This is a genomic window from Kitasatospora sp. NPDC008115 (assembly GCF_042957205.1).
Taxonomy (GTDB): Bacteria; Actinomycetota; Actinomycetes; order Streptomycetales; family Streptomycetaceae; genus Kitasatospora.
Map to the genome: position 1 here is coordinate 112,560 of NZ_JBIBHU010000003.1, position 56,259 is coordinate 168,818.

54 protein-coding genes and 1 tRNA gene (2 of these 55 running past the window's edge) are annotated in these 56,259 nt (G+C 73.1%); 35 read left to right on the forward strand and 20 right to left on the reverse strand.

All coding sequences use genetic code 11. The annotated features are described in order from the left end of the window. Positions 1–769, forward strand: the 3' end of a protein-coding gene (gene hrpA / locus ACFZBX_RS04895) for an ATP-dependent RNA helicase HrpA (RefSeq protein ID WP_391531548.1). It extends 3,224 nt beyond the left edge of the window; only the last 769 of its 3,993 coding nucleotides appear in the window; its start codon lies beyond the left edge, outside the window; the stop codon is at positions 767–769. Between the two features lie 118 nt (positions 770–887). Continuing rightward, positions 888–961: transfer RNA gene (locus ACFZBX_RS04900), tRNA-Asp, on the forward strand. Positions 962–1,349: 388 nt separating this feature from the next. Here the strand turns inward: ACFZBX_RS04900 and bldC are convergent. Further along, positions 1,350–1,556: a developmental transcriptional regulator BldC gene (gene bldC, locus ACFZBX_RS04905; protein WP_014137253.1), complete on the reverse strand. Its 207-nt coding sequence runs from the start codon at positions 1,554–1,556 to the stop codon at positions 1,350–1,352. 551 nt (positions 1,557–2,107) lie between these two features. Beyond that, positions 2,108–3,019, reverse strand: coding sequence for a hypothetical protein (locus tag ACFZBX_RS04910; RefSeq protein WP_391531549.1), 912 nt, complete (start codon positions 3,017–3,019; stop codon positions 2,108–2,110). 247 nt (positions 3,020–3,266) lie between these two features. Between ACFZBX_RS04910 and ACFZBX_RS04915 the strand changes: the two genes are divergently transcribed. Both ACFZBX_RS04915 and ACFZBX_RS04920 read left to right on the forward strand, forming a co-directional pair. Further along, positions 3,267–4,427, forward strand: a complete 1,161-nt coding sequence (locus ACFZBX_RS04915) for a Glu/Leu/Phe/Val dehydrogenase dimerization domain-containing protein (RefSeq protein WP_380757977.1) — start codon at positions 3,267–3,269, stop codon at positions 4,425–4,427. A gap of 394 nt (positions 4,428–4,821) precedes the next feature. Then, the gene (locus ACFZBX_RS04920; RefSeq protein WP_327679361.1) at positions 4,822–5,079 is read left to right on the forward strand and encodes a DUF3073 domain-containing protein; all 258 of its coding nucleotides are present in this window, start codon (positions 4,822–4,824) and stop codon (positions 5,077–5,079) included. Between the two features lie 166 nt (positions 5,080–5,245). On the opposite strand, the gene purM is transcribed toward ACFZBX_RS04920, so the two are convergent. The 3 genes from purM to ACFZBX_RS04935 form a co-directional block, all read right to left on the reverse strand. Next, positions 5,246–6,331, reverse strand: a complete 1,086-nt coding sequence (gene purM / locus ACFZBX_RS04925; RefSeq protein WP_391531550.1) for a phosphoribosylformylglycinamidine cyclo-ligase — start codon at positions 6,329–6,331, stop codon at positions 5,246–5,248. 83 nt (positions 6,332–6,414) lie between these two features. Beyond that, positions 6,415–7,998: an amidophosphoribosyltransferase gene (gene purF / locus ACFZBX_RS04930; protein ID WP_380757973.1), complete on the reverse strand. Its 1,584-nt coding sequence runs from the start codon at positions 7,996–7,998 to the stop codon at positions 6,415–6,417. Positions 7,999–8,229: 231 nt separating this feature from the next. After that, entirely contained in the window at positions 8,230–9,147 is a 918-nt protein-coding gene (locus tag ACFZBX_RS04935; protein ID WP_391531551.1) for a diacylglycerol kinase, read from the reverse strand. A 126-nt stretch (positions 9,148–9,273) separates the two neighbouring features. Between ACFZBX_RS04935 and ACFZBX_RS04940 the strand changes: the two genes are divergently transcribed. From ACFZBX_RS04940 to ACFZBX_RS04970, 7 genes are all read left to right on the forward strand, one after another. Next, positions 9,274–10,557, forward strand: coding sequence for an adenylosuccinate synthase (locus ACFZBX_RS04940; protein WP_391531552.1), 1,284 nt, complete (start codon positions 9,274–9,276; stop codon positions 10,555–10,557). Between the two features lie 126 nt (positions 10,558–10,683). Further along, a complete protein-coding gene (locus ACFZBX_RS04945; RefSeq protein ID WP_391531553.1) occupies positions 10,684–11,286 on the forward strand; it encodes a GNAT family N-acetyltransferase in 603 nt (200 codons plus the stop codon). 528 nt (positions 11,287–11,814) lie between these two features. Further along, the gene (locus ACFZBX_RS04950) at positions 11,815–12,678 is read left to right on the forward strand and encodes a helix-turn-helix domain-containing protein (RefSeq protein ID WP_391531554.1); all 864 of its coding nucleotides are present in this window, start codon (positions 11,815–11,817) and stop codon (positions 12,676–12,678) included. Continuing rightward, entirely contained in the window at positions 12,675–12,863 is a 189-nt protein-coding gene (locus tag ACFZBX_RS04955; RefSeq protein ID WP_391531555.1) for a DUF397 domain-containing protein, read from the forward strand. Before ACFZBX_RS04950 ends, ACFZBX_RS04955 begins: the two co-directional genes overlap by 4 nt. A gap of 11 nt (positions 12,864–12,874) precedes the next feature. Further along, positions 12,875–13,066, forward strand: a complete 192-nt coding sequence (locus ACFZBX_RS04960; RefSeq protein ID WP_391531556.1) for a DUF397 domain-containing protein — start codon at positions 12,875–12,877, stop codon at positions 13,064–13,066. Positions 13,067–13,310: 244 nt separating this feature from the next. Beyond that, positions 13,311–15,041, forward strand: coding sequence for a methionine--tRNA ligase (gene metG / locus ACFZBX_RS04965; RefSeq protein WP_391531557.1), 1,731 nt, complete (start codon positions 13,311–13,313; stop codon positions 15,039–15,041). Between the two features lie 143 nt (positions 15,042–15,184). After that, positions 15,185–15,523: a DUF6087 family protein gene (locus ACFZBX_RS04970; protein ID WP_391531558.1), complete on the forward strand. Its 339-nt coding sequence runs from the start codon at positions 15,185–15,187 to the stop codon at positions 15,521–15,523. A gap of 20 nt (positions 15,524–15,543) precedes the next feature. Here the strand turns inward: ACFZBX_RS04970 and ACFZBX_RS04975 are convergent, their stop codons facing one another. Both ACFZBX_RS04975 and ACFZBX_RS04980 read right to left on the reverse strand, forming a co-directional pair. Then, positions 15,544–16,455 (reverse strand): class I SAM-dependent methyltransferase, encoded by a 912-nt coding sequence (locus ACFZBX_RS04975; protein ID WP_391531559.1) that lies wholly within the window; start codon positions 16,453–16,455, stop codon positions 15,544–15,546. A 29-nt stretch (positions 16,456–16,484) separates the two neighbouring features. After that, positions 16,485–17,462 carry an NAD(P)/FAD-dependent oxidoreductase gene (locus ACFZBX_RS04980; RefSeq protein ID WP_391531778.1) on the reverse strand — a complete coding sequence of 326 codons (978 nt, stop codon included), beginning with the start codon at positions 17,460–17,462 and terminating at the stop codon, positions 16,485–16,487. 211 nt (positions 17,463–17,673) lie between these two features. Between ACFZBX_RS04980 and ACFZBX_RS04985 the strand changes: the two genes are divergently transcribed. Continuing rightward, positions 17,674–18,747 carry an aldo/keto reductase gene (locus ACFZBX_RS04985; RefSeq protein ID WP_391531560.1) on the forward strand — a complete coding sequence of 358 codons (1,074 nt, stop codon included), beginning with the start codon at positions 17,674–17,676 and terminating at the stop codon, positions 18,745–18,747. A 49-nt stretch (positions 18,748–18,796) separates the two neighbouring features. On the opposite strand, the gene ACFZBX_RS04990 is transcribed toward ACFZBX_RS04985, so the two are convergent. Continuing rightward, a complete protein-coding gene (locus ACFZBX_RS04990; RefSeq protein WP_391531561.1) occupies positions 18,797–19,708 on the reverse strand; it encodes an NAD(P)-dependent oxidoreductase in 912 nt (303 codons plus the stop codon). Positions 19,709–19,816: 108 nt separating this feature from the next. On the opposite strand from ACFZBX_RS04990, the gene ACFZBX_RS04995 reads away from it, so the two are divergent. Beyond that, complete coding sequence (locus ACFZBX_RS04995) at positions 19,817–20,170, forward strand: winged helix-turn-helix transcriptional regulator (protein ID WP_391531562.1); 354 nt, start codon at positions 19,817–19,819, stop codon at positions 20,168–20,170. Between the two features lie 23 nt (positions 20,171–20,193). Here the strand turns inward: ACFZBX_RS04995 and ACFZBX_RS05000 are convergent, their stop codons facing one another. Further along, entirely contained in the window at positions 20,194–20,616 is a 423-nt protein-coding gene (locus ACFZBX_RS05000; RefSeq protein WP_391531563.1) for a DUF350 domain-containing protein, read from the reverse strand. 173 nt (positions 20,617–20,789) lie between these two features. On the opposite strand from ACFZBX_RS05000, the gene ACFZBX_RS05005 reads away from it, so the two are divergent. From ACFZBX_RS05005 to ACFZBX_RS05025, 5 genes are all read left to right on the forward strand, one after another. After that, positions 20,790–21,245: a hypothetical protein gene (locus ACFZBX_RS05005; RefSeq protein WP_391531564.1), complete on the forward strand. Its 456-nt coding sequence runs from the start codon at positions 20,790–20,792 to the stop codon at positions 21,243–21,245. A 6-nt stretch (positions 21,246–21,251) separates the two neighbouring features. Further along, on the forward strand, positions 21,252–22,481 hold the full coding sequence (locus tag ACFZBX_RS05010; protein WP_391531565.1) for a glutathionylspermidine synthase family protein: 1,230 nt from the start codon (positions 21,252–21,254) through the stop codon (positions 22,479–22,481). Positions 22,482–22,580: 99 nt separating this feature from the next. Continuing rightward, positions 22,581–22,721, forward strand: coding sequence for a hypothetical protein (locus tag ACFZBX_RS05015; protein ID WP_224281159.1), 141 nt, complete (start codon positions 22,581–22,583; stop codon positions 22,719–22,721). A 21-nt stretch (positions 22,722–22,742) separates the two neighbouring features. Further along, positions 22,743–24,278, forward strand: a complete 1,536-nt coding sequence (locus ACFZBX_RS05020) for a recombinase family protein (RefSeq protein WP_391531566.1) — start codon at positions 22,743–22,745, stop codon at positions 24,276–24,278. A gap of 570 nt (positions 24,279–24,848) precedes the next feature. After that, positions 24,849–25,424, forward strand: coding sequence for a recombinase family protein (locus ACFZBX_RS05025; protein ID WP_391531567.1), 576 nt, complete (start codon positions 24,849–24,851; stop codon positions 25,422–25,424). Between the two features lie 58 nt (positions 25,425–25,482). Here the strand turns inward: ACFZBX_RS05025 and ACFZBX_RS05030 are convergent, their stop codons facing one another. Further along, positions 25,483–25,689, reverse strand: coding sequence for a hypothetical protein (locus tag ACFZBX_RS05030; protein WP_391531568.1), 207 nt, complete (start codon positions 25,687–25,689; stop codon positions 25,483–25,485). A gap of 484 nt (positions 25,690–26,173) precedes the next feature. On the opposite strand from ACFZBX_RS05030, the gene ACFZBX_RS05035 reads away from it, so the two are divergent. Together ACFZBX_RS05035 and ACFZBX_RS05040 are read left to right on the forward strand one after the other, a co-directional pair. After that, entirely contained in the window at positions 26,174–26,770 is a 597-nt protein-coding gene (locus ACFZBX_RS05035; protein ID WP_391531569.1) for a DUF5919 domain-containing protein, read from the forward strand. A gap of 234 nt (positions 26,771–27,004) precedes the next feature. Further along, entirely contained in the window at positions 27,005–28,822 is a 1,818-nt protein-coding gene (locus tag ACFZBX_RS05040; protein ID WP_391531570.1) for an NHL domain-containing thioredoxin family protein, read from the forward strand. A 96-nt stretch (positions 28,823–28,918) separates the two neighbouring features. Here the strand turns inward: ACFZBX_RS05040 and ACFZBX_RS05045 are convergent, their stop codons facing one another. Beyond that, positions 28,919–30,232: a M18 family aminopeptidase gene (locus ACFZBX_RS05045; protein WP_391531571.1), complete on the reverse strand. Its 1,314-nt coding sequence runs from the start codon at positions 30,230–30,232 to the stop codon at positions 28,919–28,921. A 249-nt stretch (positions 30,233–30,481) separates the two neighbouring features. Continuing rightward, entirely contained in the window at positions 30,482–32,311 is a 1,830-nt protein-coding gene (locus ACFZBX_RS05050; protein ID WP_391531572.1) for an acyl-CoA dehydrogenase, read from the reverse strand. Between the two features lie 226 nt (positions 32,312–32,537). Between ACFZBX_RS05050 and ACFZBX_RS05055 the strand changes: the two genes are divergently transcribed. Together ACFZBX_RS05055 and ACFZBX_RS05060 are read left to right on the forward strand one after the other, a co-directional pair. Further along, the gene (locus tag ACFZBX_RS05055; protein WP_391531573.1) at positions 32,538–33,038 is read left to right on the forward strand and encodes an SseB family protein; all 501 of its coding nucleotides are present in this window, start codon (positions 32,538–32,540) and stop codon (positions 33,036–33,038) included. Between the two features lie 143 nt (positions 33,039–33,181). Continuing rightward, a complete protein-coding gene (locus ACFZBX_RS05060; protein ID WP_391531574.1) occupies positions 33,182–34,141 on the forward strand; it encodes a pirin family protein in 960 nt (319 codons plus the stop codon). Between the two features lie 71 nt (positions 34,142–34,212). Here the strand turns inward: ACFZBX_RS05060 and ACFZBX_RS05065 are convergent, their stop codons facing one another. From ACFZBX_RS05065 to ACFZBX_RS05075, 3 genes are all read right to left on the reverse strand, one after another. Then, positions 34,213–35,034 (reverse strand): integrase, encoded by an 822-nt coding sequence (locus ACFZBX_RS05065; RefSeq protein WP_391531575.1) that lies wholly within the window; start codon positions 35,032–35,034, stop codon positions 34,213–34,215. 256 nt (positions 35,035–35,290) lie between these two features. Then, positions 35,291–35,914 carry a TIGR03086 family metal-binding protein gene (locus ACFZBX_RS05070; protein ID WP_391531576.1) on the reverse strand — a complete coding sequence of 208 codons (624 nt, stop codon included), beginning with the start codon at positions 35,912–35,914 and terminating at the stop codon, positions 35,291–35,293. Then, complete coding sequence (locus ACFZBX_RS05075) at positions 35,911–36,816, reverse strand: alpha/beta fold hydrolase (protein ID WP_391531577.1); 906 nt, start codon at positions 36,814–36,816, stop codon at positions 35,911–35,913. Before ACFZBX_RS05075 ends, ACFZBX_RS05070 begins: the two co-directional genes overlap by 4 nt. A gap of 144 nt (positions 36,817–36,960) precedes the next feature. Here ACFZBX_RS05075 and ACFZBX_RS05080 point away from each other — a divergent pair, with 144 nt between their 5' ends. Beyond that, positions 36,961–37,620: a TetR/AcrR family transcriptional regulator gene (locus ACFZBX_RS05080; RefSeq protein WP_391531578.1), complete on the forward strand. Its 660-nt coding sequence runs from the start codon at positions 36,961–36,963 to the stop codon at positions 37,618–37,620. Between the two features lie 10 nt (positions 37,621–37,630). Here the strand turns inward: ACFZBX_RS05080 and ACFZBX_RS05085 are convergent, their stop codons facing one another. The 3 genes from ACFZBX_RS05085 to alc all read right to left on the reverse strand — a co-directional run bounded on the left by ACFZBX_RS05085 (position 37,631) and on the right by alc (position 40,468). Then, positions 37,631–38,965, reverse strand: coding sequence for an amidase (locus tag ACFZBX_RS05085; protein ID WP_391531579.1), 1,335 nt, complete (start codon positions 38,963–38,965; stop codon positions 37,631–37,633). Positions 38,966–39,023: 58 nt separating this feature from the next. After that, positions 39,024–39,287, reverse strand: coding sequence for a hypothetical protein (locus ACFZBX_RS05090; protein WP_391531580.1), 264 nt, complete (start codon positions 39,285–39,287; stop codon positions 39,024–39,026). Positions 39,288–39,358: 71 nt separating this feature from the next. After that, on the reverse strand, positions 39,359–40,468 hold the full coding sequence (gene alc / locus ACFZBX_RS05095) for an allantoicase (protein ID WP_391531581.1): 1,110 nt from the start codon (positions 40,466–40,468) through the stop codon (positions 39,359–39,361). 242 nt (positions 40,469–40,710) lie between these two features. Here alc and ACFZBX_RS05100 point away from each other — a divergent pair, with 242 nt between their 5' ends. Together ACFZBX_RS05100 and ACFZBX_RS05105 are read left to right on the forward strand one after the other, a co-directional pair. Further along, the gene (locus ACFZBX_RS05100; protein WP_391531582.1) at positions 40,711–41,730 is read left to right on the forward strand and encodes an LAETG motif-containing sortase-dependent surface protein; all 1,020 of its coding nucleotides are present in this window, start codon (positions 40,711–40,713) and stop codon (positions 41,728–41,730) included. A gap of 113 nt (positions 41,731–41,843) precedes the next feature. Continuing rightward, the gene (locus tag ACFZBX_RS05105; RefSeq protein ID WP_391531583.1) at positions 41,844–42,899 is read left to right on the forward strand and encodes an LPXTG cell wall anchor domain-containing protein; all 1,056 of its coding nucleotides are present in this window, start codon (positions 41,844–41,846) and stop codon (positions 42,897–42,899) included. A gap of 135 nt (positions 42,900–43,034) precedes the next feature. Here the strand turns inward: ACFZBX_RS05105 and ACFZBX_RS05110 are convergent, their stop codons facing one another. Continuing rightward, complete coding sequence (locus ACFZBX_RS05110; RefSeq protein ID WP_391531584.1) at positions 43,035–43,679, reverse strand: ATP-binding protein; 645 nt, start codon at positions 43,677–43,679, stop codon at positions 43,035–43,037. A 228-nt stretch (positions 43,680–43,907) separates the two neighbouring features. On the opposite strand from ACFZBX_RS05110, the gene ACFZBX_RS05115 reads away from it, so the two are divergent. The 10 genes from ACFZBX_RS05115 to ACFZBX_RS05160 all read left to right on the forward strand — a co-directional run bounded on the left by ACFZBX_RS05115 (position 43,908) and on the right by ACFZBX_RS05160 (position 56,182). After that, on the forward strand, positions 43,908–44,747 hold the full coding sequence (locus ACFZBX_RS05115) for a hypothetical protein (protein ID WP_391531585.1): 840 nt from the start codon (positions 43,908–43,910) through the stop codon (positions 44,745–44,747). A 207-nt stretch (positions 44,748–44,954) separates the two neighbouring features. Beyond that, positions 44,955–45,725: a YcnI family protein gene (locus ACFZBX_RS05120; protein ID WP_391531586.1), complete on the forward strand. Its 771-nt coding sequence runs from the start codon at positions 44,955–44,957 to the stop codon at positions 45,723–45,725. A 102-nt stretch (positions 45,726–45,827) separates the two neighbouring features. Beyond that, positions 45,828–46,508 carry an SCO family protein gene (locus tag ACFZBX_RS05125; RefSeq protein ID WP_391531587.1) on the forward strand — a complete coding sequence of 227 codons (681 nt, stop codon included), beginning with the start codon at positions 45,828–45,830 and terminating at the stop codon, positions 46,506–46,508. Continuing rightward, positions 46,505–47,014 (forward strand): copper chaperone PCu(A)C, encoded by a 510-nt coding sequence (locus ACFZBX_RS05130; RefSeq protein WP_391531588.1) that lies wholly within the window; start codon positions 46,505–46,507, stop codon positions 47,012–47,014. Before ACFZBX_RS05125 ends, ACFZBX_RS05130 begins: the two co-directional genes overlap by 4 nt. A gap of 12 nt (positions 47,015–47,026) precedes the next feature. Beyond that, the gene (locus tag ACFZBX_RS05135; RefSeq protein ID WP_391531589.1) at positions 47,027–49,078 is read left to right on the forward strand and encodes a FixH family protein; all 2,052 of its coding nucleotides are present in this window, start codon (positions 47,027–47,029) and stop codon (positions 49,076–49,078) included. Positions 49,079–49,091: 13 nt separating this feature from the next. Then, the gene (gene efeB, locus ACFZBX_RS05140; protein ID WP_391531590.1) at positions 49,092–50,399 is read left to right on the forward strand and encodes an iron uptake transporter deferrochelatase/peroxidase subunit; all 1,308 of its coding nucleotides are present in this window, start codon (positions 49,092–49,094) and stop codon (positions 50,397–50,399) included. Positions 50,400–50,547: 148 nt separating this feature from the next. Beyond that, complete coding sequence (gene pheA / locus ACFZBX_RS05145) at positions 50,548–51,483, forward strand: prephenate dehydratase (RefSeq protein ID WP_391531591.1); 936 nt, start codon at positions 50,548–50,550, stop codon at positions 51,481–51,483. Positions 51,484–51,985: 502 nt separating this feature from the next. Beyond that, positions 51,986–53,260: a serine--tRNA ligase gene (serS, locus tag ACFZBX_RS05150; RefSeq protein ID WP_391531592.1), complete on the forward strand. Its 1,275-nt coding sequence runs from the start codon at positions 51,986–51,988 to the stop codon at positions 53,258–53,260. Between the two features lie 94 nt (positions 53,261–53,354). Then, a complete protein-coding gene (locus tag ACFZBX_RS05155; protein ID WP_391531593.1) occupies positions 53,355–54,209 on the forward strand; it encodes an HAD family hydrolase in 855 nt (284 codons plus the stop codon). A 206-nt stretch (positions 54,210–54,415) separates the two neighbouring features. Beyond that, positions 54,416–56,182 carry an LCP family protein gene (locus ACFZBX_RS05160; RefSeq protein WP_391531594.1) on the forward strand — a complete coding sequence of 589 codons (1,767 nt, stop codon included), beginning with the start codon at positions 54,416–54,418 and terminating at the stop codon, positions 56,180–56,182. A 47-nt stretch (positions 56,183–56,229) separates the two neighbouring features. On the opposite strand, the gene ACFZBX_RS05165 is transcribed toward ACFZBX_RS05160, so the two are convergent. Further along, positions 56,230–56,259, reverse strand: the 3' portion of a protein-coding gene (locus ACFZBX_RS05165) for a sporulation protein (RefSeq protein WP_391531595.1). The gene runs 735 nt beyond the window's last position; only the last 30 of its 765 coding nucleotides appear in the window; the start codon falls outside the window, past its right edge; the stop codon is at positions 56,230–56,232.

Below are 56,259 nucleotides of genomic sequence, written 5' to 3' on the forward strand. Positions count from 1 at the left end.
GCGGGAGACGGTCGGCATCCGGCTGTTCGACACCCCGGAGGCGCAGCAGCAGGCGATGTGGGAGGGCACCCGGCGGCTGCTGGTGCTCTCCACCAACTCGCCCGCCAAGTCGATCCAGGGCCGGCTGGGCAACCAGGCCAAGCTCGCGCTGTCGTACAACCCGCACGGCTCCGTCCCGGCGCTGTTCGAGGACGTGGTGGCCTGCGCCGCGGACCGGCTGATGACCCTGGCCGGCGGGCCGGCCTGGGACGAGGCGGCGTTCGGCGTGCTGCGCGACAAGGTCCGGGCCGATCTGTACGACCTGTCGGCGGACACCACGCTGAAGACCGCCACCGCGCTGATCGCCTTCCACAAGGCCTCGACCCGGCTGAAGTCGGTGAGCAGCCCGGTGCTGCTGAACGCGGTGAACGACGTCCGGCTGCACCTGGCCTCGCTGGTGCACCCCGGCTTCGTCACCGAGACCGGCTGGCAGCGGCTGCCCGACCTCAAGCGCTACCTGCTGGCGGTGGACCGCCGGCTGGAGGCGCTGCCCAACCACCCGCAGCGGGACGCCCAGCAGCTGCTGAAGGTGCAGCAGGTCCAGCAGGCCTACGGGGAGCTGCTGGCGGCCGTGCCGGCCGGGCGGGAGCCGTCCCCGGAGGTTCGGGCGATCCGCTGGATGATCGAGGAGCTGCGGGTGAGCTTCTTCGCGCAGTCGCTGGGCACGCCCTCGCCGGTCTCGGAGAAGCGGATCACCAAGGCGATGGAGGCGGCCAGGGCCACGCTCTGAGCTGCGGTGGGGCCCCTCGGGAGCCGGTTCGACCTGGGGGCCCCACATGGGCTACGATCTGTCTTGTTCGCAGCGCGGCCCGAAAGGGAAAGCGGAGCGGACGGATCAGGAACACTCTGGTCCCGTGGAGCAGTTGGTTAGCTCGCCACCCTGTCAAGGTGGAGGTCGCGGGTTCAAGTCCCGTCGGGATCGCCGTAGGCGAAAGGCCCGGAACCGTTTGGTTCCGGGCCTTTCGCATTTCCCGGGCCGGCCCTTTTACCCGGACTAGGTCTAGACCACAAGTGACAGTGCGTGTGATAGTCGTCACCCGCCTTTCCCGGGAACCACCCCTTCGAACACCCTTCCCAGAAGACGCTAATTTAATATGTAAAATTGTACTGCCATTCACAGTAAATCCCCCCCACCCCTTCCCCCTCAAATCGTTATCCGGAGTTCAACATTCCGGGTGGATCGCACGAGTACGACAGTCCTGTAGAAGGAACTCCCCGGGGCGCCCCGGAAACAAACAAAGGGGCTGCTTACCGGACCCGGCGGAGTCCGGTAAGCAGCCCCTTCGAAAGAGCCTTGAGCGTTCGGCCTGTCAGGCCTCGGTGCGCTGCGCCGGAATACCGGCCAGCAGGGCGCGCACCTCCGCCTCACGGTAACGGCGATGGCCGCCCAGCGTGCGGATCGACGTGAGCTTGCCGGCTTTGGCCCAGCGGGTCACGGTCTTGGGATCCACACGGAACATGGTGGCGACCTCTGCCGGAGTCAGCAGGGGCTCGGCATCGGGGGTACGAGCGGTCATGAGCGGCCTCCTCGGGAGAACCGAACCAGGGCGGTTCTATCCTTCAAATTCTGCACCTTGGCCCGCGATGCCCGAAATGGCATAGACGGGCCGAGTCGGTTATAGGACGAACGGCTTGTCCTGGTGTCTACAACTACACCATCCGTCCAGCCCTATCGACCAAACCGCCAAAATTGACCCCTCACGGGTTCAAGCCCGACGGATGGCGATGGACCACCCCATAACGGGCGGTCACCCTATAGTGACATTAGGTTACGAGGGGACCAGACCCACCGTTTCACCGCAAAGCACGCATCGACTCCACAACCACCCAAAAGTGGGCACGCTCACGTGAACTTGGGCTGGTTGTCCCATTTTTGCACATAGGGGTGAGTTCGCGTCAACAGTGAGTAGTGTCACGTTCGAGAGGTATTGACCCGAACCGGGACCTTGGTCATACGGCTCGGGCCGTAGGACCCTTACCGTCTTACAAGTACCACCGGCACCCGCTCCGGCCAGCGGTGACGCCCCCTCAACCGGCCCGCCCCGGCCCTCACCCGCCCCCACCCGGCTCAGTTCGCGTGGCGCAGCGCCAGCACCCGCCGCCAGCGCACGGTCAGCGCCTCGTACGCGCGCAGCGCCTCCGCCGAGTCCCCGGCCCGCAGCGCCCGCAGCCCGTCCTCCAGCTCCCCGGCCGAACGGTCCGCCAACAGCCGCTCCGCTCCCAGCAGATGCACCAGCCCCCCGTAGTCCAGCTCCACCAGCGACCGCGGATGGAACTCCTCCAGCCACCGACCCACCTGTTCCGCCCCCCGCACCAGTTCCCCTTCCGGCACCGCCTCACGCAGCGCCCGGTACGCCCGGGCCACCCGGCGGCGCGCCTGCGCCATCGGCGTCAGATAGAACAGCGACGCCTGGTCCCCCCGGACCCCTTCCCCACCCTTCTCCCCCGTCCCTGCGGGAACGAAGCATCGATCCTCGTCCCCGAACGGAAGGAACCACCGGACCGGCACCTCCCAGCGGCTGGTGAGGATCCACGGCCGGGCGTCCGGGTGCTCCGAACACCAGCGCTCCCGGTCCGCCTCCGCCTCCGCCCGGGTGGCCGGCGGCAGCGCGGTGTCCAGCAGCGCCACCGGCGCCCCGGCCCGCAGTTCCTCCAGCGCCTGCCAGTTGCGCAGTCTGGTCGCCCACGGACAGATGTACAGCACCCCGTCGACCAGCCGGACGAAGGCCCGCTCGCTCTCCCGCTCGGGCAGCGCCCGCGGGGTGCGGCCGACCAGTTCGGCCAGCGCCGTGCGCTGCTCCGCCAGCGCCGCCGCGGCCACCGAGCGGCCCGCCTCCGGCGCGTCCGGACCGTGCTCCGCCGCGTAGGCCTGCCAGTGCGCCCGCTCGGGCTCCGGGTAGGCGGCCAGCGGCTCGTAGACCCGCAGGTGCGCGGCGTAGGGCGGCAGCACGGAGGTACGGACGACGGTCACGTCCTGCATCGTCGCACGCACCCCCCGTCGCCGGGGAGGGTGCGGCCGCCCGCCACCCGGCGGCCGGCGGGCCCGGGCGCCGTTCGCGGACGCACCCGGGGGACACGAACGGGCTGCTGGCGCCCACCCCGTCTCACCCCTCGGACAACCGGCCCGACCTTCGTCAAGGGGGCGGATCGCCGGCGTCCTCCGGACTACGCTTCGCCCTAGGCGCCCGCACCACAGCAAGCGGGCCTCGAATACTGGAGTCACCACAGTGACCGACGTACAGACCGCCGCCCCCGCACACTCCGCACCCGGCGTGCTCGGCAGGATCTTCGGCAACTCCCAGGACGGCGCCACCGGCGACGGCCACGAGCAGGTCGTGCTCTGCCACGACCGCTCCTCCGGGCTGAAGGCGATCATCGCCATCCACTCCACCGCGCTGGGCCCGGCCCTCGGCGGCACCCGGTTCTTCCCGTACGCCTCCGAGGAGGCGGCGCTGGAGGACGCGCTCAACCTCTCCCGCGGCATGTCCTACAAGAACGCGCTGGCCGGGCTCGACCTCGGCGGCGGCAAGGCCGTCATCATCGGCGACCCGAACAAGGACAAGAACGAGGCGATGCTCCGCGCCTACGGCCGCTTCGTGGAGTCGCTGCGCGGCCGCTACATCACCGCCTGCGACGTGGGCACCTACGTGCAGGACATGGACGTCGTGGCCCGCGAGACCGGCTTCGTCACCGGCCGCTCGCCCGAGCAGGGCGGTGCCGGCGACTCGTCCATCCTGACCGCCTTCGGCGTCTTCCAGGGCATGCGCGCCTCCGCCCAGGCCCGCTGGGGCCAGCCCACCCTGCGCGGCAAGCGGGTCGGCGTGGCCGGCGTCGGCAAGGTCGGCCACTACCTGGTCGGCCACCTGGTCGCGGACGGCGCCACCGTCGTCGTCACCGACGTCTCCGAGGCCGCGGTCAACCGCGTGCGGGCCGCCCACCCGGAGGTGGAGGTCGTCGCCGACACCGCCGCGCTGCTCCAGGCCAAGCTGGACGTCTACGCCCCCTGCGCGCTCGGCGGTGCCCTCACCGACGACAGCGTGGCCGCGCTGGGCGAGTTCGGCACCGTCATCGTCTGCGGCGCCGCCAACAACCAGCTGGCCCACCCGGGCGTCGAGAAGGACCTCGCCGACCGCGGCATCCTCTACGCCCCGGACTACCTGGTGAACTCCGGCGGCGTCATCCAGGTCGCCGACGAGATCGACGGCTTCAACTTCGAGCGCGCCAAGAACAAGGCCACGAAGATCTTCGACACCACCCTGGAGATCTTCACCCGGGCCGCCTCCGACGGCGTGCCGCCGGCCGTCGCCGCCGACCGCCTCGCCGAGAAGCGGATGCGCGAGATCAGCGCGCTGCGCTCGGTGCTGCTGCCGGGCGCCCGCCGGGGCTGATCCCGGCCCTCGACGGATCACCCGCGCGGGGGACGGCCGGCCGCCGTCCCCCGCGCATCACTCGCGCATCACGATGTGGAACCGGATTCTCGATTCTGCACCCGATCGGGTGATCCAACGTCCCCCTTGGGGGGATAATCGATGAGGAAACAACGGACCCGAGACACCTCCGGACAGCGTGCAGAAAGCCGCAAAACCTCCCCTGACCTGGGACGACCTGGTCGCGGGTGCGGCTGGTGCGCGCCACGTCACACCGACGACGTACCGTCCAGCGGCAGAAACAGGTACCGTTGATGCTCCAAGGGACGGTTCTCCCCATTCGGGCAGGCCGCTCTTGATCATGAACACGTGTCAGACTCGGGGCCGTGAGCCCCATCGTTGAGGGGGTCGACCCATGGGGCGCGGCCGGGCCAAGGCCAAGCAGACGAAGGTCGCCCGCGAGCTGAAGTACAACAGCGGCGGGTTCGACGCCAATCGTCTCTCCAGCGAGCTGGGCGTATCGCCCTCCACCTCCCCGATCGAGCCGGAGCCGATCGAAGAGGACGAGGACGACGACCCTTACGCGGAGTATGCGGCTCGTTACGCCGATGACGGCGAGGACGACGACACCGAGTCGGGTACCGGGCCCTCCCAGGCCCGCCGTCGCGCGTAGTCTCCCAGTCTGACCTGACCGGCCACGGTGCCCAGTGCACCGGGCCGGTCTTCGGCGTTCCCGCGTCCCCGTGCCGCGTCCGGAGGACCGGCGCGCGGCCCCGCGGGGGAACCCGTGCAAAGGCCCCGCCGGCATGCCGGCGGGGCCTTCGTCACGCTCTTCGCGCTCAGCCCGCCGTGAAGCCCTCGTAGGCGTTGTAGAGGGCCGCGCCGTCCGTGTGCTCGGCGGTGCGCTCGACGATGTCGCCCAGCACCCAGGACTCCACGCCGCGGTCCTCCAGGACCGCCAGCACGGTGTCCACCGAGTGCGGCGGGACGACCGCGACCATGCCGACGCCCATGTTGAGCGTCTTCTCGATCTCCAGGGTGGCCACCTTGCCGACCTCGGCGACGGTCCGGAAGACCGGCAGCGGGGTCCAGGTGCCGCGGTCCAGGCGGGCGTGCAGGCCGTCCGGGATCACCCGGGCCAGGTTGGCCGCCAGGCCGCCGCCGGTGACGTGCGAGAAGGCGTGCACCTCGGCGGCGCGGATCAGCGCCAGGCAGTCCAGCGAGTAGATCCGGGTCGGCTCCAGCAGCTCCTCCCCGAGCGTGCGGCCGAACTCCTCGACCTTGCGGTCCAGCTTCCAGCCGGCCTGGTTCAGCAGCACGTGGCGGACCAGCGAGTAGCCGTTGGAGTGCAGGCCGGAGGCGGCCATCGCGATCACCACGTCGCCGGCCCGGACGCGCTCGGCGCCCAGCAGCGCGTCCGCCTCGACGACGCCGGTGCCGGCGCCCGCGACGTCGTACTCGTCCGGACCGAGCAGGCCCGGGTGCTCGGCGGTCTCGCCGCCGACCAGGGCGCAGCCGGCCAGCGCGCAGCCCTCGGCGATGCCCTTGACGATCGCGGCGACCCGCTCCGGGACGACCTTGCCGACGCAGATGTAGTCGGTCATGAACAGCGGCTCGGCGCCGCAGACCACGATGTCGTCGACGACCATGCCGACCAGGTCGTGGCCGATGGTGTCGTGCTTGTCCATGGCGGCCGCGATGGCGACCTTGGTGCCCACGCCGTCGGTGGCCGAGGCCAGCAGCGGCCGCTCGTAGTTCTTGAAGGCGGAGACGTCGAAGAGGCCGGCGAAGCCGCCGAGACCGCCGACCACCTCGGGGCGGTTGGCCTTCTTCACCCACTGCTTCATGAGCTCGACGGCGCGGTCGCCCGCCTCGATGTCCACGCCGGCGGCGGCGTAGGTGGCGCCGTTCTGGTCGGTAGTCACTGCTGTGCGGCCCTTTCGGGTCTGTGGTGGGGGTTGGAACGGCGGTGGGGTCCCGGTTGCGGGACCCCACCGCGGGTTCGTCGTTACGGGCGGCGCAGCGCGTCGGCCGCGCCCGCCCCGCCGAGCAGCGACTGGACGCCGTCCAGGTCGCTGCCGCTGGTCGGCTTGCCGCGGACCGCGGGGGTCTGCTGGCCGCCCTTGATCTCGGCCTCCAGCAGGAGCTTGCCGAGCAGCGCCGGGTCGGGCAGCTCCATCGGGTACTCACCGTCGAAGCAGGCCCGGCAGAGCCGGTCCTTCGGCTGCTTGGTGGCCTCGATCATGCCGTCGATCGAGATGTAGGAGAGCGAGTCCGCACCGAGCGTGCGGCCGATCTCCTCGATGGTCATGCCGTTGGCGATCAGCTCCGCGCGGGTCGCGAAGTCGATGCCGAAGAAGCACGGCCACTTCACCGGCGGCGAGGAGATCCGGATGTGGACCTCGGCGGCGCCCGCCTCGCGGAGCATCTTCACCAGGGCGCGCTGGGTGTTGCCGCGGACGATCGAGTCGTCGACCACGACCAGGCGCTTGCCCGCGATGACCTCGCGCAGCGGGTTGAGCTTGAGCCGGATGCCGAGCTGGCGGATGGTCTGGCTGGGCTGGATGAAGGTGCGGCCCACGTAGGCGTTCTTCACCAGGCCGGAGCCGTACGGGATGCCGCTGGCCTCGGCGTAGCCGATGGCGGCCGGGGTGCCGGACTCGGGCGTCGCTATCACCAGGTCGGCCTCGACCGGGGCCTCCTTCGCCAGCCGGCGGCCCATCTCCACGCGGGAGAGGTGCACGTTGCGGCCGGCGATGGTGGTGTCCGGGCGGGCCAGGTACACGTACTCGAAGACGCAGCCCTTGGGCTTGGCCTCGGCGAACCTGGAGGTGCGCATGCCGTTCTCGTCGATGGCGATGAGCTCGCCGGGCTCGACCTCGCGGATGAAGGAGGCGCCGCAGATGTCCAGCGCCGCCGTCTCGGAGGCGACCACCCAGCCGCGCTCCAGCCGGCCCAGCACCAGCGGGCGGATGCCCTGCGGGTCACGGGCGGCGTAGAGCGTGTTCTCGTCCATGAAGACGAGCGAGAAGGCGCCCTTGACCTTGGGCAGGACGACCTTGGCCGTCTCCTCGATGGAGAGCTCCGGGTGGCCGGCGAGCAGCGCGGTCACCAGGTCGGTGTCATTGGTCGCGGCCGTCCGCCCGGAGCGGGAGACGTGCTCCTCGCCGGGGAGTTCGGCGACCATGGCCGCCAGTTCGGCGGTGTTCACCAGGTTTCCGTTGTGACCGAGGGCCAGGGAGCCGTGCACGGTCGCCCGGAAGGTCGGCTGGGCGTTCTCCCAGACCGAGGAACCGGTGGTCGAGTAGCGGGCGTGTCCGACGGCGATATGCCCGTGCAACGACCCCAGGGAGGCCTCGTCGAAGACCTGGGAGACGAGTCCCATGTCCTTGAAGACGAGAATCTGGGAGCCGTTGCTCACTGCGATGCCCGCGGATTCCTGACCGCGGTGCTGCAGGGCGTAAAGGCCGAAGAACGTGAGCTTGGCGACCTCCTCGCCGGGAGCCCAGACACCGAAGACGCCGCAAGCGTCCTGGGGGCCTTTCTCGCCGGGAAGAAGATCGTGGTTGAGTCTTCCGTCACCACGTGGCACGCCTTCGAGTCTAGGCCAGGCGGTCCGGCGTTACGGCACCCGGGCGGCCGGATCTGAGCGGGTGTGCGCCGGTAACGCGCGTAGACGAAACCCCTTACCCGGGGCGGGGTTCGGCACCGGCGGGCATCCGGCGAACGCGCCCGGCCTTGCGGTTCGCGCCCGTTGGCGCGTTCCGGGTGTGCCCGGCGCTTCGCCGCGCGTTCGTCCGCCGTTCGTCCAACGTGAGCCTGCTCACCCGGGCTCCCCCTCGGCGCGGGACGGCCGGGCGGCGGGCAGCAGCAGGCCCCAGCACCCCGGGTGGACCGTCCAGGTGCGGGCCCGGACCGGGCCGACCGGGTGGCCGTCCGCCTCGTAGCCGAAGCCGCGCCCGGCCACCGAGACGCTGGCCGCCCGGGCCCGGAGCAGGGCGCCGGGCGCGCGGACCACGATCTCCATCACGCCCTCGCCGGCTCCGTCGCCGGACGGCAGGGTCACCTGGACCACCCGGACCGGGCGGTGCACATCGGCGAGCAGTCGGCCGTCCGCCTCCACCCGCAGCCGCGAACTCGGCTCGCCGGGGCCCGGCTGGGCGAGCCCGGCCGCCGCGGTCCGGCCGGCCCGTTCCGGGCTGAGCACGGTCCCCTGCTCGGCCGCAGCCAGTTTCGCCCATAGCGAACGCCAACCGCTCGGACGGCCCGCCGGGCGCCGTATCCCGCTCCCCGAGATCCGCACCCCGCCGAGCGCCACCCCGCCGCCGTCGTCGACCAGCAGGTCCAGTTTGCGCACCGCGCCCGCCAGCACCGCCCGCGCCGCCGCCACCGGGGCCGCCGGAACGCCGAGCCCGCGGGCCGCCGCCACCTCCTCCGGACGGCCGACCGGCACCAGGCCCACCGGGTCCGTCCCCAGCTCACGTTGGCGGTACAGCGCCTGGAGCACCCGCTGGAGCGCCAGGTCGGAACCGATCACGACCGGTCGCCTCCGACCGCGGTGCGAAAGCATCCGGTCGAGCTCGGAGGGCGTCTCCGGATAGGCCACCTTGACGTCCGTCCCGCCGGAGAGAACGTCCTTCGCGATCCGCACCGACTCGCCGTCGGACTGCCGGGCCGCCGGGTCGAGGAGCAGGAGAAGCGGCTCCGGGCCGCCGGTTGCAGGCGTGGACAGGGACGACACAACCGGTCCTTCCTCAGGTAATCTCTCGGTGCAAGAGCCCCTTGCGCTATTGCGCCAGGGGCTTCGTCTATCTCGGGGCAGACTGCGGCCTACGCAGGATGCCCCAACCGGAAGGGGTGTACGCCTGTGCCGGCACTCGTGCTCGTTGGCGCTCAGTGGGGAGACGAGGGCAAGGGGAAGGCGACCGACCTCCTCGGCGGCTCCGTCGACTACGTCGTCCGTTACCAGGGCGGCAACAACGCCGGTCACACGGTGGTCATCGGCGACCAGAAGTACGCGCTGCACCTGCTGCCTTCCGGCATCCTCAGCCCGAACGTGACGCCGGTGATCGGCAACGGGGTCGTCATCGACCCGGGCGTGCTGCTCTCCGAGCTCAACGGGCTGAACCAGCGAGGCATCGACACCTCCAAGCTGCTGATCTCGGGCAACGCCCACCTGATCACGCCGTACCACCGCACCCTGGACAAGGTCACCGAGCGCTTCCTCGGCAAGCGCCGGATCGGCACCACCGGCCGCGGCATCGGCCCGACCTACGCGGACAAGATCAACCGCGTCGGCATCCGGGTCCAGGACCTCTTCGACGAGTCGATCCTGCGCCAGAAGATCGAGGCGGCGCTGCACGACAAGAACCAGCTGCTGGTCAAGCTGTACAACCGCCGCGCCATCCCCGCCGACCTGGTGCTCGAGGAGTACCTGGGCTACGCGGACAAGATCAAGCCGTTCCTGGCCGACACCACCCTGGTGCTCGACGAGGCGCTGAAGGCCGGCAAGGTCGTCCTGCTGGAGGGCGGCCAGGGCACCCTGCTGGACGTCGACCACGGCACCTACCCGTTCGTCACCTCCAGCAACCCGACCTCGGGCGGCGCCTGCACCGGCTCCGGCATCGGCCCCACCAAGATCGACCGGGTCATCGGCATCCTGAAGGCCTACACCACCCGCGTCGGCTCCGGCCCGTTCCCGACCGAGCTGCTCGACGCGGACGGCGAGGCGCTGCGCCGCATCGGCGGCGAGCGCGGCGTCACCACCGGCCGTGACCGCCGCTGCGGCTGGTTCGACGCGGTGATCGCCCGCTACGCGACCCGGGTCAACGGCCTGACCGACTTCTTCCTCACCAAGCTCGACGTGCTCACCGGCTGGGAGCAGATCCCGGTCTGCGTGGCCTACGAGATCGACGGGCAGCGGGTCGAGGAGCTGCCGTACAACCAGTCCGACTTCCACCACGCCAAGCCGGTCTACGAGAACCTGCCGGGCTGGAGCGAGGACATCAGCAAGGCGAAGACCTTCGCCGAGCTGCCGAAGAACGCCCAGGCGTACGTGAAGGCGCTGGAGGAGATGTCGGGCGCACCGATCTCCGCCATCGGCGTCGGCCCGGGCCGTGACGAGACGATCCAGATCAACTCGTTCCTGTAGGCCCTGCGGCCGTTCGACGAGGAGGCCCTGCGGGTTCGCCCGCGGGGCTCTTCCTCGCCCTCCGAACTTTGCACTAATACAGATATCCATTGCTTCTAGTGCATTCCACGGCTACCGTTTCCGATCATGACCGCGAAGATCCCCTCCCCCGTCACCCTCACCGGCCGCCACGTCCGCCTGGAGCCCCTGGACCGCCGCCACCTGTCCGACCTGTGGGCCACCGTCGGCCCGGACCCCGAGGTGTGGCGGTGGATCCCGTTCGCCGCGCCGGCGTCCGAGGAGGAGCTGGGGAAGATCCTCGACATCCGGATCGCCGAGGTGGCGGCCGGCAACGCCGTGAAGTTCGCGGTGATCGACCTCGACTCCGGCCGGGCCGTCGGCATCACCGGCTACTACGCGTTCGGCGCCGAGGACGAACTCGTCGAGATCGGCGGCACCTGGTACGCCCGGTCGGTGTGGCGCACCGCCGTCAACACCGAGGCGAAGCTGCTGCTGCTCGGGCACGCGTTCGACGAGTTGGGCATGGGTCGGGTGTTCTGGAAGACCGATGCGCTCAACGACCGTTCGCGCAACGCGATCCTGCGGCTGGGCGCCCGGTTCGAGGGTGTCCACCGCCGGGACAAGCGGCGCGCCACCGGCGTCTGGCGGGACACGGCGTACTTCTCGATGCTGCGCGAGGAGTGGCCGGACGCGCGCCCGCGCCTGGCGCGGCGGCTCGCCGCCGGCTGACCGCTACCTGTCGTTGCGGGGCGCCAAGTCCCGTTTGCCGGACCGCCGTTCCCGTGGCTGACGGGTCGCGATGATCTGCGCCACCACTCCGACGAAGACCACCGAGACCAGCAGGCCCGTCAGCAACACCACGGCCATCAGCGATCGACCGCCGCCACGGCCGGGACCGCCCCGCCGTACACCCCGATGAGTTCCACACCCCAGTCATCGGCCAAAGCGGCGGCGAGGTCAAGCCCCCGACCACGAGTTCGATCCGCGTCCGGTCCTGCCGCGCCCGGAAGCCGCCCGCGCCGCGGCCCGGCGGGGTCGGCCCCGATCCCCGGTGAAAGCAACATCGACTGTCTCCAGTCCAGTTGAGGCGTGGACTCGGCCGCCGAAGCAGATCGGCCCCGTGCCGACGACGCTAGGGTTCCAGGGGTAACAGTTGCTACCGCAGCTGGTGCACTTCACCCCATCGAGCTACTCGGTGGACCCGGTGTCCACGGGGCGGCAGACTGCACCGAAGGCACCGACCGAGGAGAGACGCGCATGCCACCACGCCTGTCGCCCAGCGTGCGCCAGCAGCGGCTCGGCTCGGAACTGCGCAGGATGCGCGAGCACGCGGGCATGACGCCCAAGGCCATGGCGGCGGCCCTGGGCACGGACGTCCCCAAGATCTCCCAGATGGAGAACGGGAAGTCGGGCATCAGCGCCGACCGCCTCCGTTCCTGGGCCGCCGCCTGCCGGTGCGCCAACCTCCCGCTCATCGAGGCCCTCACCCTGATGACGCAGGACCGCGGCAAGCACTGGTGGCACCACTTCCGCGGCCGGGTCCCGGCCGGGATGCTCGACATCGCCGAACTCGAACACCACGCGGAGTCGCTGCTCGTCCTCAACACGACCTCGATCCCGGGCCTGCTGCAGACCAGCCGCTACGCCGCCGCGATGTTCGCCCGGCTGCGTCCGCCGCTGCCACGCCACGACGCCGACGTCCGCACCGCCTTCCGCACCGAACGCCAGCAGGTGCTGTCCGCCGGGCGGCCGTTCACCGCGTTCATACACGAGGCCGCGCTGCGGATGCAGTTCGGCGGCCCCGCCGTCCTGCGGGAACAGCTGGCCAGCCTGCTCGACGACGCCGAGCGCCCCGGGGTCACCCTGCGCGCGATCCCCTTCGGCGTCGACACCTACCCGGGCTCGGGCGAGGACCTCTTCCTCGCCCACGGCCCGGTCCCCGAACTCGACACCGTGCAGATCGACCTCACCCAGGGGCCGCAGTTCATCGACTCGGAAGCGGACCTGGCCTCCTACCGCGCCATCGTCGGCGAGTCCGACGCGCTCGCCCTCGGCCCCGAGGAGTCCCACGACTTCGTCCGGCACATCATGACGGACCTGAAAGGCGGGCCATCCCGATGACCGACTGGCAGAAGTCCTCGATGAGCGGCAACAGCAACCAGTGCGTCGAAGTACGAACCGCCGGCGGCCACATCGAGATCCGCGAGTCCGACACCCCCGACTCGATCATCACCACCACCCGCAAGACGTTCGCGCGGTGGATCGAACGCGTCAAGCGCGGCGAGTTCGACCACCCCACCCCCTGAAGGAGCCCCCCATGGACAGCTGGCAGAAGGCCGCACCCGGCGGCGTGGGCGAGGACGCCCTGGAGATCCGCACCGTCAACGGCATGGTCGAGATCCGCGATCCCCGCAACGACGCCGTCGTCGTCCGCACCACCCCGCGCAAGTGGGCCGCCTTCGTCCTCGGCGTCAAGGCCGGCGAGTTCGACCACTTCGTCGCCGACTGACCACCGCCTCCGCCGCCCCTCACCGGCCGCGGGGGCGGCGGAGGGCGAGGGCGCCGCGGGGAAAATGGGCGCGAGGGGGCGGGGCGGGCTTCGATAGGATTGGCAGGCCCACAGTGGAACGTCGCTCTGGCCGGCAGCCCGGGAGGCGGCGCCTGTGCCCGGTTCCCTTCGCCGCCCCAGACCCTGCGCCCGTCACGGCACTCCGGGACAGGGGTGCGTGCGGGAGAAATCGGAGCATCCGAGGATGGCTCGGCACCTGATCACCAGCGCCCTCCCCTATATCAACGGGATCAAGCACCTGGGCAACATGGTCGGGTCCATGCTGCCGGCGGACGTCTACTCGCGGTACCTGCGCCAGCGCGGGCACGAGGTGCTGTACATCTGCGCGACCGACGAGCACGGGACCCCGGCCGAACTGGCCGCGCAGGAGGCCGGGCTGCCGGTGGCGGAGTTCTGTGCCCGGGCGCACGAGCAGCAGAAGGCGGTGTACGACGGCTTCAAGCTGTCGTTCGACTACTTCGGCCGCAGCTCCTCGCCGCAGAACCGGGAGATCACCCAGGAGATCGCCCGCGAGCTGCACGCCAACGGGTTCATCGAGGAGCGGGCGATCCGCCAGGTGTACTCGAACGCGGACGGCCGCTTCCTGCCGGACCGCTACATCGTCGGCACCTGCCCGCACTGCGGCTACGACAAGGCGCGCGGCGACCAGTGCGAGAACTGCACCCGCGTCCTGGACCCGACCGACCTGGTGGAGCCGCGCTCGGCGATCAGCGGCAGCGCGGACCTGGAGGTGCGGGAGACCAAGCACCTGTTCCTGCTCCAGTCGAAGCTGACCGGGCAGGTGGAGGACTGGGTCGCCGCGCACGGCGACGAGTGGCCGGTGCTGGCCTCCTCGATCGCCCGCAAGTGGCTGACCGAGGGCCTCCAGGACCGCGCGATCACCCGTGACCTGGAGTGGGGCGTCCCGGTGCCGGCCGACGTGTGGCCGGAGCTGGCCGCCGCCGGCAAGGTCTTCTACGTCTGGTTCGACGCGCCGATCGAGTACATCGGCGCGACGAAGGAGTGGTCCGACGCCGCCCCGGCCGGCGAGGAGCGGGACTGGAAGTCCTGGTGGTACGAGGCCGACGAGACCGTCCGCTACACCGAGTTCATGGCCAAGGACAACGTCCCGTTCCACACGGTGATGTTCCCGGCCACCATCCTGGGCTCGCGCCGACCGTGGAAGAAGGTCGACTACGTCAAGGCCTTCAACTGGCTGACGTACTACGGCGGGAAGTTCTCCACCAGCCAGAAGCGCGGCATCTTCACGGACGTCGCCCTGGAGCTGCTGCCGGCCGACTACTGGCGCTACTTCCTGATGGCGCACGCGCCCGAGTCGGACGACTCCAGCTTCACCTGGGACCTCTTCGCCTCGGTGGTCAACAAGGACCTCGCCGACACCCTCGGCAACTTCGTCAACCGGGTGCTGTCGTTCAGCCGCAAGCGGTTCGGCGACGACGTGCCGGCCGGTCAGCCGGCCGGCGAGGCGGAGGAGCGGCTGGGCGCGCAGATCGCCGAGCTGCTGGCCGACTACGAGGCGCAGCTGGAGGCGCTCAACTTCCGCAAGGCGGCGCAGAGCCTGCGCACCCTGTGGAGCGCGGGCAACGCGTACCTGGACGAGAAGGCGCCCTGGCTCCAGGTGAAGACCGACCCGGAGGCGGCGGCGCTGACGCTGCGCACGGCGATGAACCTGATCCACCTGTACGCGGTGGTCTCCGAGCCGTTCATCCCGACGGCGGCGCGGGCGATGCGCGAGGCCTTCGCACTGCCGGCCGACGCCCCGGCGCGCACCGCGACCTGGGTGGACGCGGACGCGGCGCGGGCGCTGGACGCGGTGCCGGCCGGGACGCCGTTCACGGTGCCGCCGGTGCTGTTCGCGAAGATCACCGACGAGGACCTGGCCACCTGGGCCGAGCGCTTCGGCGGCGGCGAGTAGGCGGGACCGACGACGGACGGCCGTCCTCCCCGCGCGGGAGGGCGGCCGTCCGTCGGTTTTTCACCCGATCGTGGAATCGCCCCGCCCCCGGCGGATCGGCCAGACTGGCCGTCCCCGACCGATCCGCCAGGGAGGTGCCGACGATGGACGCCGAGGACGAGCCGCCGGCCGACCAGCCGTTGGCCGACTGGTACGCCGAACGGGCGCGCCGCCGCCGGGCCCCGGGGACGCGGGACGCGATCACCCTCGCGCCCGGGCCGCGGCGCGCGGCGCACCTCTTCCAGGACGTGCCCCGGCTGGTGGTCGAGTGGGACGGCCACAGCTGGCAGCCCGTCGCGGTGGCCGAGAACTACGCCGAGGCCTACCCGCTGATCGTCCGCCCCGACCGGGCACCCGGACCGCGGCCGGTGTTCCCGCAGACGGACACGCCCGTCCCACTGCTGCGCAGGGGGACGGGCCGGCACCGGAAGCCGGACCGCTGAGGCGGCCTACAGGGCGTGCCCTAGTGTCCCGAGCCGGCCGCGCGGGCGGTGTGGACGGTGAGGGCGGCGAGGTAGAAGGCGTCGGGGCGGTTGAGGATGCCGGCGGGGGCGTCGCGGTCCAGCAGGGCGTCCAGGGCGGCGCGGTCGTCGGCGTCCAGCAGACCGGCGAACTGCTCGCGGCGGCGGGCGAGCTGGACGTGCAGGAACTCGCGGGTGGCGGGGTCCAGCGGGGCCGGGCGGTCGACCAGGAAGGTCCGGCTGCCGGCGGGGACCAGACCGGCGGCGGCCAGCAGGGCCGGCCAGTCCTCGACCACGGCCACGCTGCCCGGGGCGGACTCCCGCATCGCGGTGAAGGTCTCCTCGTGCGCCGCGTCCAGGCGGGCCTGGAGGCCGGGGCGGCCGAGGCCGAGGTCGCGCGGGAGGTAGCGGGCCGGCAGGCCGCGCTCGGCGACGGCCAGCACGCCGCCCGGGCGCAGCGTGGCGCCCAGCGCGGTCAACGCGGCCTGCTGGTCGCCGAGGTGGTGGATCGCGTTGCCGGACCAGACCAGCTCGGCGCCGCCGAGCGTGCCGAAGTCCTCGGGCAGGTCGGCCCGGTGGGTGCCGACCCGGCCGGCCGACCGGGTGCGGGCGCGCTCCAGCAGGGCGGCGGACTGGTCGACGGCGACGACCTCGGCGTCCGGGAAGCCGTCCGCGAGCAGCCCGGCGATCACGCCGGGGCCGCTGCCCACGTCGAGCACCCGGCGGACCGGGACGCCGTCCAGCAGTCCGCCCAGCCAGCGGGCGGCCGCGGTGACGGCCGGGGCCTGGACCTCGGCCTCGCGCTCCAGGTGGACGGCGAGGGCGTCCCAGTCGAAGTCGGCGTCCTGGCCGTGGCCGTGGTGGGCGTGGCCGTGGGAGTGCTGGTGGGCGTGGGCGTGGGCGTGCTGGGTCATGGGGAACTCCGTCCTCTCGGTGGGTCGACTCAGGCGGCGGCGAGGGCGCGGTCGACGTCCTCGTCCACCAGGTCGTGGTTGAGCGCGAACGCCGCCGCGGCGCCCGCCCCGGCGGCGGTGACCACCTGGGCGCGCGGGTCGGCGACATTGCCCACCGCCCACACCCCGGGCACGCTGGTGCGGCCCGCGCGGTCGGTGGTCACCCAGCCCTGCGGGTCCCGCTCGCAGTCCAGGCCGAACAGCAGGGCGTCCCTGGGCACCAGGTGCGGGAACAGGAACACCGCCTCGCGCGGCACCGCCGTGCCGTCCGCGAGTTCGACGCCGCGCAGCCGGTCGTCCGTGACGACCACCCGCTTGACCTCGCCCTCGACGGTCCGCACGCCCCGGGCGTCGAGCCTGGCCCGGTCGTCGGCGGAGAGGTCCAGGGTGTGCGCGAGGAGCACCACGTCCGCCGACCACTGGCGCAGCAGCAGCGCCTGGTGCACCGCGCCGGGGTGGGTGCCGAGCACGCCGAGCGGGCGGTCGCGGACCTCGTAGCCGTGGCAGTACGGGCAGTGCAGCACGTCGCGGCCCCAGCGTTCGGCCAGGCCGGGCAGTTCCGGCAGGCCGTCGCGCAGTCCGGTGGCGACGACCACCCGGCGGGCCCGCAGCGCCGGGCCGCCGGCCAGGTGGACGTCGAAGGCCGGGGCGTCCGCGAGCGGCACCGGCTCGACGTGGTCCACCCGGGCGTCGAGCAGGTCCACCCCGTACCCCGCCAGTTCGGCGCGGCCGGTCTCCAGCAGCGCGGCCGGGGACATGCCGTCCCGGGAGAGGAAGCCCCCCATCCGCGCGGCCGGGGCGTTGCGCGGCTGTCCGGCGTCCACCACGGCCACCCGGCGGCAGGCCCGGGCCAGCACCAGGGCCGCGTTCAGTCCGGCGGCGCCGCCGCCGACCACCACGACGTCATAGCCGTCGGTGGCGGCGGGGATCTCGGGAACGGTCCCGTTTCGCGTGTCGCTCACGGCGATCACCTCCACCGCCAGGCTGCGCCGACCACCGGACGGCGGGCAACTTTCGTTGCTGTTTCGGCAACACGGGCCCGGGCGGCCGGCCGTTCGCCGGCTCCCGGCGGGGAGACGCGGGGAGACGCGGGGAAACGCCCCTTGCCCTGGAGCGCACTCCAACTCCTAGGGTCGGTGGTCGGATCAGCGACCCGCACACACCAGGGGGACCACCACCATGCGCTACCGCACCCTCGGCGGCACCGGCATCGAGGTCAGCGCCTACTGCCTCGGCACGATGATGTTCGGCGCGATCGGCAACCCCGACCACGACGACTGCGCCCGGATCGTCCACGCCGCCCTCGACGCGGGCGTCAACTTCGTCGACACCGCCGACATGTACTCGGCCGGCGAGTCCGAGGAGATCGTCGGCAAGGCCCTTCAGGCCCGCGGCGACCGCGACGACGTCGTGCTCGCCACCAAGGTCCACTTCCCGATGGGCGAGGGCCGCAACCGCGGCGGCAACTCCCGCCGCTGGATCGTGCACGAGGTCGAGGAGAGCCTGCGCCGGCTGCGCACCGACCGGATCGACCTCTACCAGGTGCACCGGCCCGACCCCGGCACCGACCTGGAGGAGACCCTCGCCGTCCTCGGCGACCTGGTGCGGGCCGGCAAGATCCTCGCCTTCGGCTGCTCGACCTTCCCCGCGCACGAACTGGTCGAGGCCCATCACGTCGCCGAGCGGCGCGGCCTGCCCCGCTTCCGCACCGAGCAGCCGCCGTACTCGCTGCTCGCCCGCGGCGTCGAGCGCGACGTGCTGCCGACCGTGCGGCGGCTCGGCATGGGCGCGCTGACCTGGTCGCCGCTCGCCTCGGGCTTCCTCACCGGCCGCTACCGCAAGGACCGGCCGATCGACCTGACCAGCGGGCGCGCCGCCCTGATGCCGGCCCGCTTCGACCCGGCACTGCCGGTCAACCGGGCCAAGCTGGACGCCGTGGAGGCGCTGACCGCCGTCGCCGAGGACCTCGGCCGCACCCTGCCGGAGCTGGCCGTCGCCTTCCCGCTGGCGCACCCGGCGGTCACCTCGGTGATCATCGGACCGCGTACCCTCGGCCAGCTGGAGGCCGCCCTCAAGGGCGCCGACCTGGTCCTGGACGACGCCGTCCTGGACCGCATCGACGCCGTCGTCCCGCCGGGCACCGACGTCTACCCGCCGGACGGCGCCTGGACGCCCCGCACCCTCACCGACCCGGCCCTGCGCCGCCGCCTCCCCGGCGACCGCCAGGCGGCGGACCACCCGGTGCGGGACTGACGGAGCCTGCCGACCGGGCGCGGAGGGAGGGCGTCCTCGGGTGGGGCGCTCAGCCGCGCAGGAGGTCGACCACCCCGGTGAGGCCCTCCTCCCCGCCGTCCTCGGCCAGCCGCCGCGCCATCAGCCCGAAGTAGGGCGTGAGCAGTTCGGCGCTCACGCCCTGCTCCTCGGCGGTGCGCAGGAACGTCGGCACACCGGCGACCTGCATCGCCAGGTTCGAGACGACGCCCCTGGTGTAGTCCCCGGTCGCCAGTTGCCCGGCGGTGGCCGCGACCGAGCCGGTCATCGCGGTCAGCCAGGAGGAGAGCAGCGGGGCGAAGCCGGCCGGGTCCACCGACTCGGCGCGGACCAGCGCGAAGGCGTGCGCGATGCCCGCGAACATCCCGTACATCGCGCTCAGCAGCGCCACGTCGTGCAGCGCGGCGAAGCCGGCGTCCTCGCCGACGTACCTGGTCCCGGCCGGGACGGCGAGGGCCGCGCGGTGCTCCTCGAACAGCTCGCGCGAGCCGCTGTAGAAGACGTACGGGCCGGCCTCCGGGACGCCGATCATCGGCGGGACGGCCATGATGCCGCCGTCCAGGTAGCGGGCGCCGCGGCCGGTCACCCAGGCCGCCCGGGCGCGGGCCGTGCCGGGGGTGCTGGTGACCAGGTCGACGACGTCCTTGCCGCTGAGGTCGGCCCCGGCCAGCGCCTCCTCGACCGAGGCGTCGTCGAGCAGGCAGACCACCACCAGCCGGTTGGCGGCGACCGCCCCGGCCGCGGTGGCGGCAACGGCGGCGCCCTTCGCGGCGAGCGGTTCGGCCCGGGCGGCGGTGCGGTTCCAGACGGTCAGCGGATGCCCGGCGGCGAGCCAGGCCTCGGCCAGCGCGGCGCCCATCGCGCCGAGGCCGAGCAGGGTGAGCGGGGCGGGCGGGGTCGTCGAGGCGGTCGCGGGAACGGTGTCGGCTGTCGTGTCGGTCATACCGATCAGCCTCGTTCCGGCCCGAGGGGTGATCAAGTACGCACTTCGGAGTGGGTGGTTACCCTGAGGTGAGCGAGCAGGTCGGCGAAGGGGTGGGTGGGGCAGGGCATGGCGACCGTACCGAGGCCCGGCGCGTACGTGTGCGGGATCGACGCCGCGATGGACGTGATCGGCGGCAAGTGGAAGGTGCTGATCCTCTGGGAGCTGGCCGGGCACCCGAACCGTCGCTTCGGCGAGCTGCGCCGCAACGTGCCGGGGATCACCGAGAAGGTGCTGGCCGCCCACCTGCGCGAACTGGAGGCGGACGGCATCGTGCACCGCGAGTCGTACGAGGAGGTGCCGCCGCGGGTCGAGTACTCGCTCACGGCGGCCGGGCTGCGGCTCAACGAGGCGCTGGCCCCGCTGGGCGCCTGGGGGCGCGAGCACGTGCTGGGCGGCCGGCCGCACCCCGTCGGGACGTAGCGGCCGCCCGGCCCGACCGGCCGTCAGGCGATCGAGGCGGACACGATCGCGGCCACCGCGAGGTTGCAGCTGGCGGTCACCCAGACCGCCGGGTGCGGCTCCGGGTCGACCAGGATCGCGCCCAGCTTGCCCGGCGTCAGCACGTCCACCACCCAGAACGCGACGGCCATCAGCACCAGGCCGAGGACGCCGAAGGCGACGGTGGAGGCCAGGCCCTTCCCGAAGTCCTCGTAGGTGTAGAGGATCGCGGTGAAGACGATGCCGCCGATGCCGAGCAGCGCCGAGCTGAGCAGCACGGCCGCGTTGCGGTTGCGCTCCACCCAGATCTGGCGGCCGAGCTTGCCCGGCGTCAGGAGGTCCACCAGGACGATGCCGAGGAGCAGCAGGACCACGCCGACGCCGCCGAAGGCCGCCGCCGCGCCGAGTCCGTTCAGGATGTCGTTCATGGGTGTGTGGCCCCCCGGGTCCGTGTCGCAGGTCGCACGCCGTGGGCCGGGCCGCCCGCGCGCGGGCCCCCTCCCGCGGTCAAGGATCGGCAAAAGATAACCCATTCGTGGCCGGATTCCGAGAGGAACCGGCCCCTCCCGCACCATCCGGGCCACGCGTACCATCGGACGCCATGACCCAGCCGTTGCCCGCCAGTTCCATCCGGATACCGGACATCCCCGGACCGGCCGCCGCAAATCCGGCCGCAAATCCGGCCGCAGACCGGGCCGCACTGCCGGCCGCCGCGGTGCCGGCCGCCGCACTGCCGGCCGCCGCAGCCCCGGGGGCACCCGCCCGCCGCCGCTCCGGCTTCGTCGCCCTGGGCATGGTCGGCACCCTCGCGCTCGCGCTCTCCGGCTGCTCGTCCTCCTCCGGGAAGAACCCGCCGAGCCGCTGCGTCGACCCGGCCACCCTCAAGGTCCTCGACAGCCACTCCTGCACCACCAAGGGCACCACGACCACCGCGGGCCGCTGGTACTACTGCGGCTCCGGCGCCGCCACCGCCACCGGCGGCACCTTCGACAAGGCCGCCACCAAGCGCGGCGGCTTCGGCTGCCCGTCCGGCTCCAGCGGTTCGGGCGGGGGCTGATCCGACGTGCGCCGCCGCACCGTCGAACCCCGCCCCGACTGGCTGGCCACCGTCGAGGGCCAGGGCCTCATCTACGCGATGTGCTCGGACCCGTGCAACCAGGGCGGCCCGCACGCCTACTGGGACGAGTCCTCCTACTACGAGTTCTCGCTGCCCGAGGTGGAGGCGCTGGAGGAGGTGGTCGAGGAACTGCACGAGATGTCGCTGGCCGCCGCCGGCCACGTGGTCCGCACCGGCCGATTCGCCGACTACGGCATCACCGACCCGCGGCTCGTCGCCGCCGTCACCGAGTCCTGGCACCGCCGCGACGAACAGCCCACCCTCTACGGGCGGTTCGACCTCGCCTACGACGGCACCGGCCCGGCGAAGCTGTTCGAGTACAACGCCGACACCCCGACCTCGCTGATCGAGGCGGCGGGACCGCAGTGGTTCTGGATGGAGGAGCGGTTCCCGCACGCCGACCAGTGGAACTCGCTGCACGAGCGGCTGGTCGCCGCCTGGGAGCGGCAGAAGCACCTGCTGCCGCCCGGCCCGGTGCATTTCGCGCACTCGCGCGGCGACACCGAGGGCGAGGACTGGATGACCACCCTCTACCTCCAGGAGTGCGCCGAGCAGGCCGGCCTCGAAACGGTCGGCATCGCCATGGAGGACATCGGCTGGGACGGCCTGTCCGGCCGCTTCGTCGACCTGGAGCACCGCTTCGTCCGCGCCGCGTTCAAGCTCTACCCGTGGGAGTGGCTGGCCACCGACGAGTTCGGCGGGCAGCTGCTGGACGTCGTCGACCACGGCGGCTCCACCGGCTCCACGATGTGGATCGAGCCGGCCTGGAAGATGCTGCTCTCCAACAAGGCCCTGCTGGCCGTCCTCTGGGAGCTGTACCCGGGCCACCCCAACCTGCTGCCCGCCTACCTGGACGGACCGCGCGAACTCGCCGCCCCGGACGGCCCGGGCTACGCCGCCAAGCCGCTGCTCGGCCGCGAGGGCGCGGGCGTGCGCATCGTCGAGCCGGGCGGCCGCGAGACCCGCCTCGCCGACTGGGCCGGCGACCCGGACCGCTACGGCGCCGAGGGCCACTGCTACCAGCAGCTCCACCCCCTGCCCGACTTCGACGGCAACCGCCCCGTCCTCGGCACCTGGGTCGTCGACGGCGAGGCCGCCGGCCTGGGCATCCGCGAGACCGACGACAGCCCCATCACCCACCAGGGCGCCCGCTTCCTGCCCCACCTCATCGTCTGAGCCGCCGAACGGCGCCGGATCCCACCGGACACCACCCGGCCGCCCCGCGCCGGGCCCGGTGGCGGAATGCCGGGCGGGCCGGTGCTGTTTGATTGGCCCATGGCATCTCGTGCACGTGTACGCGCCCCCGAGCTGGTCGGGGCAGGCGGTTGGCTGAACACCGGCGGCAAGGAGCTGACGCTCGCCGACTTCCGGGGCAAGATCACCATCCTGGACTTCTGGAAGTCCTACACAATGTAGGGATCTCCAGAGGGGGCGTACGTGCACCACCACACCCTGTGCGACCTGTACCTTCGGCTGTCCTTGGACCGGGACGGCAAGACGGCGATCGAACGGCAGGAAGCCGACTGCCGCGCATGGGCCGAGCGCAACGGCCTCACGGTCCGCAAGGTCCACATCGACCGGGGCCGCTCCGGCTTCAAGGACGTCGAGCGCAAGGGCTTCGACTCCGCCCTTGCCTCCGTCACGGCGGGCGTCGTCGGGACGCTGATCGTGTGGAAGCTGGACCGGCTGTCCCGCAAGGGCATCGGGCAGGTCGGCAAGGTCCTGGACGACATCGAGAAAGCGGGCGGCCGTCTGGTCTCTGTCGTGGATGGTCTCGACACCTCGAACGACTCGGCCCGCATGGTCGTCGCCATGCTGGCCGAACTCGCCCGGTCCGAGTCGAAGAACCTCGGCACCCGGGTGGCCCACGCGAAGCGGCACCTGCGCCGCCAGGGCCAGTGGATCGGCGGACAGCCTCCGTACGGGCTGCTGGTCGACCCGACCACGAAAAAGCTGACGCACGACCCCGAGACCGCCGTCTACGCCCGGCTGATCGCGGATGACGCGCTGGCCGGCAAGTCCCTCGTGCAGATCGCGCGACTGCTCAACGAGTACGACATCCCCTCGGCCCGGGGTGGCCAGTGGAACGCCGCGAGCATCATGAACCTGGTCAAGGCGCCTGCCTTCGCCGGGCTCATGCCCGAGACCGAATCCGTGGAAGCCGAGGACGGCAGCCGCAAGTTCACCAGCCGGGTGTTCCCCTACCGCGACCCCGAGACGCTGGACACGGTCAGCATCGGCGAGGGGATCATCACGGTCGGCGAGCGCGAGCGGATCATCCGGCAGCTCGAATCCAGGACCCGCGTCCACGCCGGCAAGCGGATGCCGAAGCCGAACGGCACGGCGCTGCTCACCAGCCTGGTGTTCTGCGACGTGCCGGGATGCGGACGCCGGATGCACAAGGTCGGCAACAGCTACCAGTGCATGGCCCGCCGGGCGGGCAACCAGTGCCCCGGCGCCAGCGCCATGGCCGACCGGGTGGACGCCTATGTGTCCGAGCGGTTCCTCTCGCTGCTCCCCGCGCTGGAGCTGGACGACCCTTTGCTGGTGACGATCGCTGACCGGTGGATGAAGCGGACCGATCCCGAAACCTTCGCCAAGCGGGACGCGATCGCCTCCGAAATCACCGATCAGGAAGCCCGGATGGCCGACCTGGAGGACGCACGCTACGTCCGTGGCGAGTTCGACCGCCCCGGGGCAATCGACCGCTACGACCGCCTCGCCGCCCGACTCCAGAGCCGCATCGACGGCCTGCACGCCGATCTCGCCAACATCCCGTTCCCCGCCGTCGACATCACTCCGTTGCTGGACAGCGAGATGCTGTACCCAGCGTGGGAGGCTTCGACGCAGGATGAGAAGCGGGACCGCCTGTCCCTGGCCATAGACGGCGTGTTCATCAGCAAGGGCGAACGAGGGAAGCGCTTCATCCCGGAGCAGCGGGTTCGCATCAAGTGGGCCGCGATCACGGAGTAGCCGCGCTGTGCGGCCCTCTCGGCCCCGCCTGGTCCATTGTGGTCGGGTGGGGCCCTCTCGTGCCCGCTGGCGGCCGTGTGGCGTTCGCCGTCGGCCAGCAGGGGTGACGTGTCTCTGGCCGCCGGCCACGCCCCTTCGTCACTGTGCATCATTCGCCCATGCCCCTACGTCACCAATCGGTGCCCGCAGGGGCGAAAGTGCCCAAACAACCACCCTTTTCCTATTTATCTTTACTCGCGTTATGGGGTTTAGAAAAAAGGGGTCAGTAGGGCACTTTGGCCACTCTGGACGGCAAGGGAGAGGGGGTGACCCCCCGGGCGGGCGCCTCGCCGACCGGTGAGGTGCTGGGCTCCTCGGTCCGTACGGGTCTGGAGGCGTGCACTCGACCCCGGTTCTTCGTTGCGACGCCTGGTCGTGACGTTGGGTCACGGTTGCATGGCGTCTCAGAAACGATGGTTTGTGAGACGCCATCCGGGAGGCGCCGAGGCAGCCGATACCGCGTTCAAAACCCGTCTCAAAAACCACCCGCACCTCCTGGAGTTATGAGACGAGTTGTGAGACGGTTGGGGCATGGCGACGAACACCGGACACCTGATCGGCTACGCCCGAGTCTCCACCGACGACCAGGAGGCGCAGCTTCAGCACGACGCGCTCTCCGCAGCAGGCTGCGCCCGGATCTTCACGGACAAGGCGAGCGGAAAGAACACGGATCGCCCGGAGCTTGCCTCCGTGCTGGACTACCTGCGCCCCGGCGACACGCTCTGCGTGTGGAAGCTGGACCGCTTCGCTCGGTCGCTGATCGACCTGGTGACCATGGTGGACGCGCTATCGGCGCGGGGGATCGGCTTCAAGGTCCTGACAGGGGCGCTCGCCAGCATCGACCCGAACACGCCGGACGGCCGCCTCATGCTCCAAGTGGTGGGCGCGATGGCGGAGTTCGAGCGCAGCTTGATCAAGGATCGCACCCGCGCCGGCCTGGAGGCCGCCAGAGCGCAGGGGCGGACAGGCGGACGACCCAATGTGCTGGACGCTGACAAGCTTGCTGCGGCCCATGCCCGCCGGGCGAAGGGTGAGAGCGTGACCGTGATCGCCAGGGCGCTGGGAGTCAGCCGAGCGACCCTGTATCGGGCGCTCGGCACCGAGTAGGGAGCAGCAAGCGAGAGGGCGCCCAGAGTGGGCGCCCTTTCTCGTTGACGCGCCGGGCTCAACCCCGGTTTGCCTGCCAAGCGTTGAATCCGCCCGGCTGGTCATCCGGCGGGATCAGGTCGCGCAGCTTCGTGATCGTCTCCCGCCCGCCCTTGAGAGGCCGGACGAACACACCGAAGGTGTGCACCGACATGATCCTGACCGCCTGGCCCGAACGCCGGTCGTAGGCCATCTGCCCTGCCTGCGGTTCCCACTGCTCAGCCACGGTCAGCCACCCACCGTGACGCGTCGGTGAAGCTGTAGAAGATCACCGCGTCACCCTCAGGCCCGGTCACGGTGCGGCCAGGAGCATCGCTGTCAGCGACGCCCCAGACATCGACAAGGACTCCACGCTGTGGGGGCATGGGTACAACTCTGTGGCAGGTCTCGGCCCGCCTCTCTGCTGACATGTCGGCTCCACTCACTGTCCGGGTCTGTCCCCCACTGGTATAGCGGCCCGTTCGGGCGAGAACAGTGGCCAAAGCTGGGACATCCTGCCCGGCTCGGCGGTAGCGTCTGAGAACGCCCAAATGTCTCGGGGGAGTCTCTTGAACACTGCCCTTCACCGCGCTATGGGGGACGCCCGGGTGAGCGTCCGACAGTTGGCCACCCGCGTGGGGGTGACACCTAAGACGGTGGAACGATGGCTGACGGATGAGGCCTTGGTCCCTCACGCTCGGAACAGGGTCGACGCGAGCGAAGCGCTAGGGGTGAGTGAAGCGATGCTGTGGCCGAACATCGTACGGACGACCCTGAAGACCGGCCCCGACCGGGAAGTCGTCGCCGTCTACCCCTACCGCTCCGCCTGCACATCGGCAGCGTGGGGGCAGTTGATCAGTGACTCCAGGGATGATCTGTTCTTCGCCGGCTTCACGAACTACTTCCTCTGGCTGGAGCAGCCCAACTTTCTGAACACCCTGCGCGCCAAGGCCGAGGCCGGCTGTCGGGTGCGGTTCCTGCTGGGCGATCCGGACGGCGAGACGACGCGGCAGAGGGAACGGGTCGAGGATGTCGCCCTGACCGTCTCGACCCGTATCCGGATCACTCTGGAGAATCTGGCCAAGATGCGCGACGTAGAGGGTGTGGAGGCCCGCTACAGCGCCGCCGACGACGCCCCCACCCACGTCGGCCTGTCCGTGTTCCGGTTCGACTCACAGGCCCTTGTGACGCCTCACCTGGCCCGGCTCGTCGGGCACGATTCACCGATGATGCACCTCCGCCGACAGCAGGACGGCGGAATGTTCGACCGGTTCACATCCCACGCCGAAGAACTCTGGGAGCGCGGCGTGTCGGTGCCGACGACCTGACGACGACAGCGCAGGCGCCATCGGGCACAGCCACCGCCGAGCTTTAGGCCCTATTGGTGGAGCGTGGGACGGGCATCGTTCCGGCCGTCGCCATCACGAAGGCTCTGCTCGGGTGGGAGGACACCCCGCTACTGGTCGCTCGCGAGATCGTGGAAACCAGCGCCGCCCGCATGCCTGGTCCCTGAACCGAGATACCCGGAAATGCGGACGCCCCTGGTGGGGTTTGATTGGGGCATGGCTTCTCGTGCACGTGTCCGCGCCCCCGAGCTGGTCGGCGCTGGTGGATGGCTCAACACAGGCGGCAAGGAACTCAAGCTTGCCGACCTGCGGGGTAAGTGTGTCGTACTAGACTTCTGGACGTTCTGCTGCATCAACTGCCTGCACGTCCTCGACGAGCTGCGGGAGCTGGAGGAGAAGCACCGGGACACCGTGGTGATCGTCGGCGTGCACTCGCCCAAGTTCGTGCACGAGGCCGACCACCGGGCCGTGGTGGACGCGGTGGAGCGCTACGAGGTGCACCACCCGGTGCTGGACGACCCGGCGCTCGCGACGTGGAAGCAGTACGCCGTGCGGGCCTGGCCGACGCTGGTGGTGATCGACCCGGAGGGGTACGTGGTCGCCCAGCACGCCGGCGAGGGGCACGCCCACGCGATCGCCCGGCTGGTCGAGGAGCTGGAGGCCGAGCACGCGGCGAAGGGCACCCTGCGCCGCGGCGACGGCCCGTACGTGGCGCCCGAGCCGGCCGCCGGGGACCTCAGGTTCCCCGGCAAGGCCGTCCGGCTGCCGAACGGCCACTTCCTGGTGGCCGACTCCGGCCACCACTCGCTGGTCGAGCTGGCGGCCGACGGCGAGACCGTGGTGCGCCGGATCGGCGACGGGGTGCGCGGCCTGGTCGACGGCGACCGCCCCCGGTTCAGCGAGCCGCAGGGCCTCGTGCTGCTGCCGGAGGGCACCGCCGACCACGACGTGGTGGTCGCCGACACCGTCAACCACGCGCTGCGCGGCGTCCGGCTGGCCGACGGCACCGTGACCACCCTGGCCGGCACCGGCCGGCAGTGGTGGCAGGGCTCGGCGACCGAGGGCCCGGCCCGCGAGGTGGACCTCTCCTCGCCGTGGGACGTCGCCTGGTTCGACGGCCGGGTCTGGATCGCGATGGCCGGCGTCCACCAGCTGTGGGCGTACGACCCGGCGGCCGGCACCGTCGGCGTCGCGGCCGGCACCACCAACGAGGGCCTGGTCGACGGGCCCGCCGCCGAGGCCTGGTTCGCCCAGCCGTCCGGCCTGGCCGTCTCGGCGGACGGCGAGCGGCTCTGGGTCGCCGACTCCGAGACCTCGGCGCTGCGCTGGGTTTCACGTGAAACCAAGGCCGTGCACAGCGCCGTCGGCACCGGGCTGTTCGACTTCGGGCACCGGGACGGCGCGGCCGGGCAGGCGCTGCTCCAGCACCCGCTCGGCATCACCGTACTGCCGGACGGCTCGGTGGCCGTCAGCGACACCTACAACCACGCGCTGCGCCGCTACGACCCGGCGAGCGAGGAGGTCAGCACGCTGGCCACCGACCTGCGCGAGCCGTCCGGCGCGGTGCTGGTGGACGGCGACATCGTGGTGGTCGAGTCCGCCCGGCACCGGCTGACCCGGCTGCGGCTGCCCGAGGAGGCGGTCCGGGTGGACGCGGTGGCGCACCGCACCCAGCGGGCCGCCACCGAGGTCGCGCCGGGCGCGCTGCGGCTGGACGTGGTCTTCCAGGCACCCACCGGCCAGAAGCTGGACGAGCGCTACGGCCCGTCCACCCGGCTGCTGGTCAGCGCCACCCCGCCCGAGCTGCTGGTCTCCGGCGCGGGCGCGGACAGCGCGCTCTCCCGCGAACTGGTGCTCTCCGACACGGTGGCCGAGGGCGTGCTGCACGTCTCGGCGATGGCGGCGTCCTGCGACGACGACCCGGCGGTCGAGTACCCGGCCTGCCACGTCCACCAGCAGGACTGGGGCGTGCCGGTGCGGCTCACCGCCGACGGCGCGCGCCGGCTGCCGCTGGTGCTGGCGGGCCTGGAGTAGCCGGCCTGGAATAGCCGGTCCTGAGGGGCCGGTCCTGAGGGGCCGGCCGGCATTCGCCGGTGCGGAGGGGCCGGCCCCTCCGCACCGGGCGGGGGCTCAGCCCTCCAGGAACGCCTTGATCGCGCTCGCCAGCAGGTACGGGTCCTCCGCGCCGCACAGCTCGCGCGCCGAGTGCATGGAGAGCGCGGCGATGCCGCAGTCCACGGTCTGGATGCCGAGGCGGGCCGCGGTGATCGGGCCGATCGTCGTCCCGCAGGGCATGGCGTTGTTGGAGACGAAGGTCTGCCACGGCACGCCGGCCTTCTCGCAGGCCGCCGCGAAGACCGCCCGGCCGACGCCGTCGGTGGCGTACCGGTTGTTGACGTTGACCTTGAGGATCGGGCCGCCGTTGGGCAGCGGGTGGTGGCCCGGCTCGTGCCGCTCGCTGTAGTTCGGGTGGACGGCGTGGCCCATGTCGGAGGAGAGGCAGACGGTGCCGGCCAGCGCCCGGGCCCGGTCCTCCAGGCCGCCGCCGCGCGCGTACACGCTGCGCTCCAGGACGTTGCCGAGCAGCGGGCTCTGTGCGCCGGTGTCCGACTCGCTGCCGGTCTCCTCGTGGTCGAAGGCGGCCAGCACCGGGATGTACGGCAGCGCCGCGCCGTCCGTCTCGGCGGCGGCGGCCACCGCGGCCAGCGCGGCGGTGGCGGCGTGCACCGAGAGCAGGTTGTCCAGCCGGGGCCCGGCCAGCAGCTCGCGGTCCCGGCCCAGGTACGAGGCGGGCTGGACGTCGTGGGTCATGAGGTCCCAGCCGGTCACCTCGGCCGCGTCGACCCCCGCCCGCTGGGCGACGTAGCCGATCAGCGAGCCCTCGTCGACCGGGCCGAGGCCCCAGATCGGCGTGAGGTGACGCTGCTTGTCCAGCTTCATGCCGTCGTTGACCTGGCGGTCCAGGTGGATCGCCAGCTGCGGCACCCGCAGCAGCGGCTCGTCGAGCTGGACCAGCCGGCGGCTGCCGTCGCGCAGGGTGAGCCGGCCGGAGAGGCCGAGGTCCCGGTCGAGCCAGGTGTTGAGCGGCACCCCGCCGTAGATCTCCACCGCGACCTGCCGCCAGCCCGCCGATCCGGTGTCGGGGATCGGCTTCACCCGCAGGTTGGGTGAGTCGGTATGGGTCCCGACCACGCGGAACGGTGTCTCCGGCCCCGCGCCGGCCGGCACGAACCAGGCGATCAGCGCGCCGCCGCGGACGACGTACCGGCCGCCGGCCACGCCGTCCCAGGAGTCCGTTTCCAGCACCTGCCGGAAGCCGGCTTTCTCCAGACGCTCGGCCGCGCTCGCGACCGCGTGGTAGGGCGACGGCGAGGTGCCGAGGAAGGCGATCAGGTCATCGGTGTGCGTCCGGTCGAAGAAGGCCTGGCGGGCGGCGGTCGACATGCTGCTCCTGGGTCGAGGGAGGGCCGAGGCCGAAATGGGGGATCGGCTTCGCACCTTGAGCATATGCCCGTACACGGACATGACACTCGGAGCATCCCAACGGATGCAGAACACAGACAGAAACGTGAACTGACGCCCCCTCGACAAGCGGTACGGGCCCCGCTCCGGGTGCGCCGAAGGGCCCGGTCGGGGGGACCGGGCCCTTCGGCGTGAGGGTGGGGTGGGGTCAGGCGGGTGGCGCGGGCGGCGTCAGAACGCCTCCTCCGCCAGCTCCATGATCTCGTTGTCGACGCCCTCGGCGATCAGGCGCTGCGGGGCGACGGTCGGCAGCACGTTCCGGGCGAAGAAGCGGGCGGCCGCGACCTTGCCCTGGTAGAACGGCACGTCCTTCTCGGAGGCGCCGGCCTCCAGCTTGGCCAGGGCCACCGCGGCCTGGCGCAGCAGCAGCCAGCCGACCACGACGTCGCCGGAGACCATCAGCAGGCGGGTGGTGTTGAGGCCCACCTTGTACATGTTCTTGACGTCCTGCTCGACCGAGGAGAGGTCGGCGAGCAGCTTGCCGACGATGGCCTCCAGGTCGCCGGCGGCCTTGGCGAGCAGCTCGCGCTCGGCGGCCAGGGCGTCGCCGCCCTCGGCGGAGCCGAGGAACTTCTGGATCTGCTCGGACAGCGCGGTGAGCGCCTGGCCGCCGTCCTTGACGATCTTGCGGAAGAAGAAGTCCTGGCCCTGGATGGCCGTGGTGCCCTCGTAGAGGGTGTCGATCTTGGCGTCCCGGATGTACTGCTCGATCGGGTACTCCTGGAGGTACCCGGAGCCGCCGAAGGTCTGCAGGGACTGGGCGAGCTGCTCGTAGGACTTCTCCGAGCCGTAGCCCTTGACGATCGGCAGCAGCAGGTCGTTCAGGCGCTCGGCGGCCTCGTCGTGCTCGCCGCGCAGCTTGGCGGCCGCCATGTCGTCCTGGACGGAGGCGGTGAACAGCACCAGGGCGCGCATGCCCTCGGCGTACGCCTTCTGGGTCAGCAGCGAACGGCGCACGTCCGGGTGGTGGGTGATGGTGACGCGCGGGGCGGTCTTGTCCAGGAACTGCGAGATGTCGGCGCCCTGCACGCGCTCCTTGGCGTACTCCAGCGCGTTCAGGTAGCCGGTGGAGAGGGTGGCGATGGCCTTCGTGCCGACCATCATCCGGGCGAACTCGATGATCTTGAACATCTGGCGGATGCCGTCGACCTTCTCGCCGAGCAGCCAGCCCTTGGCCGGGTGCTTGGCGCCGAAGGTCATCTCGCAGGTGTTCGAGGCCTTCAGGCCCATCTTGTGCTCGACGTTGGTGGCGTAGACGCCGTTGCGCTCACCCAGCTCGCCGGTCTCCCAGTCGAAGTCGAACTTGGGGACGACGAACAGGCCCAGGCCCTTGGTACCGGGCTTGCCGCCCTCGGGACGGGCCAGCACCAGGTGGACGATGTTCTCGGACATGTCGTGCTCGCCCGAGGTGATGAAGCGCTTGACGCCCTCGATGTGCCAGGAGCCGTCCTCCTGCCGGACGGCCTTGGTGCGGCCGGCGCCCACGTCCGAGCCGGCGTCCGGCTCGGTGAGGACCATGGTGGAGCCCCACAGCCGGTCGGTCATCCGCTTGGCGATCTCCAGCTGGGCCTCGGTGCCCTCCTCGGCGATGACGCCGGCGAAGGCCGGGCCGGAGGAGTACATCCAGATGGCCGGGTTGGAGCCGAGGATCTGCTCCGCGAAGGCCCAGATCAGCGAGTTCGGGGTGACCTGGCCGCCGATCGACTCCGGGATGCCCAGGCGCCACCACTCGGCGTCCATGAAGGTCTGGTAGCTCTTCTTGAAGGCCGCCGGGACGGGCGCGGTGCTGGTCTCCGGGTCGAAGACCGGGGGGTTGCGGTCGGTGCCGGTGAAGGACGCCGCGAGATCGTTCTCGGCGAGGCGCGAGATCTCGCTCAGGATGTTCTTCGCGGTCTCGACGTCCATCTCCGCGAACGGTCCGGTGCCGTACACCTGCTCGCGGCCGAACACCTCGAAGAGGTTGAACTCCACGTCCCGCAGGTTGGACTTGTAGTGACCCATGGCCGTTATCTCCGGTTCGTCGCTTCCGGGACATCTCCGCGTTCGGGCGCCCGTACCCACCAGTAGGCCTCATGATGCTACCCAGCGGTAACTTGTTTCAAGCCCCCGCCCGGGAATCCTCCGCGGATCAGCATATGAACGTGGTCACGTCCCACAAGCCGGGACGGTTCGCTCTTGTCAGGATCGACGCCCGCGCGGGGACCCGCGCTCCCGATAGCCTGTCCGTGTGTACGGCTATGACCAGAACGCGTACCCGGGCGATCCCTACCAGCAGGCGGGGCCGCAGCCGGGCATGAACGGCATGCCCGGCCCGGGCCCGTACGGCGAGCAGCCGCCGAACGCCCAGCAGTCCCTCTACCCGGAGCCGTCGCCGCCGTCCCTGGCGGACGCGGTCCGCGCCTTCACCACCGGCTCGATGGCGGTGGAAGACTTCCAGGCCATCTTCATCACCTCCAAGGTGCACTGCCCGCGCGGCGAGCGGCCCGGCTTCCTGGCCCTGCACAACACGCCGACGCCGGTCATCCCGATGTTCAGCTCGTTGAAGGAGCTGCGCCGCTACGCCGGCAAGGACTCCAAGCACTTCACCGTCACCGGCGCCGAGGTCCTCGACCTGCTGCCGACCGGCTACGGCTTCGCGCTGGACATGGAGGGCGAGCACCGGATGGTGTTCGACGCCAAGGCGGTCGAGCAGATGGTCGACTTCACCATGCGCCGGATGTACGGCTGACGGACGATGGACGGGGGCCCGCCCGCCCCCGGCCGGGCGGCCGTCCCGCATCTATTTAGTTCAACATTCAACTTGCTTCTTGTTGAGCATTGAACTAACCTCGTGCACACAGGCCAGAGGAACACCCACCGAAGGAGGCCGACATGCCCGCCGTGACCGTCGAAAACCCGCTGACCCTCCCGCGCGTCGCCACCCCCGACCCCACCGTCACGAGCGCCCGGCCGGTCCTCACCGTGGCCACCGCCCCCGAGGGCTTCGAGGGCGAGGGCTTCCCGGTCCGCCGCGCCTTCGCCAAGATCAACACCAAGTATCTCGACCCGTTCATCATGATGGACCAGATGGGCGAGGTGGACTACGCGGCCGGCGAGCCCAAGGGAACCCCCTGGCACCCGCACCGCGGCTTCGAGACCGTCACCTACATCATCGACGGCACGTTCATCCACCAGGACTCCCACGGCGGCGGCGGCACCATCACCGACGGCGACACCCAGTGGATGACGGCCGGCTCCGGCCTGCTGCACATCGAGAGCCCGCCGGAGTCGCTGGTGAAGTCCGGCGGCCTCTTCCACGGCCTCCAGCTCTGGGTGAACCTGCCCGCCTCGGACAAGATGATCGCCCCCAAGTACCAGGACATCCGCGGCGGCAGCGTCAAGCTGCTCAGCACCGAGGACGGCGGCGCGCTGCTGCGCGTCATCGCCGGCGAGGTCGACGGCCACCAGGGCCCCGGCACCACCTTCACCCCGATCACCATGATCCACGCCTCGGTCAGCCCCGGCGCCCAGATCACCCTCCCCTGGCGCCCCGACTTCAACGCCCTCGCCTACGGCCTCGCCGGCAACGGCTCGGCCGGCACCGACCACCGCCCCTTCCACCGCGGCCAGGCCGTCCTCTTCGGCGACGGCGACTCGATCACCATCCGCGCCGACGAGAAGCAGGAGTCCCGCGACAACAACTTCGAGGTCGTCCTCCTCGGCGGCCTCCCCATCCGCGAGCCCGTCGCCCACTACGGCCCGTTCGTCATGAACAGCCACCGCGAACTCCAGCAGGCCATGGCCGACTTCCAGGCCGGCCGCCTCGGCACCATCCCCGCCGACGCCCGCTGACGGCCCGCTGCCCCACCGCCGGCCGTGCGAGCCCCCTCCCCGGGACGCTCGCACGGCCGGCGCACGGCTGTTCAGAGCCGCGCGTAGAGGGCCGAGGCGTCGTCGTGGGGTTTGCCGCGGGGCCAGCGTTCGCAGGAGGCGTCCGACCGTTCGGCCGCCCTCACCTGGGCGATCAGTTCGGCCGGGCCGGACTCCGCGAGCAGTCGTAGCGCGTCGCCCCAGCTGCCCAGGCCGAAGCGGTCGGTGAAGCGGGCGGCGCCGTCCGACAGGGCGGCCACCGCGCGCAGGCCGGCCAGGGGGACGAAGCCGGTTTCGGCGTGCGCGGCCGCCCGCGGGGTGGCGGCGGCGATCCGCGGGCCGCGGCCGGAGTTGCGGGCGGCCCGGACGGCCAGCGCGTACTCCAGGTGCAGCGCGGCGCGCTCGGCGGTGCCGGGCACCGTCGACCAGACCTGCCGGCGCAGTTCCTCCCCGCCCGGGAAGCGCTGGGTGTCGCCGATCACCCGGGGCGGGCCGGCGGCCGGCTCCAGCACCAGCAGCGAGTCGCCGAGCACCAGGTACTCCAGCGCGGACCCGTGCCGGCGGGCCGCCACCACCATCGCGGCCGGGGTGTCGGGGTGGGCGAGGTCGCAGCGCCCGCCGTGCAGGGCGGCGGTCTCGGCGATCGCGTCGGCCAGGCACTCGGCGACCGAGCGGTCCGCGCGGTCGGTGAGCCTGGCGAGCAGGTGCACCCCGAGTCTGCGGACGTACCAGGCGGTGCCGTGGCGGCAGCCGGACTCCAGGCCGGACGGCGAGCTCGAACCGTCGAGCAGCACCAGCGCCTCCGAGGTGGCCGCCGCGAAGTCCTCGCTCTCGCGGTCCGGCCGCCGCGCTTCCCCTGCGAGCTGTACCTGCATCCCGACAGTGTGCGCGCCGGGTGCGCCGCAGGCCCAGCCCCGTGCACGCGCCGCGCGCCGCTCCCGGTGGCAGCCCGGTGGATCCGGCCATACCGTCGGACCACGGGCGGGGATGCCGGCCGAGGTGAGGAGCGACGGATGTTCTGGCAGTTCATCGTGGTGTTGGCCGCCGCGCTAGGCTTCCCGACCGCCGCGCTGCTCTTCCTCATCGGCGGGCCCCGCTTCCCCGACGAGCGGCGCGAGGGCCGCTAGCGGGTCAGCGCGCCGACAGCGCCCAGGCGGTGTCGCGGCCCAGCAGGGCGAGCGCGCGCTCGAACGGCCCGGCGGACTCCCGGGCGGTCAGTACGGCGGCGAAGGCCCGTCCCGGCGCCCGGTCCGCCGGGGCGGCCGGTACCGCGCCGGCCAGCGCGAGCAGTTCCCCGGCGAGCACCGGATCGTCCTCCACGGCGGCCGTCAGCCGGGTCGGCGAGCCCAGGGTGACCGCCACGTCCCAGGCGTGCACCAGGGTGTCCAGCAGGTGGAAGCCGACCGCCCGGTCGAACGGGATCGGCCCGCCGTCGCGGATCTCCGGCAGCCGGAGCGGGGCCGGGTGCGGGGCGGCGGCGGCGAGGGCGAAGGCGGCGGTCAGCCGCGCGGCCGAGTGCCGGAACGCGCCGGCCGGATCGCCGTGCACCGGGACGTCGCGCCAGAGCGCGAGATCGGGGCCGGCGCCGCCGGCGGCCGCGGCGAAGCCACGGTGCTGTCCGACCACGTGCTCCAGCAGCCGCCGCAGCGACCAGTCGGCGCAAGGCGTCGGCAGCACCAGTTGCTCCGGCTGCACGGCGTCCACCACGGAGGCGGCCAACTCCAGGGCGCGGGCGTGCAGTTCGAGCAGCCTCACGCCGAACCCACAGCCGAACCCGCACCCGAACCCAGAGCCGAACCGGCCCCGGCCCCGGCGGACAGGAAGCCGATCACGTTGTCGATCACGGTCGGCTCGGTGAGGATCCGCCGGTGCCCCAGCCCCCGGGTGGCCAGCAGTTCCAGCCGCTCCCCGTACGCGGCCCGCAGCAGGCGGGCCTGGTCGAACGGGACGACGTCGTCGTCCTCGTCGTGCGCCACCAGGATCGGCAGGGCGATCGCCCCGGGGTCGCGGGTGGCGTCGAAGTGCGCCCGCACGTCGGCGATCCCGGGGAACATCGCACCGCCCTCCACCCTGCGCCGCAACTCCCGCTCCACGGTGGCGTTCAGGCCGAGCGCGGCGCAGAACCCGGCGGGCAGCCAGGAGACCTCGCCGACCCCGGCCACGGCGGCCAGCCGGCCGGCCCGCAGCCCCTCGCGCAGCGCCAGGAAGGCCGCGTTGACGCCCAGCGAGTGGGCGATCACCGCCTCGAACGGGCCGTATTCCTCCTGCAACCGCAGCGCGATGTCACGGTGGTCCAGCACGGTGGCGGTCCGGCCGCCGGAGTCGCCGTGCCCGGGGGCGTCGTAGCCGACGGCGGTGAGGCCGAGAGCGCGCAGCCGGGGCACGAAGTCCGCGAAGCGGGAGGCCCGGGACTGCCAGCCGTGCATCAGCAGGACGGGCCGGTCGCCGTCGCCCCAGCGCTGGACGACCACCCGCTCGCCGCGGTGGCGCAGCGTCCGGGTGGCGGCGCGGTCGTGCACCGCGCGTTCGCGGGTGCGGACGCGGCCGCGCCGCAGGGGGTGGCGGTAGAGCTCGAACGCGGCCCGGCCGGCGAGGCCGGGGGCGGCCAGCGAGGCGGCGTTCAGGGTGGTGCGGATCAGTGCGACGGCCGGGTCCATGCGGAACTCCCTGTGGATGCCGAGGGGCAAGAGCCGAACTGGGCACGATATTAGCACGACCGTTCGTGCTTTTTTCTGGACGGCCGGCCGCCCCGCTACGCTGGCGGTGCGGCACGGACAGAGGCCGGAGAACTGGGGTGAACGGTGGCCGGATCGAGCACGAACGCGTCCACGGACGGACGGGTCCTGCGCGGCGAGGAGACCCGCCGGACGGTCCTGCGCCGGGCCGTGGAGATCGCCTCCGTCGAGGGCCTGGACGCCCTGTCGATCGGCCGGCTCGCCACCGACCTCGGGCTCAGCAAGAGCGGGGTCTTCGCCGGCTTCGGCTCCAAGGAGGAACTCCAGCTCGCCACGATCCGGGCCGCCCGGCGGATCTTCTCCGACGCGGTGCTCGACCCGATCGCCGCCGAGCCCCCCGGGCTGCGCCGGATCCGCCTGCTCTGCGAGGCCTGGCTGGCCTACTCGCGCGCCCGGGTCTTCCCCGGCGGCTGCTTCTTCTACGAGGTCAACGCCGAGTACGACGCCCGCCCCGGCCCGCTGCGCGACGCCCTCGCGGCCAACTGGCGGGAGTGGCACGCCACCGTCCTCGGCCTGGTGAACGAGGCCCGCGACACCGGCGAACTGCGCGCCGACGCCGACCCGGAGGACATCGCGTTCACCCTGATCGCCCTGCTGGAGAACGCCAACCCGCAGGCCCTGCTGTTCGACGACGACACCCCGTACGAGCGCGCCCACCGCGCCGCGCTGCGCCGGCTGCGCACGGACGCCGCCGACCCGGACACCCCCGCGCTGCGGGCGGACTGAGCCGCCGCGCTCAGGCGGTGTCCAGCACCCGTTCCAGGACCGCCGCCCGGGCGAGCAGCCGCTCGTCCGCCCCGGCCTCGCCGATCACCTGGAGGCCCAGCGGCAGGCCCCGCTCCGTCACCCCGGCGGGCAGGCTCAGCGCGGGCAGCCCGGCGCAGCTCCACGGCAGCGACATCACGGCGCTGCCGGTGCCGTCCAGCCCGAGCGGGGCCGGGCCGGTCGCCGAGGGGGCCAGCAGCAGGTCCACCCCGGCCCTCCGGCGCTGCTCGAAGAGCCGGGCGCGGAAGTCCGCCCGGAAGTCCAACGCCGCCCGGTAGACGGCCGGTTGGACGCCCCGGCCGTGCCGGATGCCCGCCACCGTCTCCGGCCGGTAGAGGCCGCCGAAGCGGTCGAACCACTCGGCGTGGGAGGCCGCCATCTCGAACCGGTTGATCGTCTGCAGCTGCCGCTCCAGCTCGGCGAAGTCCGGCAGCAGATCGAGCTGGCGCACCATCAGTCCACGAGTGGACAGCAGCTCCAGCTGTCGCCGGAAGGCCCGCACCGCCTCCGGGCGGGCCCGCTCCAGATAGGGGCCGACCGGGACGCCGAGCACCGGCACGTCGTCGTCCCCGACACCTCCCCGGCCGCCCCGGTCGCCCCGGTCGTCCCAGTCGTCGCAGAGCAGCGGGGCGGCCAGCGCGACGCCCGCCAGGTCGGCGGTGAACAGGCCCAGGGTGTCCAGGCTCGGCGCGTTCGGGATCACCCCCGCCATCGGGATCCGCCCGTGCGTCGGCCGGAAGCCCACCACCCCGCAGTAGGCCGCCGGGCGGACCACCGAGCCGACCGTCTGGGTGCCGATCGCCAGCGGCACCAGCCCGGCCGCGACCGCCGCCGCCGAACCGCTGCTGGAGCCGCCCGGGGTGTGGCCCGGATGGTGCGGATTGCGGGTCGGGCCTGGGGCACCGCCCGCGAACTCGGCGGTCACCGTCTTGCCCGCGACCAGCGCGCCGGCCGCCCGCAGCCGGTCCACCACGGCGGCCTGCGGCCCGCCCAGCACGCCCGGCGGCAGCGCGGAACCGGCGTGCGTGGGCAGGCCGTCCACGTGCACGATGTCCTTGACCCCCACGGCCACCCCGTACAGCGGCGGCGCCTGCGCCGGGTCGGGGTGGCGGGCGGTGAGCGCCCGCGCCTCGGCGTGCAGCCGGTCGGTGCGGCCGGGCTCCGGCACGAAGGCGTGGATCAGCGGGTCCACCCGGTCGATCCGGGCGCAGAGCCGGTCGACGTGGATGGCCAGGGCGGGTACGCCCGCGCGCAGCGCGGCGGCCTCACGGGTCAACGACCGCGGCCGGACCAGGAATTCCTCCATGACGACCACGTTAGCCCCGGCCCCGGGGCGGGCGTTCACCGCACCACCGGTGGCGCGTTCACCCCGTCGGCCAGGCCGTCTCCCGCTGCTCGCCGGGCGGGCGCGGCCGGTGCTCGTCGGCCAGCCAGGGGGCCTCGCGCAGCAGGTAGGCGCCGCAGGTGTGGCAGCAGAGTTCGGGGGTGCGGCCCCAGTCGACCGCCTCCCGGGAGGGCGCCTCGGCGTCCAGTTCCCGCCCGCACATCGCGACGCTCCCGCCGCCGCGGACCAGGTGCCACAGCCGGACCCCGGCACAGGCCCCGCCGGGGGCGTACTCGGCACGCATCCGGTGCATCATTCCCCCATCGTCCGGCGGCCCGCCGCCCCCGGCAAGCGGAGGCCGGGGGCGGGGGCAGCTCAGACCAGCGAGCCCCACAGCCGCAGCCGGGCGATCCCGCCGTCCGGGAAGACGTCCAGCCGGACGTGGGTGGCCGGGCGCGGCGCGTCGAGCACCAGGCGGTGCACGGCGTCCGGCTGCAACCGGACGCGCGGCACCAGTTCGAACCACTCCCCGGGGTCCGCGCCGCGCGCGTCCCGGCCGTCCCGACCCGACAGCGCCGCCCAGCCGGGCGCGTTGCCGACGTAGTGGCCGGTGTCGATCTCCACCGCGCGGACCGCGCCCCGCCCGGCCAGCCGCAGCCGGACCCAGTCGTGGCCCGCGTCCCGGCGCCGGCGGTTCTCCCAACCCTCGCCCATCGACCGGGACTTGCCGGGCAGGACGAGACCGATCGGGGCGGAGTAGAAGCGGTCCGAGGCGTCCTCGACGGCGCCGCCGTTCTCGGCCGCGGCCAGGTCGAAGGTGCCGAGCGCGGCCAGCCAGACGGGGTCGGGCCTGGCCTCGCCGTGCACCCGGAAGCGCGCGATGCCGCCGTCGGGGTACTGGCTGAGCCGCAGATGGGTGACGCGGCGGCGGTCGGCGACCGCGAAGCCGTTGGCGGTGTGGCCGCGCACCGGGGAGCGGGGGACCAGCGGGTGCCAGGCGGCGCCTGCGGCCAGCAGTTCCTCCGGGCCCGGCGTGCCGGGGAGTTCGGCGCCCTCGACGGCGATCAGCCGGGGGTGGTTGCCCCGGAAGTGCGCGGTGTCGACGACGACGCCGTGCACCACGCCCGGCACGCCCAGCCGGACCAGGGCCCAGTCGTGGTCGTCGTCGGCCGGGTGCGGGTGCTCGGCATCGGCGCCGCGCCGCCGCCTGGTCTCCCAACCGTCCATGAGCTGGCCCTTGTTGCCGAAGGTGTGCGGGCGGAAATCGGCCGGCCGCGGCAGCAGCAGGTTCTCCCGTTCGGCGAACAGTTCGTCGTTGGCGGCGATCACGGCGCCGCCGAGACGGCGGTCGGCGAGGTCGACCAGGGCGGTGAACGGGAACGCGGCGGCGCGGTAGTCGGCGTACGGGTCGCCGCCACCGTACGGCGGGGCGGCGGCATCGGACAACTGGCCGGGATCCGGGCTGGAGTTCGCGTCGGCGGTCATGCCTCCACCCTCGCGCCGGGCCGCCTCCCGGGTCCATCACCGGGACCCGGGAAGCTCCTCACCGACCCGGCCAGACCCGGCCCGCCCCGGGGCGTCGGCGATGCTTTTCGGCCACCCCCGCGCGGAGCCCGGCGCACCCCCTCGGTAGGGTGCCGCTCCTGCGACACCGCCGGTGATCATCATCGGCCGTCAAGTCGCCATATTTCGGACACACTTCACCAAAGAACGCTGGAGCCACGATCGTGCGCACTTCCCGTCTCCTGGCCGCGTCCACGCTGCTCGCGCTCACCCTCGGCGCGACGGCCGGCACGGCCACCGCCGGCGCCGTCGCCGTGCCGCCCACCCCGACGGCCACCGACACCGCAACCGGTGCGCCCACCCCCACGGCGACCCCGAGCACCACGGCCACCCCCTCGGCCACCCCCTCGGCGAGCGCCTCACCGAGCGCCTCGCCGAGCGCCACCGCCACGCCCTCGGCGACCCCGACGCACCGGCCCACGGTGCCGCCGACCCTGGTCCCGACCACCTCGCCGGGCTTCAACTGCTCGGGCGGCGTGGCCGGGGGCGAGGAGTGGCTGAAGGTCACCGGCACCGGGCTGTGGAACACCACCCTCGCCCCCGGCGCGACCGAGGAGGCCTCCGTGACCTGGGAGAACCTCAGCGGGGTCGAGCTGACGCAGTTCCACACCTACTTCTACCTGACCCCGTTCGATCGCGAGGACGGCGTCGAAAGCCACGCGTGGGACAAGGACTTCGTCACCGTCCAGTTCCACGCGCCCGGCCAGGACTGGAAGTCCGTCCAGCTGAACAACTTCTCCGTCGACACCGGCACCTTCCGCCTCGGCAAGGGCGAGAAGCTCACCCTCCGGTTCCGCATCACCCCCACCGCCAAGGCACCGCTCGCCAAGTACTCGGGCAACTTCGGCGGCGGCGACACGGCCATGGACAACGCCGTGCTGCCCCACCCGGCCAAGCCCGACCCGAAGGGCTGCACGCAGTACATCAACTTCTACGAGGGCGAGTTCAAGCTGACCAAGGCCGGTGCCGCCGGCACCCCGTCCGCCGCCGCCAAGCCCTCCACCCCGGCCTCCGCCAAGCCGGCCGCCGCGGCCTCGCCGTCCGCGGCGCGCGGACCGCACCTGGCCGAGACCGGCTCCGACTCCTCCACGCTGCCGATCGCCCTCACCGGCGCGGCGGTGCTCGCGGCCGGTGCCGGGACGCTCCTCGTGCTGCGCCGCCGCAAGGCTGGATCGCCCAACTGACCGGCGGCCGAAAAGAAATACGAGGATCGCGTACAACCGACCGCACCCCTCACACGTCACCTCAACGTAGTCGTCACCACTAGTCGTCACCATCGAACGCCGGAGCCGTGATCGTGCGCACCTCCCGACTGACCGCCACCGCCGCCCTGCTCGTCCTGACCACCGGGATGACCGTGGCAGGCACCACCGGCGCCTTCGCCGCGGACCCGACCTCCAGCCCGTCGGCCACCGCCGAGGCCGAGCCGACCGCCGCCCCGTCGGCCACCGCCGAGGCGACCGGAACCCCGTCCGCGACCACCGAGCCGTCCCCGACCGCCGAGCCGACGGCCACCGGCACGCCCACCCCGACCGCCACCCCCTCGGCCACGGCGACCCTGCCCGAGGGCTGCACGTCCCAACGCGACGTCAAGATGCCGGTGCAGGTCAGCCCGGCCGACTTCAGGATCGTCAAGGACGGCACGGCGCAGGAGATCGCGATCTCCTTCCAGAACACCAGCTCGACCACGCTGACGGACTTCAAGCTCACCTACCGGATCGACTCGGTCAAGAGCCTCTGGCGGCCCAAGTCCGAGGTGAAGGTCCAGAACGGCGAGTGGAAGCCGGCCAACGCGACCGCCGACCACGGCTCGGTGGCCCTCGGCACCTTCCAGGTCAAGCCGAACGAGACGATCACCACGAGGATCCGGCTCACCGTCGAGGACTCGCCGTGGCAGGAGTTCTACCTCGACCTCAACGGCGCCTCCGAGGTGCTCCCGTACGGGGTGGGCCCGGAGAACGTCAAGTACACCTGCAACCGGCTGACCGGCTCGTACTCGTCCAGCATCAAGGCCGTCGACAAGCCCACCGCGTCCCCCTCGGCCACCACCGCGCCGAGCTCCACCGCGACCAAGGCGCCGACGGCCACCACCGCCCCGAGCACCACCGCGACCGCGAGCACCACCGCGAGCGCCACCGCCACCGCCACCGCGAGCACCTCGCCCTCCCCGAGCGCCACCCGGCCGGCCGGCACCACCGGCGGCTCGAACGGCACCGGCGCGAACGGCACCCACCTCGCCAACACCGGTGCGAACGGCTCCACCGTGCCGCTCGCCATCACCGGCGGCGTCGCCGTCCTGCTCGGCGCCGGCGCCCTGCTGATCGCCCGCCGCCGCAAGGCCGCCCGTAGCTGACCCTCCGCTCCACCCGCCCGTCCCGCCCGCGCGCACCGCCGCCCGGGCGGGACGTCGCGTTTCCGCCACGCCACGACGCGCCACGCCGCGCCACGACGCGAGGGCGCGTCCGACGGCCCGAACGGCCGGACCGCGCTACGAGGCCCGGCGCAGCAGGGCGTCGTCCTGCCACTTGAGGATCTTGTCGAAGCTGACGATCGCGCCGCGCAGCGGATGGTTGCGCAGCTGGACGTGGTCGGTGAGCGCGTGGATGAGGAAGAGGCCGCGGCCGGACTCGGCGGTGAGGTCGGGCAGGGCGTCGAGGTCCAGCGGCCGCAGGGAGGGCAGCGGCGCCGGGTCGGCGGCCGGCGGCAGGACGTGGGTGTCGTACGGGCGGCCGTCGCGGCGCGGGCGGCGCCCGGCGGGCAGCGGTCCGGGGACGGTGGGGCGGCCGCGCCGGGAGCGGGGGCGGGGCTGCGCCCGCCCGGACGGCCGGGCCGGGGCGGGGACCGGACGGACGGACGCCGGGGCGGCGGCGCCGGGCAGGCCGGGGCCCGAGTCGGTCACCTCGATCCGCAGCAGGTCCCCGCTGATCGACGCGGTGACCTGGTAGCCGTCGTCGGGACGACGGCCCGCGCCGTGCTCGACGGCGTTGGCGCAGGCCTCGCTGAGGGCGACCCCGAGGTCCTGGGCGATCTGCGGGTCGACGCCCGCGGTCGCCATCGCGCCCAGCAGTATGCGCCGGGCCAGCGGCACGCTGGCCGGCTCGCGCTTGAGGTGCAGAGTCCACCAGATGTCCACGGGAGGTCCCTCCTGGCTGCGGCTCCACATATAACGAGGTATCTCCGGACGGTGCGCAGGTGAACCGTGCCGGGGGTCCGCTACCGCCCGTTCGGCGGATGGACGGGGGGACGGGCATGTGCCGGGCGGCGCGCCCACCGGGCGGTGCGCGGGGCCGAACGGGGCATTCATAGGGATTTCCCACCCTGCCGGTCCGGGAGGGGTAGGCGATGAGATGATGGCCCGGCCATGACTGCCCCAGCCGCCGCCCCGCACCCGGGCGCCCCCGCACCGGACGCGCCGGTGGGGGCCGCCGCCTGGGACCTGCGGCTTGCCCGGGCGGTCCCGTTCGCCCTGGTCTGCACGCTGATCGCGGCGGCCGGGCACGCGCTGGCGGGCGGCGGGGACGTCACCCTTCCCGCGCTCGCGACCGGATTCGCCGCCGTCCTGGTGCTCGCCGCCGCCTTCGGCGGGCGGGAGCGCTCGCTCGGCGCGATCGCGGGGGCGCTGGCGGCGGGCCAGTTCGGCCTGCACTGCCTCTTCCACTCCTACGGCGGCCACGCGGCCGCCGGTGCGGTCGGCGCCCACCACGGCGGTCCGCCGGGCTCCGGCCCGCTGACCCTGCCCCAGGTGGCCGGCCGGCTGGTCTGCAACGAGGGCCGGCCGGGCACCCTGGCCGGCCTGCCCGGCAGCCCGACCGCCGAGCAGCTGGTGGCCGGCGCGGGGCTGGACCCGCAGGCGTACGCGACCGCGCCCTGGTGGCAGGGCGGGGTGCTCGGGATGACGCCGACCATGGCGACCGCCCACCTGGCCGCCGCCCTGGTCGCCGGCTGGTGGCTGCGGCGCGGCGAGGCGGCGCTCTGGCGGCTGGTGCGGATCACCGCGACGGCTGCCCGGACCCACGCGGCGGCGCCGCTGCGCACCGCGTGCGCGCTGGCCGCGGTCCTGCTGCGCGGCCTGTTCGGCCTGCCCGCCGGCCCGGTCCGCCGGTCCGCCGGCCGCGGCGGCGACGACCCGCTGCCGGCCGGTGCCGCGCTGCGGCACAGCGTGGTGCGGCGCGGCCCGCCGCTCGGGGCCCTCGCGTACTGACCCGCGCCCCCGGCCTCCCGGTCCCCCACCGGTGCCGGCCCGACGGCGGACGGGTGTACGCGGCAGCCGAGCCGTACCCGCCGACCCGTCCGGTCCGCGGCCTCCCCCACCTCGTCCCCACGCCGCGCGGCCCCGCCGCGGCACGGGTCCTCCCGTGCCCGGGAGCGGGCCTGCCCGCCGAGCCTCCGAACGGAGACACCAATCCCCATGCGTTCCCTTCCCGCCCGCCGTACCGCCGCCGTCGCCCTCACCGCAGCCGCCGCCGTGCTGGCGCTGGCCGGCCCCGCATCCGCGCACGTCTCGGTGAACCCGGGCAGCGCCGAGCAGGGCGGCTACACCGCCGTCGACTTCCGGGTCCCGAACGAGAACGACAACGCCGGCACCGTGAAGCTGGAGGTCAACCTCCCGCTGGACCACCCGCTGGCCTCGGTCCGCACCCAGCCGCTGCCGGGCTGGACCGCCACCGTCGAGAAGTCCAAGCTGGACAAGCCGATCAAGGTGCACGGCAACGACGTCAACGAGGCCGTCTCCAAGATCACCTGGACCGCCGACGCCGGGGTGAAGATCGCCCCCGGCCAGTTCCAGGAGTTCCGCGTCTCGCTCGGCCCGCTGCCGACCGACACCGAGACCCTGGTCTTCAAGGCGCTGCAGAGCTACGAGAACGGCGACATCGTCCGCTGGATCGACGAGGCCAAGGACGGCCAGCCGGAGCCGGCCAAGCCCGCCCCGGTGCTGAAGCTGACCAAGGCCTCCGGCGACGCCCACGGCGTGACCGCCACCACCTCCCCGTCGGCCGCCGCCGACGGCGGGCACGGCGGCGACGCGGCCGAGGGCAAGAGCGAGAGCGCCGCGTCCGACGACAAGGCCAGTGACTCCACCGCCCGGGTGCTCGGCGTCGTCGGCATCGTGGTCGGCGTGGTCGGCACCGCCGTCGGCTTCGTCGGCCTGCGCCGCAGGAGCGGCGGCTCGGCCTCCTGACCCAGCACCGGCGGCGCCGCGCCCGGCACCCCCCGCGGGCCCCCGCCCGCGTCCCGGGCGCGGCCCCGCCGGTGATCCACCGCACACGATCGGACCCCCTCCATGCCCCGCACCGCCCGCACCCCCCGTTCCGTCCGGATGGCCGGCGCCGTCGCCATCGCCCTGGCCTCCGCGCTCGCCCTGACCGCCTGCGGCTCCGACGGCGGCGGCTCCGCCTCCCCCGCCAAGGTCGTCCAGCAGAAGTCCGACTCGCCCTACGAGGGCACCGTGCTCGGCAAGCACTTCGAGAAGCCGGACCTCCAGCTGACCGACACCGCCGGGCAGCCGTACGACCTGCGCCGGCAGACCAACGGCAAGACCACCCTGCTGTTCTTCGGCTACACCAGCTGCCCGGACGTCTGCCCGACCACCATGGGCGACATCGGCGTGGCCATGAAGAAGCTCTCCCCCGAGGAGCGGGAGAAGGTCAACGTCGTGTTCGTCTCCACCGACCCGCAGCGCGACACCCCGCAGGTGCTGCGCACCTGGCTGGACTCGATGGGCAGCGACTTCATAGGCCTGACCGGGGACCTGGAGAAGGTGAAGGCGGCCGCCAAGTCGCTCGGCATCCTGATCGAGGACCCGGTGGTCAACGGGGACGGCACCGTCACCTCCACCCACGGCGCCCAGGTGCTGGCCTTCCTGCCGTCCGACGACAAGGCCCACCTGCTCTACCTGAGCGGCACCGAGGTGAAGACCTACGAGCACGACCTGCCGCTGCTCGCGAAGGGGGTCGCCGCGTGAAGGGCTCCCTCGGCTTCCGCCGGACGGCCCTCGCGGGGGCGGCGCTGGCGACGGCACTGGGCGGCGGCGCGTTCCTGGTCGCCTGCGGCGCCGGCGGCCAGGGCGACGGCGGCGCCCCCGCGGCGGCCGGCACACCGGCCCGGCTGAGCGTCGCCGACTCCTACATCCCGCTGCCGCCGGCCGGCGGGATGGCGGCCGGCTACCTGACGGTGCGCAACGACGGCGGCCAGGGCGACGAGCTGGTCAAGGTCTCCAGCCCCGGCGCCTCCTCGGTCACCATGCACCGCTCCACGGCCAGCACCATGGAGCAGGTCGAGCGGCTGGACGTGCCCGCGAACGGCGCGCTCCAGCTCGCCCGCGGCGGCAACCATCTGATGATCATGGGATGGCAGAAGGCCCCCGCCCTCGGTGACGAACTCGAACTCGACCTGACCTTCGCCCGGACCGGCACCATCTCGGTCAAGGTGCCGGTCAAGGAGCTCACCTACCGCCCCGGCCAGCAGTAAGGGACCCCCACGATGCTGATCGCACCGGGACTGATGGGACGGCGGATCGCCGGGCTGCTCGGCGTCCTCGGCGCCGTCCTCGCGCTGCTGCTCGCCGGCGCCGGACCGGCCTCCGCGCACGCCGCCCTGCAGTCCTCCGACCCCGCGCAGAACGCCGTCCTGCCCACCGCGCCGCCGTCCGTCACCCTGACCTTCAGCGAGGCCGTCTCGCTCTCCCCGGACTCGGTGCGGGTGCTCGACCCGGCCGGCAAGGCCGTGGACGCGGGCGGCCCCACCCACGCCGACGGCAAGGACAACACCGCCCGGGTGGGACTCGGCAGCGGGCTCGCCGACGGCACCTACACCGTCGCCTGGCGGGCCGTCTCCGAGGACTCCCACCCCATCGGCGGGGCGTTCATCTTCTCCATCGGCGCGCCCTCGGCCACCACCGTCTCCACCACCGCGCTGCAGAACGCCGACGCGGACGGCCTGGTCGCCGCGCTCTACGGCACCGGCCGGGCCGTCGCGTACGGGGCGTTCGCGCTGCTCGCCGGCGCGGCCGGCTTCGTGCTGCTCTGCTGGCCCGCCGGGGCGGCCCGGCGCCCGGTGCAGCGGCTGCTGATGAGCGGCTGGGTGGCACTGCTGGTGTCCACCGTCGCGGTGCTGATGCTGCGCGGCCCGTACGAACGGGGCTCGGGGATCGCCAAGGCCTTCGACCTGTCGCTGGTCCGCAGCACCCTGGACGAGCGGATCGGCACCGCGCTGGCCGCCCGGCTGCTGCTGCTCGCGGCGAGCGGGGTGTTCCTGTCGCTGCTGGTCGGCCAGCTCGGCCAGCCGGCCGGCCGCGCCGCCGGGGCGGCGGACGGTGCCGTCGACGACGACGCCGACGCCGACGGCGAGGAGGCCGAGCTGCGGGAGCTGGAGCGGCGCGCCGCCGAACGCCCGCAGCGCGAGGTCCGGCTGGGCCTCGGGGTGGCCGGACTGGTGCTGGCCGTCGCGCTCTCGGCGACCTGGGTCGGCGCCGACCACGCCTCGGTGGGCATCCAGGTCTGGCTCGCGCTGCCGCTCGGCATCCTCCACCTGGTCGCGATGGCGCTCTGGCTGGGCGGCCTGGCGGCCCTGCTGATCGGGCTGCGCGAGGGGATCGGCGCGGACGCCGCCGACCGCTTCTCCAAGCTCGCCTTCGGCGCCGTCGTGGTGCTGGCCGCCACCGGCGTCTACCAGTCCTGGCGCGGCGTCGGCAGCTGGGGCGCGCTGACCGGCACCGAGTACGGGCGGCTGCTACTGGTCAAGACCGGCTGCGTGATCGTCATGCTCGGCGCCGCCTGGCTGTCCCGCGGCTGGCTGGCCCGGCTGCGCGCCACCCCGCAGGAGGCGGCCGAGGTCGTCCCGGCGGCGCTCGCCGTCGCGGCCGGCCCGGACGGCGGCCCCACCACCACCGGCACCGGCGGCGGCGCGGACTCCGACGACCCGGTGCGGCGGGCCCAGCTGGCCCGGCAGCGGGCCGCCCGGGAGAACGCCGACCGGGACCGCGGGCTCACCCCGGCCCGTGCCGGGCTGCGCCGCTCGGTGCTGGTCGAGGCGGCCGTCGCGGTGGCCGTCCTGGTCGCCACCACGCTGCTCACCAACGCCCCGCCCGGACGGGTGGCCGACGAGATCGGCGCCGGGTCGGCGAACGGCACCACCGCCCCGGCGGCCGGCGCCGGCGGCGCGGCGCCCGCCCCGCAGACGGCTCCGGGCCGGACCGTGGAGCTCAAGCTCCCGTACGACACCAAGGGCCGCACGCCGAACGCCAAGGGCACCGCGACGGTCACCCTCAACCCGGCGGGCACCGGGTCGAACGAGGTGCACCTGAAGCTGGACGGCGCCGACGGGCAGCCGGTCGAGGTGCCGGAGGTGCAGCTCGCCTTCACCCTGCCGGACCGCGACCTCGGCCCGCTCGACGTCCCGCTGACCGCCGAGGGGACCGGCCGCTGGACCGGGACGGCGCAGCTGCCGCTCGCCGGGAACTGGGTGGTGTCGGTGGTGGTCAGATCCTCCGAGATCGACCAGACCACGGAGATCAAGCAGCTGAAGATCGGATAGGCGGACCACCCCGATGGAGAGCAGCACCGACATCACCGTCGACGCCGTCGGGCACGACGGCACCGCCGGAAGCACCGGGAACACCGGAGGCGGCCTGACCCGGCGGGCCCTGCTGGGCACCGCCGGGGCCGGCCTGGTGGTCGGCGCGGGTGCCGGCGCCGCCACCGCCCTGGCCGTGGACCGGCCGGGCGCGCGGCCCGCCGCGGCCCCGGCCGGCGGCCTCGGTCCCGCCCGGGTGCCGTTCCACGGCGAGCACCAGGGCGGCATCCTCGAACCCCAGCAGGCCCGGGTCCAGCTGGCCGCCTTCGACCTGGCCGCCGGGGCCGGCCGGGACGGCCTGCGGGCCCTGCTCCGGCGCTGGTCGCGGACGGCCGCCCGGATGGCCGCGGGCGAGCCCGCCGACGAGTTCGAGAACCAGGTCGCCCTGGACGCCGGCCCCTGCTCGCTCACCGTCACCTTCGGCTTCGGCGCGGGCCTGTTCGACAAGGCCGGCCTGGCCGACCGCCGCCCGGCCGGGCTGGAGCCGCTGCCCGCGTTCCCGGCCGACGCGCTGGACCCGGCGCGCGGGGACGGCGACCTGTTCGTGCAGATCGGCGCCGACGACGCGCTGGTGGCCGTGCACGCCCTGCGGGTGCTGCAGCGCCAGGCGGCCGGCACGGCGGCGCTGCGCTGGCAGATGTCCGGCTTCGCCCGCACGCCCGGCGCCACCGCCGCTCCGATGACCGGGCGCAACCTGATGGGCCAGATCGACGGCACCAACAACCCGCGGCCCGGCGAGGAGGGCTTCGGGTCCAAGGTGTTCGTCGCCGCCCGGGGAGAGCAGCCGGACTGGCTGACGGGCGGCTCGTTCCTGGTGTTCCGGCGGATCCGGATGCTGCTGGACAACTGGGAGGCGCTGCCGGTGGACCGCCAGGAGCGGGTGATCGGGCGGCGCAAGTCGGACGGCGCCCCGCTCGGCGCACCCGAGGGGGCGGGCGAGCGGGCGCCGGTGGACCTCGCCGCCCAGGGGCCGGACGGGTCGCCGGCCATCGCCGCGGACGCGCACGTCCGGGTCGCCGCGCCGGCCGCCAACGGCGGGGCGGCCATGCTGCGGCGCGGGTTCTCGTACCACGACGGGCTGCTGGCCGACGGCTCGCCGGACGCCGGGCTGCTCTTCCTCGCCTTCCAGGCCGACCCGCGCAAGGGGTTCACCCCCGTGCAGCGCAAGCTGGCCCGGGGCGACGGGCTCTCCCGGTTCCTGCGGCACGAGGCGAGCGGCGTGTACGCCGTCCCGCCGGGCGCGCCGCAGGGCGGCTACGTCGGGCAGGGCCTGCTCGACTGACCTGCCGGGACGGCCCGGCCGTCCACCACTCGTACCTCCCCCGCCCACGGAGCGGAACGCGGTCACGGGCGGGGGACGAAGTGGCTAAGGTGACTCCTTTCGGCGATCCGCCGTTCTTCCCACAGGTCCCGTTCCCCTTGGAGGCGTCATGTCGGCAACCCGCTACACGTACCTCGGGCCGGCGGGCACCTTTACCGAGGCGGCCCTGCGCACCCTGCCGGAGGCGGCCACCCGGGAGCTGGTGCCGATGTCCTCGGTGCAGCTGGTGCTGGACGCGGTGCGCGGCGGCGAGGCGTCCGGCGCGTTCGTGCCGATCGAGAACTCGGTCGAGGGCGCCGTCACGGCGACCAACGACGAGCTGGCGTCCGGCGCGCCGCTGATGATCTACCGCGAGGTGCTGCTGCCGATCACCTTCGCGCTGCTGGTGCGGCCGGGCACCGGGCTGGCCGACGTGAAGACCGTCACCAGCCACCCGGTGGCCCAGGCGCAGGTCCGCCGCTGGCTGGCCGCCAACCTGCCGGACGCGCACTGGGAGTCCGCCGCCTCGAACGCGGACGGCGCCCGGCTGGTGGCCGAGGGCCGGTACGACGGGGCGTTCGCGGGCGAGTTCGCGGCGCCGATCTACGGCCTCGACCCGCTGGTCAAGGACATCGTGGACGCGCAGAGCGCGACCACCCGGTTCGTGCTGGTGGGCCGGCCCGGGCGGGTCTCCTCGCCGACCGGGGCGGACAAGACCTCGATGGTGGTCTGGCTGCCGGACGACCACCCGGGCGCGCTGCTGGAGCTGCTCCAGGAGTTCGCGGTGCGCGGGGTCAACCTGATGCGGATCGAGTCCCGGCCGACCGGGGAGGGGCTGGGCAACTACTGCTTCCTGATCGACTGCGAGGGGCACCTCAGCGACCGCCGGGTGGGCGAGGCGATGATGGGCCTCAAGCGGATCTGCCCGCAGGTGCGGTTCCTCGGCTCCTATCCGCGCGCCGACCGGCAGGTGTCGGAGCACCAGCGGCCCGGCACCTCGGACGCGGATTTCGGCGCGGCCGCGGACTGGCTCTCGCGCTGCCTGGACGGGCGCGGGGACATCTGAGCCGACCGGACACCGGGGCGCCATTCGGCGGCCATCCGTCCTTTTCGAACCGTTTTCCACCCCGCCGGGCGGCCGTCCACAGCGCGGCCGCCCCGGTGCGGGGCTTGTCCACAGGGGTGGGCGCTGTCCACAGGTCCGAGTTATCCACAGGCCTGGGGACGAGTCGACAAACCGGTATAGCCACTGCACGTTTCGGTCGGATCATCGGTTTGCGCCGCAGAGATGACTAATCGGACCAGAGTCACCCGGGTGCCAGCAAATCACCCGTCCGAGTGCTTCAATTCGCTCACCCGGGAAGGTCAATTCAGGTTTGAAACTTGAATTCCCCGGTTCGCCGCGCCGTCCACCGGCGCCGTCCCACGATCCACAGCCGACGGCCCCGGCCTGTGGATAACCAGCGCCGGGACGGTTGCCCACAGCGGTTATCCACAGGCTGGGGCGAGTTATCCCCAGGGGAAATCCGGTACCGGTGGACAGGTCCCCGCCCGGTAGGCTTGGGCCCGTGATTGACCTTCGCCTGCTCCGTGAGGACCCTGACCGAGTGCGCGCCTCGCAGCGCGTCCGTGGCGAGGACGTCGACCTGGTCGACGCCCTCCTCTCCGCCGACGAGCGCCGCAGGTCCTCGGGCACCCGCTTCGACGAGCTGCGCAATGAGCAGAAGTCGCTCGGCAAGCTCGTCGCCAAGGCCCAGGGCGACGAGAAGGCCGCCCTGCTCCAGCGCACCAAGGAGCTGGCCGCCGAGGTCAAGGCCGCCGACGCCGAGCAGGCCGGGGCCAAGGAGGAGGCCGAGCGGCTGCTCCGCTCGCTGGCGAACCTCATCGACCCGGCCGCCCCGGTCGGCGGCGAGGAGGACTTCGTCACCCTGGAGGAGATCGGCACCCCGCGCGACTTCGCCGCCGAGGGCTTCGAGCCCCGCGACCACGTCGAGCTGGGCCAGCTGCTGGGTGCGATCGACACCGAGCGCGGCGCCAAGGTCGCCGGTGCCCGGTCGTACTACCTGACCGGTGTCGGCGCGCTGCTGGAGCTCGCCCTGGTCAACATGGCGATCGCCCAGGCCACCGCGGCCGGCTTCACCCCGATGATCACCCCGGCCCTGGTCCGCCCGGCGGCCATGGACGGCACCGGCTTCCTCGGCCAGGCCGCCGAGAACGTGTACTTCCTGGAGGGCGACGACCGCTACCTGGTCGGCACCAGCGAGGTCCCGCTCGCGGCGTACCACATGGACGAGATCCTCGACGCCGACAAGCTGCCGCTGCGCTACGCCGGCTACTCGTCCTGCTTCCGCCGCGAGGCCGGCACCTACGGCAAGGACACCCGCGGCATCATCCGCGTCCACCAGTTCGAGAAGGTGGAGATGTTCGTCTTCACCACGCCCGAGGACGCCGAGAACGAGCACCGCCGCCTGCTCCAGTGGGAGAAGGACTTCCTCAACGCCCTCGAACTGCCCTACCGGGTGATCGACGTCGCCTCCGGCGACCTCGGCGCCTCGGCCGCGCGCAAGTTCGACATCGAGGCCTGGATCCCCACCCAGGGCAAGTACCGCGAGGTCACCTCGACCTCGAACACCACCGAGTACCAGTCGCGCCGCCTCGCCATCCGGATGCGCGAGGAGGGCAAGGTCCGCCCGCTGGCGACGCTGAACGGCACCCTGGTCGCCGTCCCGCGCACCATCGTGGCGATCCTGGAGAACCACCAGCAGGCCGACGGCTCGGTCGTCGTCCCCGAGGCGCTCCGCCCCTACCTCGGCGGCCGCACCGTCCTGACGCCGGCCAAGTAGCACCGGCGCCGGCCGGCCCGAACCGTCCGGCGCCGTCCGGCACCGCGGCGACGCGGAACGCAGTAACGAAGCAACTCCCGGGAGACCACGGCCCATGAGCACCACCAGCCCCAGCCCCGTCTCCCCCCTGGACGGTGGCGGCCTGCCCTTCAGGCTGGTCGCCACCGACCTCGACGGCACCCTGCTGAACAGCGTCGAGAGCGTCTCGGCGCGCAACCGCGCGGCGCTGGCCGACGTCACCGCCGCCGGGGCGGTGCACATCATCGTCACCGGCCGCTCGGCCGTCTGGGCCCGCCCGGTCTTCGACGAGATCGGCTACCGGGGCATAGCCGTCTGCGGCCAGGGCGCCCAGGTCTACGACGCGGGCGAGCACCGGCTGCTCACCTCGCTCACCCTGGACCGCCGGGTGGCCGCCCTCGCGATCGAGCGGATCGAGGAGGAGACCGGACCGCTGGCGGTCGCCGCCAACCAGGACGGCCTGGACGGCGACGTCCTGGCCGGTCCCGGCTACGAGCTGCAGATCGGCTCCGACCTGCCGGTCGTCCGGACCCCCAAGGACCAGCTGCTCACCGCCCCGATCAGCAAGCTGTACATCCAGCACCACGGCCTGACCGACGACGCCCTCGCCGAGGCCGCCCGCCGCGCGGCCGGCGACCTGGTCGGCGTGGTGATGGCCGGCGCCGGCGTCGTCGAGCTGCTGCCGCTCGGCCTCTCCAAGGCCACCGGGCTGGCCATCGCCGCCCGCCGGCTCGGGGTGAAGGCCACCGACACCATCGCCTTCGGCGACATGCCCAACGACGTGCCGATGTTCGGCTGGGCGCGGCACGGCGTCGCGATGGCCAACGCGCACCAGGAGCTGCTCGCGGTGGCCGACGAGGTCACCCTGAGCAACGACGAGGACGGCGTCGCGGCCGTGCTGGAGCGGCTGTACCCGGCCGGACTGCTCTGACGTCCGCCCCCGCGGCGCCCGCCGGCTCGGCCGGGTGAACGCCCTCCCCGGCCCGGTGGATTCAGCCGTTGGGGTGACGCTGCGGTGAGCCGCCCCGGCGAAGCCGCGGGTCGGCGGGGGTGCGGCCGTCTTCGGCGGCCGGACGGCACCGGAGGAGTTTGTATGCTCCCAGGGTTGCCCGCTTCCGCCGCTGAGAGGTGCGCGCCATGTCAGTCCAGTGGGGCGAGAGCCCGCCGGATCCGGCTGGGCGTCGGCGCGCCGACGGCGGTCTGCGGACCGACCCTCCCGAGGACGCCCCCGGCCGGATCCCGGTGCCGCGCGGCGGCCGCGCCGAGGCCCGGCGCGCCGCGCAGAACCGGGTCACCTGGAACCGCGGCGCGCAGAACCGCGCCGCCCAGGGCCGCCCCGCCCCGACCCGGCGGCGGGCCGCCCCGCAGGCCCGGCCGCACGCCGGCCGGCGCGGCGCCCGGCGGCTGATCGCCTGGTCGGTGGCCGGACTGCTGGTGGCCCTGGCCGGCGCCGGCGGCGCGGTCTACTACCGGCTGAACGGCAACCTCCGGTCCTTCGACCCCGACGCCATCGCCCCCGACCGCCCGCCCGAACCGACCGCCGACGCGCACGGCCACCGGCCCGTCAACCTGCTGCTGATCGGCTCCGACTCCCGCGCCGGGCGCAACAGCGACCTCGGCGGCGGCGACGAGGTCGGCGCCCGCTCCGACACCACGATCCTGCTGCACGTCTACGCCGACCACCGGCACGCGGTCGGCGTCTCGATCCCGCGCGACGCCCTGGTGACCGTCCCCCGGTGCAAGCTCCCGAACGGCACCTGGACCCGGGAGCAGCCCGGACAGATGTTCAACTCCGCCTTCTCGGTCGGCAATTACCAGGCCGGCAACCCGGCCTGCACGCAGAACACGGTGGAGCGCCTCACCGGCATCAGGATCGACCACACCATCGAGGTCAACTTCGCCGGCTTCGCCGCGATGACCGGCGCCGTCGGCGGCGTCGACGTCTGCCTGCCGAACGCCGTCCACGAGGGCGACATCAACCCCAACCTGGGCCGCAAGGGCAAGGTGGCGCTGGCCAAGGGCCGCCAGCGGGTCTCCGGACAGCAGGCGCTGGACTACGTCCGGCTGCGGCACGGCATCGGCGACGACTCCGACGTCGGGCGGATGAAGCGTCAGCAGGCATTCCTGGCCTCGCTGCTGGCCCGGATCAAGAGCAAGGGGCTGAACCCCGCGACGCTGCTGCCGCTGGCCGACGCCGCCACCCGGTCGATGACCGTCGACCCCGGCCTCGACTCGGCCGCCAAGCTGGTGGACTTCGCGCTGACGTTCAAGGACATCGACCTGCACGAGGTCAAGTTCCTGACCACGCCCTGGCGTTACAACGGCGCGCGGATCGACCTGGTGCACCCGGCGGTCGACACCCTGTGGCGGACCCTCCAGGCCGACCGGACCATCGACGGCCAGGACGCCACCGGCCACCAGCCGGACGCGGCCGTCGCACCACCGCCACCGTCCCCGGCCTCCCCGCCGTCCCCACCGTCACCGCCCGCGACGCTCGGCGCCGACGGCGCGCCGATCCGGGTGACCGTCCACAACGGCACCGGCACCCCCGGCCTGGCCGCCCGGGCCGCCGAGACGCTCCGGGCGGCCCGGGTCACCGTCTCCGCCACAGCCACCGCGCGCGGCGGCGCCCGGGCGGCGACCACCACCGTCGAGTACGGGGCCGGGCAGCGGACCAACGCGCAGAAGGTCGCCGCGCTGTTCCCCGGCGCCGCGGTGGCCCCCGGCCCGCGGGCCGGGATCAGCGTGCGGCTCGGCCTGGACTACGCCGCCGGGGCGGCGGCCGGCGCGCCCGCCCCGGCCGCCGCCGCGCCGGCGGGCGCCCCGGCCCGGCTGCCCGCCGAGGTGGTGGGCGGGGCCCGGTCCGCCGACGACGACATCTGCAGCAACGTCTCCTACGGCTGACGGCCGGCGGCCGGGCGGGCGCGGAGCGCGTGGCTCCGTGCGCGGGCTCAGAGCGCGGCGCGGATCCAGCCGTCGAC

Coding starts and splice junctions, on each gene's coding strand:
- ACFZBX_RS05085 (WP_391531579.1), bottom strand. CDS start 38,965: ATGGAGGAATTCCTGGTCCGGCCGCGGTCGTTGACCCGTGAGGCCGCC.
- ACFZBX_RS05000 (WP_391531563.1), bottom strand. CDS start 20,616: ATGAACGACATCCTGAACGGACTCGGCGCGGCGGCGGCCTTCGGCGGC.
- ACFZBX_RS04990 (WP_391531561.1), bottom strand. CDS start 19,708: ATGACCGACACGACAGCCGACACCGTTCCCGCGACCGCCTCGACGACC.
- ACFZBX_RS04955 (WP_391531555.1), top strand. CDS start 12,675: ATGACCGACTGGCAGAAGTCCTCGATGAGCGGCAACAGCAACCAGTGC.
- ACFZBX_RS04920 (WP_327679361.1), top strand. CDS start 4,822: ATGGGGCGCGGCCGGGCCAAGGCCAAGCAGACGAAGGTCGCCCGCGAG.
- ACFZBX_RS05135 (WP_391531589.1), top strand. CDS start 47,027: ATGCTGATCGCACCGGGACTGATGGGACGGCGGATCGCCGGGCTGCTC.
- ACFZBX_RS05125 (WP_391531587.1), top strand. CDS start 45,828: ATGCCCCGCACCGCCCGCACCCCCCGTTCCGTCCGGATGGCCGGCGCC.
- ACFZBX_RS05060 (WP_391531574.1), top strand. CDS start 33,182: ATGCCCGCCGTGACCGTCGAAAACCCGCTGACCCTCCCGCGCGTCGCC.
- ACFZBX_RS05050 (WP_391531572.1), bottom strand. CDS start 32,311: ATGGGTCACTACAAGTCCAACCTGCGGGACGTGGAGTTCAACCTCTTC.
- ACFZBX_RS04975 (WP_391531559.1), bottom strand. CDS start 16,455: ATGACCCAGCACGCCCACGCCCACGCCCACCAGCACTCCCACGGCCAC.
- ACFZBX_RS04945 (WP_391531553.1), top strand. CDS start 10,684: ATGACCGCGAAGATCCCCTCCCCCGTCACCCTCACCGGCCGCCACGTC.
- ACFZBX_RS05025 (WP_391531567.1), top strand. CDS start 24,849: ATGGCGACGAACACCGGACACCTGATCGGCTACGCCCGAGTCTCCACC.
- ACFZBX_RS05155 (WP_391531593.1), top strand. CDS start 53,355: ATGAGCACCACCAGCCCCAGCCCCGTCTCCCCCCTGGACGGTGGCGGC.
- ACFZBX_RS05005 (WP_391531564.1), top strand. CDS start 20,790: ATGACCCAGCCGTTGCCCGCCAGTTCCATCCGGATACCGGACATCCCC.
- pheA (WP_391531591.1), top strand. CDS start 50,548: ATGTCGGCAACCCGCTACACGTACCTCGGGCCGGCGGGCACCTTTACC.
- bldC (WP_014137253.1), bottom strand. CDS start 1,556: ATGACCGCTCGTACCCCCGATGCCGAGCCCCTGCTGACTCCGGCAGAG.
- ACFZBX_RS05075 (WP_391531577.1), bottom strand. CDS start 36,816: ATGGACCCGGCCGTCGCACTGATCCGCACCACCCTGAACGCCGCCTCG.
- ACFZBX_RS05160 (WP_391531594.1), top strand. CDS start 54,416: ATGTCAGTCCAGTGGGGCGAGAGCCCGCCGGATCCGGCTGGGCGTCGG.
- ACFZBX_RS05120 (WP_391531586.1), top strand. CDS start 44,955: ATGCGTTCCCTTCCCGCCCGCCGTACCGCCGCCGTCGCCCTCACCGCA.
- ACFZBX_RS04910 (WP_391531549.1), bottom strand. CDS start 3,019: ATGCAGGACGTGACCGTCGTCCGTACCTCCGTGCTGCCGCCCTACGCC.
- efeB (WP_391531590.1), top strand. CDS start 49,092: ATGGAGAGCAGCACCGACATCACCGTCGACGCCGTCGGGCACGACGGC.
- ACFZBX_RS05115 (WP_391531585.1), top strand. CDS start 43,908: ATGACTGCCCCAGCCGCCGCCCCGCACCCGGGCGCCCCCGCACCGGAC.
- ACFZBX_RS04960 (WP_391531556.1), top strand. CDS start 12,875: ATGGACAGCTGGCAGAAGGCCGCACCCGGCGGCGTGGGCGAGGACGCC.
- ACFZBX_RS05045 (WP_391531571.1), bottom strand. CDS start 30,232: ATGTCGACCGCCGCCCGCCAGGCCTTCTTCGACCGGACGCACACCGAT.
- alc (WP_391531581.1), bottom strand. CDS start 40,468: ATGACCGCCGACGCGAACTCCAGCCCGGATCCCGGCCAGTTGTCCGAT.
- ACFZBX_RS05090 (WP_391531580.1), bottom strand. CDS start 39,287: ATGCGTGCCGAGTACGCCCCCGGCGGGGCCTGTGCCGGGGTCCGGCTG.
- ACFZBX_RS04970 (WP_391531558.1), top strand. CDS start 15,185: ATGGACGCCGAGGACGAGCCGCCGGCCGACCAGCCGTTGGCCGACTGG.
- ACFZBX_RS05015 (WP_224281159.1), top strand. CDS start 22,581: ATGGCATCTCGTGCACGTGTACGCGCCCCCGAGCTGGTCGGGGCAGGC.
- ACFZBX_RS05040 (WP_391531570.1), top strand. CDS start 27,005: ATGGCTTCTCGTGCACGTGTCCGCGCCCCCGAGCTGGTCGGCGCTGGT.
- metG (WP_391531557.1), top strand. CDS start 13,311: ATGGCTCGGCACCTGATCACCAGCGCCCTCCCCTATATCAACGGGATC.
- ACFZBX_RS04950 (WP_391531554.1), top strand. CDS start 11,815: ATGCCACCACGCCTGTCGCCCAGCGTGCGCCAGCAGCGGCTCGGCTCG.
- ACFZBX_RS05065 (WP_391531575.1), bottom strand. CDS start 35,034: ATGCAGGTACAGCTCGCAGGGGAAGCGCGGCGGCCGGACCGCGAGAGC.
- ACFZBX_RS04995 (WP_391531562.1), top strand. CDS start 19,817: ATGGCGACCGTACCGAGGCCCGGCGCGTACGTGTGCGGGATCGACGCC.
- ACFZBX_RS04985 (WP_391531560.1), top strand. CDS start 17,674: ATGCGCTACCGCACCCTCGGCGGCACCGGCATCGAGGTCAGCGCCTAC.